Source organism: Rosenbergiella sp. YN46, assembly GCF_036620675.1.
In the GTDB taxonomy this organism is placed as follows: domain Bacteria; phylum Pseudomonadota; class Gammaproteobacteria; order Enterobacterales; family Enterobacteriaceae; genus Jejubacter.
The window spans coordinates 1-57671 of the sequence record NZ_JAZHEE010000002.1 but is presented as its reverse complement, the minus strand read 5'-3'; the positions used below and the strand labels follow the sequence as shown (position 1 = coordinate 57671).

The 57671-nt window shown below is 53.2% G+C and carries 54 protein-coding genes and 1 other annotated feature (1 of these 55 running past the window's edge); of the genes, 13 read left to right on the top strand and 41 right to left on the bottom strand.

Going from position 1 to position 57671, the window contains the following annotated elements; translation table 11 throughout:
* A protein-coding gene (locus V3W49_RS01870) for a putative quinol monooxygenase (protein ID WP_500143335.1) crosses the window boundary here: on the top strand, positions 1–263 show its 3' portion. Its footprint begins 31 nt before the window's first position; 263 of the gene's 294 nt are visible here — the last part of the coding sequence; the start codon falls outside the window, past its left edge; it ends in the stop codon at positions 261–263.
* 205 nt (positions 264–468) lie between these two features.
* Here the strand turns inward: V3W49_RS01870 and V3W49_RS01865 are convergent, their stop codons facing one another.
* From V3W49_RS01865 to V3W49_RS01850, 4 genes are all read right to left on the bottom strand, one after another.
* Complete coding sequence (locus V3W49_RS01865) at positions 469–1830, bottom strand: APC family permease (RefSeq protein ID WP_500143334.1); 1362 nt, start codon at positions 1828–1830, stop codon at positions 469–471.
* A 321-nt stretch (positions 1831–2151) separates the two neighbouring features.
* The gene (locus V3W49_RS01860) at positions 2152–2994 is read right to left on the bottom strand and encodes an SDR family oxidoreductase (protein WP_500143333.1); all 843 of its coding nucleotides are present in this window, start codon (positions 2992–2994) and stop codon (positions 2152–2154) included.
* A 120-nt stretch (positions 2995–3114) separates the two neighbouring features.
* A complete protein-coding gene (locus V3W49_RS01855; protein WP_500143332.1) occupies positions 3115–3438 on the bottom strand; it encodes an AzlD domain-containing protein in 324 nt (107 codons plus the stop codon).
* Positions 3438–4100, bottom strand: coding sequence for an AzlC family ABC transporter permease (locus tag V3W49_RS01850; RefSeq protein WP_500143331.1), 663 nt, complete (start codon positions 4098–4100; stop codon positions 3438–3440). The genes V3W49_RS01855 and V3W49_RS01850 overlap by 1 nt, the downstream gene beginning before the upstream one ends.
* Positions 4101–4227: 127 nt before the next feature.
* On the opposite strand from V3W49_RS01850, the gene V3W49_RS01845 reads away from it, so the two are divergent.
* The 10 genes from V3W49_RS01845 to hisIE all read left to right on the top strand — a co-directional run bounded on the left by V3W49_RS01845 (position 4228) and on the right by hisIE (position 12124).
* A complete protein-coding gene (locus tag V3W49_RS01845; protein ID WP_500143329.1) occupies positions 4228–4776 on the top strand; it encodes a helix-turn-helix domain-containing protein in 549 nt (182 codons plus the stop codon).
* 101 nt (positions 4777–4877) lie between these two features.
* Positions 4878–4928 (top strand): his operon leader peptide, encoded by a 51-nt coding sequence (gene hisL, locus V3W49_RS01840; protein WP_004899375.1) that lies wholly within the window; start codon positions 4878–4880, stop codon positions 4926–4928.
* Positions 4904–5028, top strand: a sequence feature (His leader region). (Overlaps the previous gene by 25 nt.)
* A 46-nt stretch (positions 5029–5074) precedes the next feature.
* Entirely contained in the window at positions 5075–5974 is a 900-nt protein-coding gene (gene hisG, locus V3W49_RS01835) for an ATP phosphoribosyltransferase (RefSeq protein WP_500143328.1), read from the top strand.
* Positions 5975–5979: 5 nt separating this feature from the next.
* The gene (gene hisD / locus V3W49_RS01830; protein WP_500143327.1) at positions 5980–7284 is read left to right on the top strand and encodes a histidinol dehydrogenase; all 1305 of its coding nucleotides are present in this window, start codon (positions 5980–5982) and stop codon (positions 7282–7284) included.
* Positions 7281–8366 (top strand): histidinol-phosphate transaminase, encoded by a 1086-nt coding sequence (hisC, locus tag V3W49_RS01825; RefSeq protein ID WP_500143326.1) that lies wholly within the window; start codon positions 7281–7283, stop codon positions 8364–8366. Before hisD ends, hisC begins: the two co-directional genes overlap by 4 nt.
* Positions 8363–9430, top strand: a complete 1068-nt coding sequence (gene hisB, locus V3W49_RS01820) for a bifunctional histidinol-phosphatase/imidazoleglycerol-phosphate dehydratase HisB (protein ID WP_500143325.1) — start codon at positions 8363–8365, stop codon at positions 9428–9430. The genes hisC and hisB overlap by 4 nt, the downstream gene beginning before the upstream one ends.
* Positions 9430–10020 (top strand): imidazole glycerol phosphate synthase subunit HisH, encoded by a 591-nt coding sequence (gene hisH / locus V3W49_RS01815; RefSeq protein WP_500143323.1) that lies wholly within the window; start codon positions 9430–9432, stop codon positions 10018–10020. The genes hisB and hisH overlap by 1 nt, the downstream gene beginning before the upstream one ends.
* On the top strand, positions 10021–10758 hold the full coding sequence (gene hisA / locus V3W49_RS01810; RefSeq protein ID WP_500143321.1) for a 1-(5-phosphoribosyl)-5-[(5-phosphoribosylamino)methylideneamino]imidazole-4-carboxamide isomerase: 738 nt from the start codon (positions 10021–10023) through the stop codon (positions 10756–10758).
* Positions 10740–11516: an imidazole glycerol phosphate synthase subunit HisF gene (gene hisF, locus V3W49_RS01805; RefSeq protein WP_500143320.1), complete on the top strand. Its 777-nt coding sequence runs from the start codon at positions 10740–10742 to the stop codon at positions 11514–11516. The genes hisA and hisF overlap by 19 nt, the downstream gene beginning before the upstream one ends.
* Positions 11510–12124, top strand: coding sequence for a bifunctional phosphoribosyl-AMP cyclohydrolase/phosphoribosyl-ATP diphosphatase HisIE (hisIE, locus tag V3W49_RS01800; RefSeq protein ID WP_500143319.1), 615 nt, complete (start codon positions 11510–11512; stop codon positions 12122–12124). The genes hisF and hisIE overlap by 7 nt, the downstream gene beginning before the upstream one ends.
* A 68-nt stretch (positions 12125–12192) precedes the next feature.
* Here hisIE and wzzB read toward each other — a convergent pair whose 3' ends face one another.
* The 33 genes from wzzB to V3W49_RS01635 all read right to left on the bottom strand — a co-directional run bounded on the left by wzzB (position 12193) and on the right by V3W49_RS01635 (position 49054).
* Positions 12193–13182, bottom strand: coding sequence for an LPS O-antigen chain length determinant protein WzzB (gene wzzB, locus V3W49_RS01795; RefSeq protein WP_500143318.1), 990 nt, complete (start codon positions 13180–13182; stop codon positions 12193–12195).
* Positions 13183–13503: 321 nt separating this feature from the next.
* The gene (gnd, locus tag V3W49_RS01790) at positions 13504–14910 is read right to left on the bottom strand and encodes an NADP-dependent phosphogluconate dehydrogenase (protein ID WP_500143317.1); all 1407 of its coding nucleotides are present in this window, start codon (positions 14908–14910) and stop codon (positions 13504–13506) included.
* Positions 14911–15001: 91 nt separating this feature from the next.
* The gene (locus V3W49_RS01785) at positions 15002–16435 is read right to left on the bottom strand and encodes a CDP-glycerol glycerophosphotransferase family protein (protein ID WP_500143315.1); all 1434 of its coding nucleotides are present in this window, start codon (positions 16433–16435) and stop codon (positions 15002–15004) included.
* Between the two features lie 2 nt (positions 16436–16437).
* Positions 16438–17697, bottom strand: coding sequence for a hypothetical protein (locus V3W49_RS01780; RefSeq protein ID WP_500143313.1), 1260 nt, complete (start codon positions 17695–17697; stop codon positions 16438–16440).
* Positions 17698–17728: 31 nt separating this feature from the next.
* Positions 17729–18481 (bottom strand): glycosyltransferase family 2 protein, encoded by a 753-nt coding sequence (locus V3W49_RS01775; protein ID WP_500143312.1) that lies wholly within the window; start codon positions 18479–18481, stop codon positions 17729–17731.
* A 3-nt stretch (positions 18482–18484) separates the two neighbouring features.
* Positions 18485–19420: a glycosyltransferase gene (locus V3W49_RS01770; RefSeq protein WP_500143311.1), complete on the bottom strand. Its 936-nt coding sequence runs from the start codon at positions 19418–19420 to the stop codon at positions 18485–18487.
* A complete protein-coding gene (locus tag V3W49_RS01765) occupies positions 19420–20667 on the bottom strand; it encodes an O-antigen translocase (protein WP_500143309.1) in 1248 nt (415 codons plus the stop codon). Before V3W49_RS01765 ends, V3W49_RS01770 begins: the two co-directional genes overlap by 1 nt.
* On the bottom strand, positions 20668–21768 hold the full coding sequence (locus tag V3W49_RS01760) for a DegT/DnrJ/EryC1/StrS family aminotransferase (RefSeq protein WP_500143308.1): 1101 nt from the start codon (positions 21766–21768) through the stop codon (positions 20668–20670).
* Between the two features lies 1 nt (position 21769).
* Entirely contained in the window at positions 21770–22228 is a 459-nt protein-coding gene (locus V3W49_RS01755; RefSeq protein WP_500143306.1) for an acyltransferase, read from the bottom strand.
* Positions 22215–22622, bottom strand: a complete 408-nt coding sequence (locus V3W49_RS01750) for a sugar 3,4-ketoisomerase (protein WP_500143304.1) — start codon at positions 22620–22622, stop codon at positions 22215–22217. The genes V3W49_RS01755 and V3W49_RS01750 overlap by 14 nt, the downstream gene beginning before the upstream one ends.
* Positions 22612–23487, bottom strand: a complete 876-nt coding sequence (gene rfbA, locus V3W49_RS01745; protein ID WP_500143302.1) for a glucose-1-phosphate thymidylyltransferase RfbA — start codon at positions 23485–23487, stop codon at positions 22612–22614. The genes V3W49_RS01750 and rfbA overlap by 11 nt, the downstream gene beginning before the upstream one ends.
* The gene (rfbB, locus tag V3W49_RS01740; protein WP_500143300.1) at positions 23487–24560 is read right to left on the bottom strand and encodes a dTDP-glucose 4,6-dehydratase; all 1074 of its coding nucleotides are present in this window, start codon (positions 24558–24560) and stop codon (positions 23487–23489) included. Before rfbB ends, rfbA begins: the two co-directional genes overlap by 1 nt.
* A 429-nt stretch (positions 24561–24989) precedes the next feature.
* Positions 24990–25883, bottom strand: coding sequence for a UTP--glucose-1-phosphate uridylyltransferase GalF (gene galF, locus V3W49_RS01735; RefSeq protein ID WP_500143299.1), 894 nt, complete (start codon positions 25881–25883; stop codon positions 24990–24992).
* 179 nt (positions 25884–26062) lie between these two features.
* Positions 26063–27505, bottom strand: a complete 1443-nt coding sequence (wcaM, locus tag V3W49_RS01730) for a colanic acid biosynthesis protein WcaM (RefSeq protein ID WP_500143298.1) — start codon at positions 27503–27505, stop codon at positions 26063–26065.
* A gap of 14 nt (positions 27506–27519) precedes the next feature.
* Positions 27520–28740: a colanic acid biosynthesis glycosyltransferase WcaL gene (wcaL, locus tag V3W49_RS01725; protein ID WP_500143297.1), complete on the bottom strand. Its 1221-nt coding sequence runs from the start codon at positions 28738–28740 to the stop codon at positions 27520–27522.
* Positions 28737–30017, bottom strand: a complete 1281-nt coding sequence (gene wcaK, locus V3W49_RS01720; protein ID WP_500143295.1) for a colanic acid biosynthesis pyruvyl transferase WcaK — start codon at positions 30015–30017, stop codon at positions 28737–28739. Before wcaK ends, wcaL begins: the two co-directional genes overlap by 4 nt.
* A 100-nt stretch (positions 30018–30117) precedes the next feature.
* Complete coding sequence (locus tag V3W49_RS01715) at positions 30118–31611, bottom strand: MOP flippase family protein (RefSeq protein WP_500143294.1); 1494 nt, start codon at positions 31609–31611, stop codon at positions 30118–30120.
* Positions 31612–31620: 9 nt separating this feature from the next.
* A complete protein-coding gene (gene wcaJ / locus V3W49_RS01710; RefSeq protein WP_500143293.1) occupies positions 31621–33015 on the bottom strand; it encodes an undecaprenyl-phosphate glucose phosphotransferase in 1395 nt (464 codons plus the stop codon).
* A 76-nt stretch (positions 33016–33091) separates the two neighbouring features.
* Positions 33092–34474, bottom strand: coding sequence for a colanic acid biosynthesis phosphomannomutase CpsG (gene cpsG, locus V3W49_RS01705; protein ID WP_500143291.1), 1383 nt, complete (start codon positions 34472–34474; stop codon positions 33092–33094).
* A 91-nt stretch (positions 34475–34565) separates the two neighbouring features.
* Entirely contained in the window at positions 34566–36002 is a 1437-nt protein-coding gene (gene cpsB, locus V3W49_RS01700; RefSeq protein ID WP_500143290.1) for a mannose-1-phosphate guanyltransferase, read from the bottom strand.
* Between the two features lie 2 nt (positions 36003–36004).
* Positions 36005–37228, bottom strand: coding sequence for a colanic acid biosynthesis fucosyltransferase WcaI (wcaI, locus tag V3W49_RS01695; RefSeq protein WP_500143289.1), 1224 nt, complete (start codon positions 37226–37228; stop codon positions 36005–36007).
* Entirely contained in the window at positions 37225–37704 is a 480-nt protein-coding gene (locus V3W49_RS01690) for a GDP-mannose mannosyl hydrolase (RefSeq protein ID WP_500143288.1), read from the bottom strand. The genes wcaI and V3W49_RS01690 overlap by 4 nt, the downstream gene beginning before the upstream one ends.
* Before the next feature lie 3 nt (positions 37705–37707).
* Positions 37708–38673 (bottom strand): GDP-L-fucose synthase, encoded by a 966-nt coding sequence (fcl, locus tag V3W49_RS01685; RefSeq protein ID WP_500143287.1) that lies wholly within the window; start codon positions 38671–38673, stop codon positions 37708–37710.
* A gap of 2 nt (positions 38674–38675) precedes the next feature.
* Positions 38676–39797, bottom strand: coding sequence for a GDP-mannose 4,6-dehydratase (gmd, locus tag V3W49_RS01680; protein ID WP_500143284.1), 1122 nt, complete (start codon positions 39795–39797; stop codon positions 38676–38678).
* 100 nt (positions 39798–39897) lie between these two features.
* Positions 39898–40443 (bottom strand): colanic acid biosynthesis acetyltransferase WcaF, encoded by a 546-nt coding sequence (gene wcaF, locus V3W49_RS01675; protein WP_500143282.1) that lies wholly within the window; start codon positions 40441–40443, stop codon positions 39898–39900.
* A 146-nt stretch (positions 40444–40589) separates the two neighbouring features.
* Positions 40590–41339 carry a colanic acid biosynthesis glycosyltransferase WcaE gene (wcaE, locus tag V3W49_RS01670; protein WP_500143679.1) on the bottom strand — a complete coding sequence of 250 codons (750 nt, stop codon included), beginning with the start codon at positions 41337–41339 and terminating at the stop codon, positions 40590–40592.
* A gap of 11 nt (positions 41340–41350) precedes the next feature.
* A complete protein-coding gene (wcaD, locus tag V3W49_RS01665) occupies positions 41351–42574 on the bottom strand; it encodes a colanic acid polymerase WcaD (RefSeq protein WP_500143281.1) in 1224 nt (407 codons plus the stop codon).
* Positions 42549–43766: a colanic acid biosynthesis glycosyltransferase WcaC gene (gene wcaC / locus V3W49_RS01660; protein ID WP_500143279.1), complete on the bottom strand. Its 1218-nt coding sequence runs from the start codon at positions 43764–43766 to the stop codon at positions 42549–42551. Before wcaC ends, wcaD begins: the two co-directional genes overlap by 26 nt.
* Entirely contained in the window at positions 43763–44272 is a 510-nt protein-coding gene (wcaB, locus tag V3W49_RS01655; protein ID WP_500143277.1) for a colanic acid biosynthesis acetyltransferase WcaB, read from the bottom strand. The genes wcaC and wcaB overlap by 4 nt, the downstream gene beginning before the upstream one ends.
* A 2-nt stretch (positions 44273–44274) precedes the next feature.
* A complete protein-coding gene (gene wcaA / locus V3W49_RS01650) occupies positions 44275–45120 on the bottom strand; it encodes a colanic acid biosynthesis glycosyltransferase WcaA (RefSeq protein ID WP_500143276.1) in 846 nt (281 codons plus the stop codon).
* 185 nt (positions 45121–45305) lie between these two features.
* Positions 45306–47468 carry a tyrosine-protein kinase Wzc gene (gene wzc, locus V3W49_RS01645; RefSeq protein WP_500143275.1) on the bottom strand — a complete coding sequence of 721 codons (2163 nt, stop codon included), beginning with the start codon at positions 47466–47468 and terminating at the stop codon, positions 45306–45308.
* Between the two features lie 2 nt (positions 47469–47470).
* Positions 47471–47914, bottom strand: coding sequence for a low molecular weight protein-tyrosine-phosphatase Wzb (wzb, locus tag V3W49_RS01640; protein ID WP_500143273.1), 444 nt, complete (start codon positions 47912–47914; stop codon positions 47471–47473).
* Positions 47915–47920: 6 nt separating this feature from the next.
* Positions 47921–49054 carry a polysaccharide export protein gene (locus tag V3W49_RS01635; protein WP_500143272.1) on the bottom strand — a complete coding sequence of 378 codons (1134 nt, stop codon included), beginning with the start codon at positions 49052–49054 and terminating at the stop codon, positions 47921–47923.
* An 830-nt stretch (positions 49055–49884) separates the two neighbouring features.
* Here V3W49_RS01635 and V3W49_RS01630 point away from each other — a divergent pair.
* Entirely contained in the window at positions 49885–51471 is a 1587-nt protein-coding gene (locus tag V3W49_RS01630; RefSeq protein ID WP_500143271.1) for a TerC family protein, read from the top strand.
* A gap of 211 nt (positions 51472–51682) precedes the next feature.
* Here V3W49_RS01630 and asmA read toward each other — a convergent pair whose 3' ends face one another.
* The 4 genes from asmA to alkA all read right to left on the bottom strand — a co-directional run bounded on the left by asmA (position 51683) and on the right by alkA (position 55856).
* On the bottom strand, positions 51683–53527 hold the full coding sequence (gene asmA / locus V3W49_RS01625) for an outer membrane assembly protein AsmA (protein ID WP_500143269.1): 1845 nt from the start codon (positions 53525–53527) through the stop codon (positions 51683–51685).
* A 28-nt stretch (positions 53528–53555) separates the two neighbouring features.
* Entirely contained in the window at positions 53556–54137 is a 582-nt protein-coding gene (dcd, locus tag V3W49_RS01620) for a dCTP deaminase (RefSeq protein ID WP_500143267.1), read from the bottom strand.
* A 58-nt stretch (positions 54138–54195) separates the two neighbouring features.
* A complete protein-coding gene (gene udk / locus V3W49_RS01615; protein WP_138098322.1) occupies positions 54196–54837 on the bottom strand; it encodes a uridine kinase in 642 nt (213 codons plus the stop codon).
* 170 nt (positions 54838–55007) lie between these two features.
* Positions 55008–55856, bottom strand: coding sequence for a DNA-3-methyladenine glycosylase 2 (alkA, locus tag V3W49_RS01610; RefSeq protein WP_500143265.1), 849 nt, complete (start codon positions 55854–55856; stop codon positions 55008–55010).
* 159 nt (positions 55857–56015) lie between these two features.
* Here alkA and yegD point away from each other — a divergent pair, with 159 nt between their 5' ends.
* A complete protein-coding gene (gene yegD, locus V3W49_RS01605) occupies positions 56016–57368 on the top strand; it encodes a molecular chaperone (RefSeq protein ID WP_500143264.1) in 1353 nt (450 codons plus the stop codon).
* The last annotated feature ends 303 nt before the right edge of the window (positions 57369–57671 follow it).

Here is a 57671-nt window from a genome sequence, read left to right as displayed (position 1 = left end):
TGGCAAAACCAGAGTATCGCGAGGCGGTCGGCAAAGCGACCAGGGCAATGCTGAAACCCAGCCGCAGCGAGCCGGGCTGTATTCAGTACGATCTGCATGAAGAGCAAGACAACCCCGGCCACTTCGTGTTTCTTGAGCGCTGGAAGTCGGCCCAGGCGCTGGAGGAGCATATGGCGATGCCCTACCACGACGACTTCCTGGCGGAGTTAGGCGGCAAGCTCGAAAAACTGGAAGTGAAAAAGCTGACTGATATTGAGGGGTAAAAAAAGGGGGCCACTTCGGCGCCCTGAAGCGGTTGTCAAACCAGGGCCGAACACATTCGGCCCGCATCGCGTGACAAATAAAATAAGGAAAATCAGTTCGCTGATTTTCGGCTGATAGCCACCAAGAGGAAAAACCACGTTTTTTCCTCTTGGTTATCAAAACAAAGGGCGCCGCTTAGGCGCCCTTCTATACTCTGCCCGCTCTTTACTGAGCGATATCCTCGTACTGCGGAACCGGATTGCGGAAGCTACGGGTCACGCAGGCCAGATAGATAAGACCAATAGCCGCCCAGATAAGCCCCAGCACCATAGAACTCTCTTCCAGATTCACCCACAGCGCCCCTACCGTCAGCGCGCCGCAGATCGGCAGTACCAGATAGTTGATATGATCCTTCAGCGTCTTGTTACGCTTTTCGCGGATCCAGAACTGGGAGATCACCGACAGGTTTACAAAGGTGAAGGCCACCAGCGCGCCAAAGTTAATCAGCGCCGTAGCGGTAACCAGGTCGAAATTAATCGCCAGCAGCGCGATGGCGCCGACCAGTAGCACGTTGAGCGCCGGCGTACGCCAGGTCGGATGAATGTAGCCGAAGAAGCGGGTCGGGAACACGCCGTCGCGCCCCATCACGTACATCAGGCGCGATACGCCCGCATGTGCCGCCATACCGGAAGCCAGTACGGTGATGCTGGAAAAGATCAGCACGCCGAACTGAAAGGCGTGCCCCGCCACATACAGCATAATCTCAGGCTGAGAGGCATCCGGATCCTTAAAGCGCGAGATATCCGGGAAGTAAAGCTGCAGGAAGTAGGAAGCGCCGATAAACACCAGGCCGCCGATCAGCGCGGTCAGGAAAATCGCCTTCGGAATCACGCGCTCGGCGTCTTTAGTCTCTTCCGACAGCGAGCTGATGCCGTCGAAGCCCAGAAACGAGAAGCACAAAATAGTGGCGCCGGTGATCATCGGCACCACCTGGGCGTTATCGTCCCAGAACGGACGCGAGCTCACCAGGGTACCGGCACCTTCGCCATGAGCCACGCCCCACACTACCAGAGCGACAATCACCGCCACGATAGCCAGCTGCAAAATCACGATAAGCGTGTTGAAATTCGCCACGGTCTTGATGCTGCGCAGGTTAGAGACGGTCATAAAGCCCACCAGCGCCACCACGAAGATCCATGACGGAACCGAAGGCACCAGCGCTTCAAAATAGATTTTCGCCAGCAGAATATTGATCATCGGCATGAACAGGTAGTCCAGCAGCGATGACCAGCCCACCATAAATCCAACCGTCGGGCTGATAGACTTCTGGGCATAGGTATAGGCCGAACCAGCGGACGGGAAGCGGCGAACCAGCTTACCGTAGCTCAGCGCGGTAAAGAGGATGGCAATCAGTGCGAAGGCGTAGGCGGTGGCGACATGACCGTGGGTCAGGCCGGACACAATGCCAAACGTATCGAACAGTGTCATAGGCTGCATATAGGCAAGGCCCATCATTACAACCGGAATCAGCGTAAGGCTCTTACGCAATTCCACGCGGGAAGAAGTAGCGGTGACGTTATGCGACATGGTTATATCCCCCTGACGCAAAAGCGAAAAATTGCACCATCTTAGTATTCCTCGGCGACACGTTTGTCGTGCTTTTTAAAGTAAGTATCTATCCGGTACTGAGCCCGGCCTCTTTTATGAAATTAACTGTGCTACATGCAAAAAAATAACCGACGCTATTTTTAACGTCGGTTAATCTCTCGTTTGCAGGGCGCGTATTTTGCACCAGAAAATAGCCGGATGACAAGATGAAAAAGCGGCAATCGGGCAATTCTTTTTTGACTAAAAATGCCCCCCTGGCGAAACGCCCTGCCATCAGGCGCCACGAGGGGTCAGACAGGTTCAGTCTAAAGCATTTTCCGGATCCAGCGGCATCCGTTCCGGGTCGGGATAGCGGTAGTGAAAACCCAGCTCCCGGCAGATTAAATTACCATCCACCTGCTTGCCGGTGCCGCCGTTCGCATTGTCGCTAAATAACGGCGTCGGAAGATTCAGTTGACGGCTCATCAGGGGGTAGAAACGACTGCGGGTCGGATGCCCCGGCGCGCTAAGGTTATACAGGCGCCCACCGCCCCGGGTTTCCAGCAGCAGTTCGATAGCCGCTACAGCATCTTCCAGGTGCACCAGGTTGACCACATGGTTACCGTGGGGTGCGCGTTTACCGGCGAAAAAGCGCCCGGGGTGACGCTCCGGCCCCACCAGCCCGGACAGGCGCAGAATATCCACCGAGGTGCCGGGCAGGTCGTGCAACCAGTGCTCCAGTTCGCGCAACATACGACCGCTCTCGCTGACCGGATTCAACGGTGAAGCTTCCGTCACCACCCCTTCGGCATCGCCATAAACCGAGGTGGAGCTGATAAAGATAATATGCCCAATACCCTGCGCCAGAGCGCTGTCGACAATCTCCTGTACCGCCAGCAGGTAAAAATCCTGCCCTTCTCCGCTGCGGCGGGCCGGCAGCGTAATCACCAGCGCATCCACGGCGAGCAGCGCTTCAAGATCATCACTATCGCATTCAAGCTCCGGTGTTAGCTGCAACAGATAGCTTTCCAGCCCGCACATCCGCGCCGCCTCTACGCCATCCTCCGTGGTCTTGGTGCCGGTAACCTGCCAGCCTTTACTCATCAGGGATAGCGCCAGCGGCATCCCCAGCCATCCTAATCCGACAATCGCGACCTTTTTCATGCTTTACACTCCTTTTCTGAAGGAAGCTTGCTGAACGACTGCATTAAGGCTACGCCAGCTCCGCGGAACTGACAATTATCAGCCTGAACACCGGGTCAACGAGCAGCTATATAGTCGGCATCAGCTCAGGCCCAGATAGCGTAATCCGGCCGTGACCACGGCGGCGGCCACAATCACCACGATCAGCGGCGCCTTGCGCCAGGCGAGGAACACCGCCACCAGTACGCCCGCCACCCGGGCCATGCCCGCGAAATGATCGCTCTCATAAATGGTGGCCGCCAGCGCCACGGAAAACAGCAGCGTGGTGGCGGCATCAGATAGCAGCGCCTGAGCGCGTTCCGAAAAGACCAGCCGGTTGCCCAGCACGGCGCCGGAATAGCGCATCAGCCAGGTACCCGCCGCCAGAATCGCGATACCGATAATAATCATCAGAGTATCCGACACTATTTCCTCCTTGCCAGTAAGCCCAGCATCGATAACAGTACCGGCAGGCCGGCCGGCGTAAAGGGCACGGCGGCCAGCGAAATTACTGCCCCCGCGCTGGCGCGTACCAGCGTGGTGCGTTTCTTAAAGGCCGGGATCACCAGCGCCAGCAAAATCGCCGGGAATACCGCGTCAAGACCGATGGTTTCCGGAGCAGGCAGGAAATTGCCGACGCCGCCACCGAGCGTAACACCTAACGGCCAGACGATCGCGACGCCAAGCCCGCACAGCCAGTAGGCGGCCCTGCGCTTTTCCAGCGTCGGCTGCGACATGCCGAACACCACGCTTTCATCATTCATAATATGGCAGCCCAGTAGCGCCCCCAGCCGCCCCCCGACCAGCTCGCGAACCGCGACGCCGAACGGAATATGACGGGCGTTCACCAGCAGCCCCGCCAGCGCCGCGGTAATCGGGCTGCCGCCGCTGGCGATAATCGCCACGAACATAAATTCCGACGCCCCCGCCAGCACCATGATAGAAGAGACCACCGGCACCCACAGCGCAAAGCCATAGGCCAGCGCCAGTGAGCCATAAGAGACGCCGACAATCCCCACGGCCAGACAAACCAGGACGATCGCCTTCTTAGTCTCGCCCGGCAGACAGGCGAAACGCTGAGTGAACATAAATAACCTCAATAGATTCTTCACCGAACGGAAGTCTCCATTATAATGAACACAGCGCTACTAATTATCAAGATGAACGTTACGTTCATTTAAACGAACATTCAGTCTCAGGAATGATGGAGTTTTCATGACCCAACCGATCCGCGTCATCGCTCAGAGCCTGGTCCGGGAGCGGGAACGCGCAGGGCTGTCGCTTAGCGAGGTCGCCCGACGCGCCGGCATCGCCAAATCCACGCTGTCGCAGCTGGAAGCCGGTCACGGTAATCCCAGTCTCGAAACCCTTTGGTCGCTGTGCGTAGCCCTGAATATCCCCTTTGCCCAGTTGCTTGAGCACCAGCAGGCTCCCACCCGGGTGCTGCGCTGTGGGGAGGGCACCCGAATCACAGCGGAATACTCGAACTATCTGGCGATATTACTGGCTAACTGCCCACCCGGAGCCCGGCGCGACATCTATCAGCTGGTAGTTCAGCCCGGCGCCGATCGCCTGTCGCCTCCCCACCCGCCGGGTTCGGTGGAACATATGATTATTACCCGCGGCCGGGCGCTGCTGGGACTGACCGAAGCCCCCGAAGAGCTGGGCCCCGGTGACTATATTTGCTATCCGGCGGATCGCGAACATCTGTTCCGCGCCCTGGAACCGGATACCATGGCGATCATGGTCTCGGAACAGAATTAATTCCCGCACATTGTTTCGCGAAAAAAGCGCTTGCGTTCCGCGTTCAAACTGGTTTAGGGTAAGTGTCACAGGTTATGAATAATCATTCAGACGAGATTGCTATGAACCGCGTTCAGTTTAAACATCACCATCATCACCATCATCCTGACTAGTCTTTCAGGCGATGTGTGCTGGAAGACATTCAGATCTTCCAGTGGTGCAGAACGCGAGACAGAGAGCCCCCGGAAGATCGCCTTCCGGGGGCTTTTTTTATTGCGCGGTTTCAGCAGAAATATTGACGAATCAGAGGTAGAGCACAATGTCAGACAACACCCGTTTACGCATAGCTATTCAGAAATCAGGCCGTTTAAGTGATGATTCACGCGAATTACTGGCCCGCTGCGGCATTAAGGTGAATCTGCACACCCAGCGCCTGATCGCTCTGGCGGAGAATATGCCCATCGATATTCTGCGGGTGCGGGATGACGATATTCCAGGCCTGGTGATGGATGGCGTAGTAGACCTTGGCATCATCGGCGAAAACGTGCTGGAAGAAGAGTTGCTCAGCCGCCGCGCCCAGGGCGAAGACCCTCGCTACTTCACCCTGCGGCGCCTGGACTTCGGCGGTTGCCGTCTGTCGCTGGCCGCACCGCAGGACGAACCCTGGGACGGTATCGCCTCCCTCGCGAACAAACGGATCGCCACCTCCTACCCGCACCTGCTGAAACGCTATCTCGATCAAAAACAGATTCCATTTAAATCCTGCCTGCTGAATGGCTCCGTTGAAGTGGCTCCCCGCGCCGGGCTGGCCGACGCCATCTGCGATCTGGTCTCTACCGGCGCCACGCTTGAAGCCAACGGGCTGCGCGAAGTTGAAGTCATCTACCGCTCCAGAGCCTGCCTGATTCAGCGCGACGGCGACATGCCGGATAACAAACAGCTGCTTATCGACAAGCTTCAGACCCGTATTCAGGGAGTTATCCAGGCCCGGGAATCCAAATACATAATGCTGCACGCGCCCAGCGAGCGGCTGGAAGAAGTAGTGGCACTGCTGCCCGGCGCCGAGCGCCCCACCATTTTGCCGCTGGCCGGCGATAAGCAGCGAGTAGCTATGCATATGGTCAGCAGCGAAACCCTGTTCTGGGAAACCATGGAAAAACTGAAGGCGCTGGGCGCCAGCTCAATCCTGGTCCTGCCAATTGAAAAGATGATGGAGTAACCGCCATGGCTTTTAATACCGTCATTAACTGGAACGATTGCGACGCCGAACGCCAGCGCGAACTACTGATGCGCCCGGCAATCTCCGCTTCCGACAGCATCAGCCGCGCTGTGAGCGAGATCCTGGATAACGTTAAAGCGCGCGGCGATAGCGCCCTGCGCGACTACAGCGCCCGCTTCGATAACGCCGAGGTGCAGAGCCTGAAGGTAAGCCAGGCGGAAATCGACGCCGCAGGCGCTCGCCTGAGCGATGAACTGAAGCAGGCGATGGCCGTGGCCGTAGCCAATATCGAAACCTTTCACCGCGCCCAGCAGCTGCCCGCGGTGGACGTGGAAACCCGCCCCGGCGTGCGCTGCCAGCAGGTAACCCGCCCTGTCGACGCGGTAGGGCTCTATATTCCCGGCGGCTCGGCGCCGCTGTTTTCTACGGTGCTGATGCTGGCCACTCCGGCGCGTATCGCCGGTTGCCGTCGGGTGGTGCTGTGCTCGCCGCCGCCTATAGCCGACGAGATCCTCTATGCGGCCAACCTGTGCGGCGTGCAGGAGGTGTTCCAGGTCGGTGGCGCCCAGGCTATCGCCGCCCTCGCCTTCGGCACCGACAGCATCCCGAAGGTGGATAAAATCTTCGGGCCGGGCAACGCCTTTGTCACCGAAGCCAAACGACAGGTCAGCCAGCGGCTGGACGGAGCCGCCATCGATATGCCCGCCGGGCCGTCGGAGGTACTGGTGATCGCCGATGAGCGCGCCAACCCGGACTTTGTCGCCTCTGACCTGCTTTCCCAGGCCGAGCACGGCCCGGACTCCCAGGTGATTCTGCTGACGCCGGATAGCCGTATGGCGGAACGGGTGGCTGCCGCAGTAGAGCGCCAGCTTGCCGCCCTTTCGCGGGCGGAAACCGCCCGTCAGGCGCTTTCCGCCAGCCGTCTTATCGTGGCCGCAAGCCTTGCCCAGTGCGTGGAGATATCTAACCGCTACGGCCCGGAACACCTAATAATTCAGACCGCTGACGCCCGGGCGCTTGTCGATGACATCACCAGTGCCGGTTCGGTGTTCCTTGGCGACTGGTCTCCGGAATCCGCCGGGGACTATGCTTCCGGCACCAACCACGTGCTGCCGACTTATGGCTACACCGCCACCTGTTCCAGCCTGGGACTGGCGGATTTCCAGAAGCGTATGACGGTACAGGAGTTGAGCCAGCAGGGCTTCGCCGGTCTCGCCTCCACCATTGAGATCCTTGCCGCGGCGGAACGGCTGACGGCCCACAAAAATGCGGTTTCGCTGCGGCTGGCCGCCCTGGAGGAGCAAGAATGAACGCGATCGACGCCCTTGCCCGCGCCAGCGTGCGCAAGCTCACCCCTTACCAGTCCGCCCGCCGCCTGGGCGGTAATGGCGATGTCTGGCTGAATGCCAATGAATACCCGACGGCGGTGCCGTTTCAGTTAACCATGCAGACCCTGAACCGCTACCCGGAGTGTCAACCCGCCCAGGTGATTCGTCGCTATGCCGACTACGCCGGGGTTAAACCAGAGCAGGTGCTGGTTAGCCGCGGCGCCGACGAAGGCATTGAGCTGCTGATGCGCGCATTTTGCGAACCAGGCCAGGATGCGGTGCTCTACTGTCCGCCCACTTACGGCATGTACGGCGTCAGCGCCGAAACCATCGGCGTGGAATGCCGTACCGTTCCGGCCATCGACGGCTGGCAGCTCGATCTGCCGGCCATCGAATCCCAACTGGACGGCGTAAAAGTGGTGCTTGTTTGCAGCCCCAATAACCCCACCGGTCAGTTAATCAATCCGGACGACCTGCGCGCGCTGCTGGAGATGACCCGTGACCGCGCCATTGTAGTGGCGGACGAAGCCTATATTGAATTCTGCCCTGAAGCCACCCTGGCAGGCTGGCTCAACGACTATCCGCATCTGGCCATTCTGCGCACGCTTTCCAAAGCCTTTGCGCTGGCGGGCCTGCGCTGCGGCTTCACCCTGGCCAGTGCGCCACTGATTCAGATGCTGCTGAAAGTCATCGCCCCCTATCCGCTTTCCACCCCGGTGGCCGATATCGCCGCCCAGGCGCTGAGCCCTGAGGGCATCGCCGCCATGCGTCAGCGCGTGGCGGAAACCCTGGACAATCGCCAGTTCCTGTTCGAACAACTGCGTACGATATCCGGCGTCGCTCAGGTCTTTGAATCGCAAACCAACTACCTGCTGGTGCGCTTCGATCGTTCCCAACCCCTGTTCCGGCGGCTGTGGGATCGCGGCATTATCCTGCGTAATCAGCACCAACAACCCGGTCTGGAAGAGTGCCTGCGTATCAGCATCGGCACCCGCGTCGAATGCCAGCGTCTGCTCGACGCGCTTAATCAACTGGCTGCCCAGACCAATCAGGAGACCCTATGAGTCAGAAGTTTCTCTTTATCGACCGTGACGGCACGCTGATTAGCGAGCCACCGGTCGATTTCCAGGTTGACCGTTTCGATAAGCTTGCCTTTGAGCCTCAGGCGATCCCGACCCTGCTTAAGCTACAGCAGGCGGGATATCGGCTGATTATGATAACCAACCAGGACGGGCTGGGCAGCGCCAGCTTTCCCCAAAGCGACTTCGATGGCCCCCACAACCTGATGATGCAGGTATTCAATTCCCAGGGCGTACGCTTCGACGAAGTGCTGATCTGCCCACACCTGCCTGAGGACAACTGCGACTGCCGTAAGCCAAAAACCGCGCTGGTGCAGCCCTGGCTGACGGATGGCGTCATGGATAAAGCCAGCAGTTATGTGATTGGCGATCGCGCCACCGACCTAACGCTTGCCGAAAACATGGGTATTCAGGGCCTGCGCTATGGCACTGACGGCCTGGACTGGCCAGCCATTGGCGAACGTCTGACCCGGCGCGATCGTTACGCCCACATTGAGCGCAATACTAAAGAGACCCGGATCGATGTGCAGGTATGGCTGGATCGCGAAGGCGGCAGCCAGATCAACACCGGAGTCGGCTTCTTTGACCATATGCTGGATCAGATAGCTACCCACGGCGGGTTGCGTATGGCTATCGAGGTCAAGGGCGATCTCTATATCGACGATCACCACACCGTGGAAGATACCGGTCTGGCGCTGGGCGAAGCGCTGAAACAGGCGCTGGGTGACAAGCGCGGCATTGGCCGCTTCGGCTTCGTACTGCCAATGGATGAATGCCTGGCGCGCTGCGCGCTGGATATCTCCGGCCGTCCGCACCTGGAATACAAAGCCGAATTTAACTACCAGCGAGTGGGCGACCTGAGCACCGAGATGGTGGAGCACTTCTTCCGCTCCCTCTCTTACGCCATGGGCGTCACCCTGCACCTGAAGACCAAGGGTAAGAATGACCACCACCGGGTGGAAAGCCTGTTTAAGGCTTTTGGCCGCACCCTGCGCCAGGCTATCCGGGTGGAAGGCGATACCCTTCCCTCATCAAAAGGAGTGCTGTGATGAATGTGGTGATCCTGGATACCGGCTGCGCCAATCTTTCATCGGTAAAATGGGCTTTACAGCGGCTGGGGGCCAACCCCACCGTTAGCCGCGACCCGGAAGTGGTGCTACGCGCCGATAAGCTGTTGCTGCCGGGGGTTGGCACCGCCCGGGCCGCCATGAATCAGCTGCGCGAGCGCGATTTAGTCGGGCTAATCAGCCGCTGCAGCCAACCGGTACTGGGCATCTGCCTGGGGATGCAGCTGCTGGCGCGCTCCAGCGAGGAGAGCAACGGCATCGACACCTTAGGCATTATCGACCAGCCGGTGGTGAAAATGGTCGATCGCGGCCTGCCGCTACCCCATATGGGCTGGAACCGGGTCTTCCCTGAACAGGATAACCCGCTGTTTCGCAACCTTGACGACGGGGCTTACTTCTACTTCGTGCACGGCTACGCCATGCCGGTGAGCGAGGCCACCATCGCCCGCTGCGACTATGGCGATGCGTTCAGCGCCGCAGTGCAGCAAGAGAACTTTTACGGCGTGCAGTTCCACCCGGAACGCTCCGGCAAAGCGGGCGCGCAGCTGCTTAGAAACTTTCTGGAGATGTAAATGATTATCCCGGCTTTAGATTTAATTGACGGCAAGGTAGTGCGTCTCCATCAGGGTGATTACGGCAAGCAACGCGACTACGGCAGCGACCCGCTGCCGCGGCTGCAGGAGTACCAGGCGCAAGGCGCGCAGGTGCTGCACCTGGTGGATCTGACCGGCGCTAAAGATCCAACCCAGCGCCAGATCCCGCTGCTGAAAAACCTGCTGGCGGGTGTGAGCGTGCCGGTTCAGGTGGGCGGCGGCGTACGCAGCGCGGAAGATGTGGAGGCTCTGCTGGCAGCGGGCGCCAGCCGCGTGGTGGTCGGCTCCACGGCGGTAAAATCCCCGGAGCTGGTAGCACAATGGTTTGAACGCTTCGGCGCCGACGCCATCGTGCTGGCGCTCGATGTGCGTATTGATGAGACCGGTAATAAGCAGGTGGCGGTCAGCGGCTGGCAGGAAACCTCTGGCGTTACCCTGGAACAGCTGGTGGAGCGCTTTCTGCCGCTGGGGCTACGCCACGTGCTGTGCACCGATATCTCACGCGACGGTACCCTGAACGGCGCTAACGTCGAACTGTACCGCGAAATCTGCACCCTCTACCCCCAGGTGGACTTTCAGGCATCTGGCGGCATCGGCGGGCTTGCCGATATTAGAGCGCTGCGCGGCAGCGGCGTGAACGGCGTCATCGTTGGCCGCGCCCTACTGGAAGGAAAATTTGATGTGAAGGAGGCTCTTCAATGCTGGCAAAACGGATAATCCCCTGCCTGGACGTACGCGACGGCCAGGTGGTTAAGGGCGTGCAGTTCCGTAACCACGAGATCATCGGCGATATCGTCCCGCTGGCCCGACGCTATGCCGAAGAAGGCGCCGACGAGCTGGTATTTTACGATATCACCGCCTCCAGCGACGGCCGGGTGGTGGATAAGAGCTGGGTGTCGCGGGTGGCGGAGGTTATCGATATTCCGTTCTGCGTGGCGGGTGGCATTAAGTCGGAAGCCGATGCGGCGCAAATCCTCTCCTTCGGGGCCGATAAAATTTCCATTAATTCTCCGGCACTGGCGGACCCAACGCTGATTACCCGCCTGGCGGAACGCTTTGGCGTGCAGTGCATCGTGGTGGGCATTGACACCTGGTTCAACCAACAAAGCGGTCAGTATCAGGTTAACCAGTATACCGGCGACGAGCGCCGTACCCGCATCACCCAGTGGCAGACCCTGGACTGGGTACAGGAAGTGCAGCAGCGCGGCGCCGGTGAAATTGTGCTGAATATGATGAACCAGGACGGCGTGCGCAGCGGCTACGACATGGAGCAGCTCGGCAAAGTGCGCGAAGTATGCCACGTTCCGCTTATCGCCTCTGGCGGCGCCGGTACCATGGAACACTTCCTGGAAGCCTTCCGCGATGCGGCAGTGGACGGCGCGCTGGCGGCTTCAGTATTTCACAAACAGATTATTAATATCGGTGAGCTAAAGGCTTACCTGGCGCAACAGGGCGTGGAGATTCGACAGTGTTAACAGAGAAACAAGTAGCGGCGCTGGACTGGGCCAAAACCGACAATATGATCCCCGCCATCGTCCAGCATGCGGCATCCGGCCAGGTGCTGATGCTCGGCTATATGACGCCGCAAGCGCTGAAGCAAACCCAGCAGAGCGGTAACGTCACCTTCTATTCGCGCAGTAAACAGCGGCTGTGGACCAAAGGCGAAAGCTCCGGCCACTTACTGAAGCTGGTGAGTATCGCGGCGGACTGCGATAACGATACCCTGCTGATTCAGGCCAACCCCATCGGCCCCACCTGCCATAAAGGCACCGCCAGCTGCTTTGGCGATGTGCCGCAGCACCAGTGGCTGTTCCTGTATCAGCTGGAACGGCTGCTGGCGGAACGTAAACAGGCCGACCCGGAAAGCTCCTATACCGCGAAGCTCTACGCCAGCGGCACCAAACGCATTGCCCAGAAGGTGGGCGAAGAAGGGGTAGAAACCGCGCTGGCCGCCACGGTCAACGATCGCGAAGAGCTCCTTAACGAAGCTTCCGATCTGGTCTACCACCTGCTGGTGCTGCTTCAGGACCAGCAGCTCGATTTAGGGGCGGTGATTGACAATTTACGGGGCAGACATCAGTAGCTACGTCCCCCGGATCAAAAAAGGCCCGCCGTTTACCACGGCGGGCCTTTTTTTACAGGTTGCGACAGTTATGCCGCAGGCTGATAGTTACGCAGCGCGTTTCGCAGCAGCACCACGCCGGAACCAATCATCCCGCCCAGCAGTACCGCCAGCACCAGAACCAGCGCTCGCTTCGGGCTGTCGCGATGAACCGGCAGGTTGGGCTTCATCACATAGTGGAATGAGCTGCTGACGTCCGTTTTCTGAGCCAGTGCCTTCACCGCCAGATAGGACTGCAGGGTATTATAGTATTGATCGCGCAGCGGCAGCGGTCGGGTAGATTCATTCTTCAGGGTCGCCGACAGCGCATCGGTACCCAGCACAAACAGAGTATCTTCAGAGAGAGTCTCCGCCTGCTTCACCATGGTATCCTTGATATTGCTCTGCTCGGCCACCTTTAGCGCCTGGCGCAGAATCTCCAGCCGCTGTTCGCGCTGGGCCTTTGCCGAGGCCTCCTGGGCATCCAGCGAACTCTTAAGATCCTTCATGGTGGCGTTGATATTGGTCACCAGGTCGGCATTCAGCTCATCGATAACCCGCTGATTAATCTTATCGATATAGGCCGTCAGCGTTTTGTGGGCCTCTTCGGCGCTGGAGCCGACGTAGCTGATTTTAAGTGGAACAGGCTGATCTTTTACGGCAGGTTCAATCTTTAACTCTTCTTTATCTTCCTGATTGTCCAGCTCTTCGGAAAGGGCCGATATCAGGGCATTAAAACGGGTAAAGAAGCGCTCCTGGATATCTTTTACCGTCGGCGCTGCACTACGATTTTGCCCGTAAAGGATGCCCATTGAATTACTGTAGTTGGCAATCTGCCCGGAATCCGGCAGCGTGACAATAGCCGAGGATGTCCACTTCTCTTTGGCCACAAACAGATAGGCCACGGCCAGCAGAATAAAGATAATCACAAAAGCGATAATGGTTTTTTTACCGCGCCATAGCTGCATCATCAGATCCAGCAAGTCGACCGTTTCCGGCGAGCGGCTTGTACCCTCTGCCGCGTGAGAATTCTGGTTCATAGTAACCTTTAAAAATTAACCCAAAAAACCATCAAAGAGGCTGCCCACAAGAGATAAGCGCAAAGTATCGCATACTTCCCGAAAACCACCGGGGCCACTTTACTAAGAAAAGGTGGAAAATGCGATTTATCCCGCGCCGAGTGGTGAAATAAGCAGCGCCCGGCAAGTTTTGACCTCATATGCCAGCAGTCTATCTTAAGCCATTACTCCAATAATTGATGGAGATAGCTGTTCCGACAAACGGCACTTTTATTAATAAAAAACCAGCTGATAAATCAGCTGGTTTTTCAGGCGATTGATTAGTTAAGAATTAACTTAATCCTACAGCCACTCGGTATGGAACACGCCCTCTTTATCAGTACGCTTATAAGTATGGGCACCGAAATAGTCGCGCTGGGCCTGGATCAGATTGGCCGGCAGCACGGCGGCGCGATAGCTATCGTAGTAGGAGACAGCCGCCGAGAAGGTCGGGGTCGGGATACCGTTTTGCACCGCATAAGACACGACGTCGCGCAGTGCCTGCTGATACTCATCGGCAATCTGCTTAAAGTACGGCGCCAGCAGCAGGTTAGCTATAGCCGGATTCTGCGCATAGGCGTCAGTAATCTTCTGCAGGAACTGGGCGCGAATAATACAGCCAGCGCGGAAGATTTTCGCGATTTCGCCGTAGTTCAGGCTCCAGTTGTACTCATCAGACGCGGCACGCAGCTGCGAGAAGCCCTGAGCGTAGGAGACAATTTTTCCCAGATACAGGGCGCGGCGCACTTTTTCAATAAATTCGGCTTTATCGCCGGCGAAAGGCTGAGCCTGCGGGCCGGTCAGCACCTTAGAGGCCGCCACGCGCTGCTCTTTCAGGGAAGAGATATAGCGGGCGAAGACGGATTCGGTGATTAAAGAGAGCGGTTCGCCGAGATCCAGCGAGCTCTGGCTGGTCCATTTACCGGTGCCTTTGTTAGCGGCTTCATCCAGAATCACATCGACCAGATAATTGCCGGCCTCGTCTTTTTTGGTGAAGATATCCTTGGTGATATCGATCAGGTAACTGCTCAGTTCGCCCTTGTTCCATTCAGAGAAGGTAGTCGCCAGCTCTTCATTGGACAGGTTCAGACCGTGCTTCAGCAGCGCGTAGGCTTCGGCAATCAGCTGCATATCGCCGTATTCGATACCGTTATGCACCATCTTCACATAGTGGCCGGCGCCGTCAGGACCGATATAGGTTACGCAGGGCTCGCCGTCTTCAGCGACTGCGGCAATCTGCTTCAGGATGGGCGCGACCAGCTCATAAGCCTCTTTCTGACCACCAGGCATAATAGAAGGCCCTTTCAGCGCCCCCTCTTCACCGCCGGACACCCCGGTGCCGATAAAGTTGAAGCCTTCGGCAGAGAGTTCACGGTTGCGACGAATAGTGTCCTGGAAGAAGGTGTTGCCACCGTCGATCAGGATATCCCCTTTTTCCAGATACGGCTTCAGCGACTCGATAGTCTTGTCTGTGCCCTCACCGGCCTTCACCATCAACAGGATACGACGCGGCTTCTCTAAAGATTCAACAAACTCCTGCACCGAGTAATGCGGCACCAGCTTCTTGCCGGGATTTTCGGCAATCACTTCGTCGGTCTTTTCACGGGAGCGGTTGAAAACGGAAACGGTATAGCCACGGCTTTCGATGTTGAGCGCCAGGTTGCGCCCCATCACTGCCATACCGACAACGCCGATTTGCTGTTTGGACATTACATACTCCTGTCAGGTGTGGTTGTTACATAACACACTCAGTAAATTAACACATTAGACATTAATTATATAGCAAGACAGTACTAATACTTTAATCGCAAGTCGATCCATCAAGAGAATTTCTGATAGAATTTATTGCCTGTAGCGTTCTTGACGAATTATTTGCATCGTTATATTCAAAAAACTCTCTAGCTCTCTCTATATATTTCCGTTTATAACCTGACAAGAACACTTCAGGAAGTGTCTTTTCAAATTCTGGCAGAGAATCCACTACAGGACCAAACCCATCCCTTATGTAGTTAAAAGCTTTCTTATCTTCGTTGTTCTTAATTACTCCTGAACTAAAGAAGGAATCTCGATCAAATTGATAATAAATAGTCACCCCATGAGAGAAACCAACGTCAAAGGCAATAGAAGAATAATCTGTAATAAGTAACTCTGTCTTTTTTATTAGTCCACCATAAGTTTCATTATCTGTTTTAACTCTCACAAAACTCGGAAAATCCATATTCTCATTGAGATACTTTTGTAGCATCGGGTGAGCAGCGAAAACCACTTCCATTTTTCTATCGTCTACAATGGCTGATAATACTGGTGAATTCAAAATGGCTCTCCAGGAGAAAATATAATTATCCATATCCCTGGTTCCTGCACTGTAATTTCGCCAAGTTGGTGCAATCAATATCAAGTCCTTGTCAACACTCCTACCTAAAAACAAGTTATCATACCGAGGCATTCCAGTAACAGCAATTTCACGCCCTGTATATCTATATTTAGAACAAGGCGATAAAATCATATCATACTCCATCTTCGAAGATACTATTAACAAGGAAATTCTCTTCTTATTAAACCAGCTTGATAAATCATTATGTAAGACACCATGTTGCAAAAAAATAAATTTACTACCGGTAGACAAAAAGAATAAATTATCGAAATCAATTTGAGAGCTAATATACAAATCACAATGCTTAAGGAGTTTTTTGAAAATTGATAGTGATATTTCCCTCTGTTTAGTTGAGTAAGCATCAGTAATGATGCCAGACTTAAAGAACAAAACCTTTTTTAATTTTGATGGTGAATTGACGTTGTTACAAATATATGAAAATAATACCTCGGCATTATCATCTCCGGAATAATTTCTATCACATAAAACCCACAGATCTTTTATAATCCCTTTTGGGTACATTCTGTCATATAATTCAATAACTGATGTCTTTTTCTTTACTCTAAACAAAAAAGGGCCTTTTTGCCAAAGAATAATAGTTTCTTCTGGAAAAATATCACCAACTAATTTTGCTAAATTTTCATATTTTATCCAGCAAAATACCCCGGTAGAAGTTATTTTTTTTTCGCAAGCATTAACAATATCATGATAACAAAAAAAACTTATTTCTTGACGCTCGCTATTAACATCCAAAAGAAATATTATTTTCTTTTTTTTTGAAAGGATTGAGAAAATTTTTTTTGCATAAAAAGGAGAATAGAACTCGTAATTACTAAAATAATACAATATCTTTTTCAACATAATTAAAGACTACTCTTTTTAGAAGTAAAAAGAACGTTGAAGAGTATCATTGGAGATAGTATTAGAATCACAGCCGTCTGAACGACCATTACTTCTCCTTTTATCTGAAGCATTAATGTAAAAACAACACATAAGAATGAAAATAATTTCCCGTAGGTAGGACCAAAAATCCTAAAAAGCAGTAAACACCACCCCCCGGAAATAAGCAACATAAAGAATATACCACCATAAAGAGTTGGTCTCATAAAACCAGCATCCGTATTCATGTAATAGGCGTCATTATTTATATTTGTATAATAACCATCACCATGTAATAAAGTAGACTCTGATAATGGGAAGTACATGTGGCCTAGAACATCTGTAGAAGTAGTCGAAAATTTCCCAGTGCTGATATATTTATCTATAAATTCAAAAGCAAATGGAGTTACTTTGTTGAATACAATATCATAAACCGCTTGATTGTACATCATATAAGGAAATAAAAACAAAGCGGATAAAGTTAATGCTATAAAGAATACTCCTGTTTTCTTATTAAAGGAAAACCTCGTCAATATATTATACAATGAAATATAAAGAATAAAAATAACACAGCCGATCAATGCAGTTCTGCCAATAGATAGTGATGATATGAAAAAAAACAAAAAACAAACTAATGTGTATTTTATCCCAATTCTATTAGATACAAAATCATGAGCAAGCATAAACATTACAAAAATATAAGAACAAGCCAAACCAAAAAACTGAGGCCCCGATAAAGCAAGTCCCCTTATGCCATTATATCTTTCTGCAACTTCAACAATCGAGTCATACTGAAAAGACTTAACTATATTATACAAAGACGGGAACAAAAGACATAAAATTATAATTGTAGATTGAATTAGATATGGTTGATATAAAAAGTTCTTAAATCTATTTCCTTCACCATACCCAGTGATAAAAAAACCAGCAACAGGAACAAATAAAACACTATAAATCAAGGACTTAAAAATTTGGGTAGTGTAAGAGAAATCATTTGTCCCATGAACGACCCCGATAAAAGAACAAATGACAAACAAAAAAAACAAGGGAAAGATTATATATTTAAATTGCTTATAGATAAACTCTTTAAATAATTCAAATTTATATGATTCAGTCAACTTTTTTATATTAAAAAAGCAAAAGATAGATGCTATAAAGGAAGAATAAACAGAACTACTGGCAATTGGCATATTGAATGCAAATAAATACATAAACATCAATATTAACAAGATTAATTTTTGCATCAATTCAGCGACCTATAATTTTAATTGAACGCTATTTCCCATAATGTTTAAAAAAACCATTTTTACAGTAAGTCATAAGATAAAAAATAGACGAAAATATTTTCTGTTTTTCTACCCTACGCAACACATACCATTGTTTTATAATTTCTTTAAATTTGTTAGATGATAGCGATGTTTCTGAAAGCCTATAATAAGAATAAGCGCATGGCACTTTATATGCAAAACCACATTGCTTAATAAGTTTTAGCCAAAAAGCATAGTCTTCTTTAGGAACATTATCATAGAATAAATCTACAAATTTCAAACGATCTATAACCACAGTCAAACAACCAATATCACAACTTTTAAGTAGTCTTGAATACGATATCACATTAGGAGAGATAATTTTTTTTATGATATTAGATGAATTATATTTAAAGCAAAAATAATCACTATATGTAAAAGCAGAATTATTACCCTGCATAAAACTCACATGCTTTTCCAGTTTATCTCCACTCCATAGATCATCACTATCCAAAAAAGCTAAATATCGTCCTTTAGCTCTATCAATGGCCGTTCTCCTTGCTCCAGCGGCACCTTTTTCATATGAATTTGAATATAATCTAATACGTTTGTCATCATAAGAATTTATAGTTTCCTTTGTCTCATCCATAGAATAGTCATCGACAATAATTAACTCCCATTTAGTATAGGATTGCTTTAAAACTGAATCAATGGACTCACCGATTGTTTTACTACTATTATAAGCAGGCATAACAATAGATACTAATGGTGTTGTAGACATATATTATTCACACCGTAAACGTAATGCACGACTCAGATACCCAGGCTTGAAGAGAGAATTAAATATTGCTAAAACAACTTTAGATATTATTGTTTTCTTATTATTAAATAAGAGAATAACCCTCTTGTAATTTCGACTCCATATCATTTTCCTCAACCGAGTAATTCTATTTTTATGTAACAATGGGATTATATATTTTTTCTCCAACAGCATTAAATCAGAGCAATAATCCAGATTTATTATGCGACTATTACTCCTGCTGGCAGATTCACCTATCCTATAAAAAACAGTAATTTGATCCATAAATTTCAAAGGAATATCATTATTCACTATATTTATCCATAGAGGATAATCCTCGACAATATGGAAATCCTCATCGGCATAACCGATTTTTTCTAGTAATGTTTTTTTTATGAATGATGATGGTGCGACACTAAAGCAATGTCGCATTAAGTATTTTTTTTGACACTTGAGTCCATTCTTTATAGCTTGCACTTGGTTCTTATCTGGGAATAGGTTCCCCAGCACAATCTCATTGTTTATTTCAATAAATGACTGCATATATGAGAAATAAGCCTCACCTTTATTTTTTTTAACCTCATTGATATAATATTTTATACAGTCCGCATGGAGAAAATCGTCACCCGCTATTGTTTTTATCCATTCTGTAGTAGCTTTCTGCCAAGCAACATTAACATTTTTAGGTATACCCAAGTTTCTGTCATTGACATTAAATATAACATTAAAGAAATGTTCACCATAACTGCTGATCCATGCAGTTATATTATCTATTGTATCATCGTCAGAAAAATCATCACTAATAATCAGCTCAATATTATTACTACCATAAGACTGTTCAAGAATACTATCTAATGTCTTTTTTATTGTTTTCCCTGAATTATAGGAAATAACAACAACCGATACAAGAATATCACTCATCAAATTATCCTTTTTAATACAAACCGTGCATAAATAAAATAAATTGCATAATTTATTAAATATGCTACGACAACTCCTTGTAACCCTAACAGCTTTATAAAGATAAAGCTAAAGAAGACAAACATTATTACAGATAATATCTCTGCACCAACATACCACCTTGTAGCTCCTGTAGATAGCATAGGATATGCATATAGCCATGACAATATTTTTAAGGAATCACCACACAATTGAATAAAGAATAAATCTCTCGCGGGAAGAAATGCCTGAGTAAAAAGCAACTGAATAATCAAATCTCTAAAGAAATAAATCCCCCCCCCCATAGAAATAACTACAGGTATTAAAAAAAATGCAGCTTTATTAATCTCCCTCGTTATTAAAGGGTATCCTTTTATTGTCGATAATTTAGGTAAAAAATATGTACCCAATGCTACAGTAATGACTGTCAGATAAGTTTCTGATATCTTCCAGACAGCCTGCCACTGCCCAGCAGCATCTAATCCGACATGTGCTATTATAATTTTCCTAACAACAATTAATGAAAGAGGCAAACACATTGAACTCGCAATGGCCATAATTATATAGCCTTTTATAGCCTTATTGTGCGTATGGTTATTCCCTCCAAATAAATTAGAAAATTTAAACCATGGTTGTCTTGATGCAATAAGAACAATGACGATTCCAATTAATGTACTTTGCAGAGAAGCAGCAATCAACGCACCTTTAAGAGAGAAATGGATAATCAATAATATCATAAGGGCACTTGATACTATGACAGAGATCATTCCGACAAAAATATATAGCTTATATTGTTGCAACCCGTTAATAACAGAGTTCAAAAATGTACCAAGTGCGGATATTGGCAAACCAAAAGCTATAATTATTATAAACCAATAATAATCATCAGTGTTAAATAATAATCTCGAGATAAAGAATGAGAAGAAAGCTGCAAAAGGAGAAACTATTGAAGTTATTATGAGTATCCATCTCAAACTGGCACTCCACCATGGCCGACAAGATGAGTATCCATCACCACGATATTGTGCCGTATATCTGACAACTCCAGCTCCAGCTGGTGCATTAGTTAACCCATTCAAAATACTACTAATATTCTGTAATTGTCCTAATGTAGCCATCCCCCCTGGACCAACATAAATAGCGACAACTTTGGCTATAATAAAGCCAGCCCCCATTTTCAGCAATGTGAGCATTCCAGTAAATGTTGTTACTGTCAGAAGCCTTTTCATTTACTGAAAACCATTTATAGTATCAATAATATGATTAACATCAGATTCAGATAAAGTTGGGTCCATCGGCAACGACAGTACTTCATTATGGATTTTTTCAGTGACGGGTAAATTTAAATCACCCAAAAAGCTGTAAGCATCTTGTTTATGTATAGGTATAGGGTAATGAATTAAGGTTTGGATATTATTGGCAGTTAAATAATCCTGGAATCGTTTTCTTTCCAATACTCTAATTACAAACAAATGCCAGACATGAGATAAACCTCCCTTTACATATGGCAACTTCACCAAAGGATTTTTTATTTTATCACAATAACGCTTAGCTATATTCCTGCGCGCTTCTGTCTCCTCATCTAAATATGGAATTTTGGCCCGAAGAATTGCAGCCTGCATTTCATCTAACCGACTGTTAATTCCACGGTAACTATTTTTATATTTTTCATGAGAACCATAGTTTCTTAAAGCAAATAGCGTCTCCGCTAACTTATTATCTTTAGTTGTTACTGCACCAGCATCCCCCAACGCCCCCAAGTTTTTTCCAGGGTAAAAACTAAAACCGGCAGCATCCCCCCACGAACCGACTCTTGCTCCATCAACATACGCACCATGAGACTGTGCACAATCTTCAAGCACCAGAAATCCATTCTCCTGCGCCAATTTACTTATATCAAGCATCGGAGAGGCAAGTCCATATAAGTGGACAGGAAGAATTACTTTTGTTCTACTTGTAATATTCCGTGTTATATTTTCCACAGTAAGATTGTATGTTTTTTCATCTGGCTCAACAAGCACCGGAGTTAGATTATTCTCGGTTATAGCTAAAACAGATGCTATGTAGGTGTTTGCTTGCACAATAACTTCATCACCATCCTTTAATTTCCCTAATTCTTTCCATGCTCTAAAAACCAGTGATAAAGCATCAAGTCCATTCCCCACCCCTATACAATAATCAACACCACAATAGTTTGAAAATTCACTTTCAAAATCCTGTAACTCTTTCCCCATAATGTACCATCCCGAGTCAATAACTCGAGTACATGCTTTAATTATATCTTCCCTATGCCTTTTGTTAATTTCTCGCAAATTTAAAAAATCAATCATATTATTTAAACCTTTTTATGACTTTTGCCGGATTCCCTACAACAACAGTATAAGGATCAACATTCTTTGTCACAACAGAACCTGCTCCAACTAGTGAATAGGCCCCAATAACAACACCGGGTAAAATAGTTGCATTAGCACCAATCGAAGCACCATCCTCTATAGTTGTTTTTAGGAATGTCTCCGGGTATTTCTTGGAGCGAGGATGTTTATCATTAGTAAATGCAACGCAGGGACCGATGAAAACATCATCCCCAATCCTTACCCCATCCCAAATATAAACACCTGATTTTATTGTCACACGGTTACCAATAACCACGTCATTTTCAATAAAAGTATGAGCACATACATTACAATCATCTCCAATGACCGCTTCTGGAAGAATAACTGAATATTGCCATATTGTTGTATTCGCCCCAATATTCCTAGATTGCACATCACTCAGCTTATGAATTTTCATTTTTAATAATCTCTAAAAACTCATCATAATTTCTGATATAGTCCTCTTCTTTATAGAAGTTACTTGCAAGTATCAGCAGTAAGCAATCATCAGAGTAATCATACATTTCGTGCCATACAAGAGGCTCTATAATCATTCCTTGGGAAGGATCATCAAGCAACAAATCTACCTTATCTACGCCATCATCAAGATGGAAGCGGCATGACCCATGAATAGGAATTGCAAGTTGTATTAATTCTTTATGTGCATGATAGCCACGACGAACATTCTTCTGAGTGCCAAACATATAGTAGACTCGTTTGATATCGAATGGCACATTTTTCTGTTCCTCCAGAGCAACTAACATGCCACGCTCATCACCATGTTTCTGCAAAGGAACTATATTAATTTTCATGATGCTTCACCAGATTAATAAGATATTTCCCATAATTATTTTTTTCAATTAACTCTCCCCGCCTGATCAAATCATAATCAGTCAACCATCCATGCCTCCATGCAATTTCCTCAGGGCAAGCAACCATCATCCCTTGACGTTTTTGCACAGTTTCAACGAAACTTCCTGCTTCAATAAGGCTATCATGAGTTCCTGTATCTAGCCAAGCAAACCCACGGCCTAACAATTCTACATGTAATGTTCCACTTTGTAGATAAGCCTCGTTAATACTAGTAATTTCCAACTCACCTCGTTTAGAAGGCTTAACACTTTTTGCTATCTCGACAATATTATCATCATAAAAGTATAATCCCGTTACAGCCCAGTTTGATTTAGGTTTTTCTGGTTTCTCTTCTATACTGATAGCTTTAAATCCACTATCAAACTCTACAACGCCAAAACGCTCAGGATCTACTACCTGATAGCCAAAAATCGTAGCTCCAAGTTTTTTAGATGCAGCAGCTTTTAATTTTGGAGTGAACCCTTGTCCAAAAAATATGTTATCACCTAAAACCAGACTAACAGTATCCGACCCAATAAAACTTTCGCCTATAATAAATGCCTGAGCCAAACCATCCGGACTTGGTTGTATTGCATATGATATATTTATACCAAAATTGCTGCCATCCCCTAGCAGGCGAATAAAACCACTTTGTTCTTCCGATGTTGTAATAATAAGAATATCTTTTATTCCGGCAAGCATAAGAACTGATAACGGGTAATAAATCATTGGCTTATCATATACGGGAAGTAATTGCTTTGATACTCCCATAGTAATCGGATATAAGCGTGTCCCTGAACCACCTGCTAAAATAATCCCCTTCATTATATTAACCCCAAACGTTCACGTTGATAGCTTCCATCCAGAACACGTTGACACCACCTTAAATTAGACAAATACCACTGCACCGTCTTACGAATCCCGCTCTCAAAGGTCTCCTGCGGCTTCCACCCTAGCTCCTGGCCGATTTTGTCGGCGTCAATCGCATAACGACGATCATGCCCTGGTCTGTCAGCCACATAGGTAATTTGTTCGCGATAGGAAGTCTCTTTAGGCACTATCTCATCAAGCAGTTCACAGATAGTCTGAACCACCTCAATGTTTTTCTTCTCGTTATGACCACCAATATTGTAGGTCTCGCCGATTTGCCCTTTAGTGACCACGGTATAGAGTGCACGAGCATGGTCTTCTACATATAGCCAGTCGCGAATCTGATCCCCCTTGCCATAGATCGGTAACGGTTTACCGTCCAGCGCATTGAGGATCACCAGCGGAATCAGTTTCTCCGGGAAGTGATATGGACCATAGTTATTCGAACAGTTAGTCACAATGGTCGGCAGGCCGTAAGTACGCAACCACGCCCGCACCAGATGATCGCTCGATGCCTTCGATGCCGAATAAGGGCTACTGGGCGCATAGGCGGTCGTTTCAGTAAATAGCGGTAGTTCTCCCTTCCCCTGCCACTCATCCGGGTGAAGAAGATCGCCATAAACCTCATCGGTAGAGATATGATGGAAACGGAAAGCAGATTTACGCGCCTCATCCAATGATGACCAGTAAGCGCGAGCCGCCTCCAGCAGGGTATAGGTTCCCACTATATTGGTTTCAATAAAGTCAGCAGGGCCAGAAATGGAACGATCCACATGGCTTTCTGCCGCCAGGTGCATCACGGCATCCGGCTGGTGCTGTGCAAAAATACGCGCCATAGCAGCTTTATCGCAAATATCTGCCTGTTCAAAGCTGTAACGTTCGCTATCAGCCACGTCCGAGAGGGATTCCAGGTTACCGGCATAGGTCAGTTTATCTACGTTTACCACTTCATCCTGGGTATTTTTAATAATATGCCGGACTACGGCAGATCCAATAAATCCCGCACCACCAGTGACAAGAATCTTCACAGTTATTCTCTCTTAACTCACAACGTATTAAAGAATGTAATAAATGAGACAGTGTCGTAATTATCTGTCAGATAATTTTCACTACTGGATATAATTTATATGAGACATATTAATAGCAAAACAAGCTACCGCCCCTGGCTCTACAGCTACCAGTGCACTGACGGCATATGTCTACAAGGTATCCTGCACAACCGGCAGCGATGCCCTCTGTTTTTCCTGTAAGTGAGTCTGTACGGACATACCGTCAGACGCCCTTATCCTAAACTCTCTGATCAACACATCCTGTCAGCGGTTTACGCTCAGATCCAGGATGTTTTAATCAGAAAATTTCCTTATTCTACAAAATAAAAACGGCAGTCCGGGCCGGTGGTAAACCAGCGCCTGAGACTGCCGTAGTTGGGCCATCACAGCCACCGCGTGGGGTGACGGTTATTCGGCCAGTAACTTCTCAATGCCTTCACGGAACTTCCGGCCTTCTTTATTGTTGCGCAGTCCATACTGCACAAACGCCTGCATATAGCCCATTTTCTTACCGCAGTCGTAGCTGTCGCCCGTCATCAGCATCGCTTCAACCGGCTGCTTCTTGTTTAGCGCGGCAATGGCGTCGGTCAACTGAATACGGCCCCAGGCACCTGGTTCGGTGCGCTCCAGTTCAGCCCAGATATCGGCGGAAAGCACATAGCGCCCTACCGCCATCAGATCGGAATTCAGGGTCTGGGGCTCGTCGGGTTTCTCGATAAAGTCGACGATGCGGCTGATATCCGCTTCGTTTTCCAGCGGCTGTTCGGTGGTGATAACGGAATATTCCGCCAGATCGCCCGGCATGCGTTTCGCCAGTACCTGACTGCGGCCATACTCCTGGAATCTGGCAACCATGGCCGCCAGATTGTAGCGCAGCGGGTCGGCGCTGGCGTCGTCCAGTACGATATCCGGTAACACCACAACAAAGGGGTTATCGCCAACCGCCGGGCGGGCACACAGAATAGAATGCCCCAGTCCCAGTGGTTCCGCCTGGCGCACGTTCATAATGGTAACACCTGGCGGGCAGATGTTCTGCACCTCGGCCAGCAGCTGGCGCTTCACGCGCTGCTCCAGCAGCGACTCCAGTTCGTAGGAGGTATCGAAGTGGTTTTCTACCGCGTTCTTGGAAGAGTGGGTAACCAGAACGATCTCTTTGATACCGGCAGCGACTATTTCATCGACAATGTACTGAATCATCGGCTTATCGACGATAGGCAGCATCTCTTTTGGAATCGCCTTGGTCGCGGGCAGCATATGCATTCCCAGTCCGGCTACCGGAATAACCGCTTTCAAATTAACCATTTTCAGTCCCACCTTTAAATAGTTGATGAATTATAATCTTTTCACGCACTGATGCCAGTGTGTTTTCGTCATCGTGGTATAGGGATCAATTCTATCGCTGCATATCCGGTATAAGAAATAGTAAAAATCCGTATATCCCCCTGACAAAAATGAGATTTTTCGTAGATTTATTACTTAGATTACTTCTTCTCCACCCGCGGCAGCGCAAAATTTAGTTTATTGGCGCTAACGCTTTGGTGATCGATATGGTCAATGTCTACCGAACTCTGCCCGTCTTCGTTTACCGCGTCGATATTGGCCATCGACAGTAGCGTATCTTTTTTGGCCATAAACTGACCACGCACGTCTTTGCGCAGATCGAAGTTGAGCTCCAGCGCCGGCCCGTCTTTTTTAGGCTGGACGATGCTGATATTGCGCATAAACAGATGCTGGGGCCTGTTGTGCACCCGAAGCCCGGCGTGCTTCAGGTTGATATTGGTCAGCGAGACGAAAGAGACCGGGTTACCGCAGGAGATATCCATCCCGCGCAGCTTCCACGGCAGGTCGCGTTTGCTGTTATCCATAGTGATATCGTTGATACGGAAGTTCTGCGGGATGGCGACGTATTTACCGCGTTTGGTGCCGTAGCCAATCAGGATTCCCGCGCTGTCGACCATATCCACATTCTCTATGGAAAAGTTATCGCAGGCGTAGAGCGCCACGGTCGCGTTGTCGAGGCCCGCCTTGCGGCTGAAGGCCGGAGTGATGTTTTCAGCCTTAATATTACGAATGGTGAAGTGCTTGCCGCATTCCACATGCACCAACTGGCGGCAGTTGCGGCCGCGGATATTAGCTACGACAAAGTTCTTCACGCTGGTCTCTTCCGGGTAGCGGTTGTCGTAGGTTTTTCCCGCAAGCCCGATGCCAATCCCCCAGTGAATATTGCCGTTGGTACAGTTAATATCTTCGATCACATGGTCGGAGATACGGATATTGCTGTCGTGGGGCGCCACGTTCCACTCTATGGCATCTCCCTGCAGCCGCTGGAACAGGCAGTGGGTAATGCGCACGCCGTTCAGCTGGTTGCGGGCCCCCTGGCGCAGGATGGCATAGTTGGCGTTATGGACGTGAAGCTTATCGATGACCAGATTTTCTATCACCGGTGCCTGCTTATGCTTGCCGCCAATGTAGATTTGCGCAACCGGCCCGTGGCCGCTCATATCCAGATTGCGGATTTCACAGTTCGAGCCGCGCACGTCCAGGCAAAGATTGTGCATCCGTCCCTTGCCTTCGCCAACTATCTTACAGCCGTCCCGTAGCACAAAGCGTCCGCGACCATTGCCCTTCATAGCACCGACGACCTTCAGGGTCTTACCTGCCGGCATAAAAATGTGGCCATTGACGTTTTCGCATTTAACGTTTGCCGGCACCACCACCACCTCCCCTTCCCGGAAGGCCTGTTTAAAGGCGGCTGGCCAGTCGCCCTGGTAGTAGTCGTTAACATTCACCTGGGCATTACGCCCCACGGCTCGCGCCAGCGGGGAGTTAAACAGCGGCGCCGCCGCCAGCGCCGAGCCGGTCAGCAGCAGTTTACGGCGGGTGATGGAAAAGCGGGGATTATTCTGGTCAGCTTTACGGTGCATAAATCCTCATCGGTTTACAGCGTCTGTAGCAAATCTGCCAGCTGGCGGTAGATACGCTGCTGGTTAAATTCGTTTTCAACCTTCTCCCGGGCGCGCCTGAGCATAGCGCCCAGCTCCTGCGGTTCCACATCGGCAAACTGCGCCAGCCGGTCAGCCAGCGCGCTGGCGTCATATTCCGGCACCAGCCAGCCGGAACGATTAGCCTCAATCAGCTCGGGAATCCCGCTGTGCTGCGTGGAAACCACCGGAATCCCCACCGCCATGGCTTCCATCAGCGCCACCGGAATGCCTTCCATATCGCCATCGGCACCGGTCACCGATGGCAGCAGGAACAGATCGGCCTCGTCGAGCATCGCTTTCACTTCGTGATTGGGCTTAAAGCCCGGCATCATCACGACATCCTCCAGCTGGAACTGTTCGATCATGGTGCGCAGCCGTCGTTCCCAGGGGCCGATGCCCAGAATATGGTAGCGAAAATCAACGCCGCGCTCGCGTAACAGGCGGCAGGCCTCAATCGCCACATGCAGCCCTTTTTTCTCGGTCAGGCGCGCAACCGAGATCATCTTCAGCGGTTGCCCCGGCGTTTTCAGGGGGCGCAGGCTGAATTTCTCCATATTCACCCCCATCCTGGAGACCGCAATCTTCTGGGCCGGGCAGCCCATCTGCTGCAGGCGACTGGCCCATAAGTCGCTTATCGGCAGCATCAGATCGCCGCGATTAAACAGCTGTTGATATTCCGGGGTGTAATGATTGAGTATCTCGCGGTGCGACACATCCACGCCGTGGAACACGGTGGCGATTTTGCCGCGCAGCAGCCCCAGCTCCCGCAGCTTAGCAGCGGTTACGCCCGCCGGCCCGAAGTGGGCGATAAAGACATCGGCCGCCAGAGTCGACGACTGACGCCCGCAAATGGCAGAGAGGATCATATTGCGCGCTTCATCACCATAGCGGGCGAAGTTCAGCGCCCGCCAGGTACTCAGGCGCCCGGCGCCGCGCAGGGTATTCAGCGCCCGGCTCTTCAGTTTCGCCAGCTTGCCGTTGGGTTCATCCAAAAGCCAGGTGGTCTTTTCCCCCAGCCGGTAGTGGTCGAACACCGCGTGGGTGTTGGTCATATCCCCCTTATGAATGGCGACAATCTCCACCTCGTAGCCCATATCGATGAACGCGGCTATCTGGTTAAGCACGAAGGTTTCCGATGCCACCGGGAATCTCAGCAGGAAGAAACTGACCTTCATTTCGCCTCCTGGATACGCGCCAGCACCGAGGCCACCATCCTGATGCCCTCTTCACGCTCGCGCTCCACGGCACGGGTCAGTTTTTCATTTATCGCGGGCAACTGACCCAGAGTATCGGCCACCATGCCCTGCAGGGAGCCATCCAGCAGATGACGGATATCCACCGCCATCTCCGGCATCCCCAACTGCTGCATAATCCCGGCCGACTTGTGCTCATAGTTAAGCGCGATAGCTGGCGTATTAAAGTTCATCGAAATAATGGCGGAGTGCAGACGGGTGCCCACGGTCAGGTCGCAGGCGCCCAGAATTTTACCCATTTCCAGGTCATTGAGTTCATCCATCACCACGTGGAAGCGATCGGGCTTCTCGATAAGCTGGGCCAGCTTCAGGGCCACCATCCGGTCATCCTTGTTGTAGCTGTCGATACCGGTACAGGTGGAAAGCGCCAGCACCTGGTAACCCTGGTCGATGATTCGATTCACCACACCGGCGAACGCCTGCTCATAGGCCTGCTGAGTGGTGCCCAGCCGTTTATCGAAGGGCGACAGTTCACGCAGGGTAATAGCGACGGTCTTGTCGCTCCGGGCTTTATCCAGCCAGTGCTGTACCGCATAACTGGCGACAAAATCGTCGTCGTGATGGGCCACCAGCCAGGCAGTATCCACCCCCTGCTCCACTTTGCTGGTGTCGATCTGGCTTTTCTGCATCATCTCCAGACTGACCCGCTCGCGCAGAATCAGGGCTTCGCAGCGGCCGAATACATAGTTCGCCAGTTGGTTAAATTGCGGATCCTGGAATGGCCCAACGCTGTGACCCACCATAAACACCGGCTTGTGGGCCATAAAGCTGCACAGCGCGTGCTCAAACTGCGGCGCGCCATAAAGATCAACAAAGAACGAACCGCCCACCTGAATAATGGCGTCATACTGTGTGAGCTGCGCTGTGAAATTGGTAAAGCCTTCCGGCAGCGAGATATTGCGCAGCCGCCCGCTTTCGGTCACCTTCGCCAGCAGCACCTGGTGCTGATAGCGGCGACGCAGCACTTTTTTCACCCGGCCCATCAGGCCTGCGGCGTTATTCAGACGGCGGCGCTGTTCAAACAGCGGGTCGCCCAGCACTTTCCGCCCCAGCAGCCAGGTCGAACTGGTTGGAAAACGGCTCATCACCTCAATCTCCGCTTCGGGAGCAAGCTGATTCATCGCGTCAATCAGGCCGCGCAAAATGGCTCCATCGCCGCGGTTGCCGCAGGTGTGGTTGCCCAGAATCAAAATTTTCATATGACCTCTAAACAGGTTCTTCAACTGATGCCCTCACCCCAACCCTCTCCCAAAGGGAGAGGGAGTTGGTCGGCGTAAACTTGTAACAACAATCGTCCCCTCAAGGCTTTTCTCCCTCTCCCCCCTGGGGAGAGGGGCGGAGTGAGGGGAAAAAGGGCAGATGCCGCTTAAGATCCACCACCAGCGGGTGGCGCGACAGAATCAGCGCAGCGGCAAAGGCCAGCGCGCCGGCAATAATCTGTAGCGCCAGCAGCGGCCCCAGCGCCATCTGCCCTTTCAACGCCAGCCCCAGCCCGTAGCTGACGACCAGGGTCGGAATCGACAGCCGGAACGGCAGCCAGATGCTGAGGATGTAGTCGCGATAGCTGGAGCCGAGCACCGGCTTAATCATCACGAAGTAGCTCAGGATGGTGTTGATCACCTGCACCGTCAGAAAGCCCAGGGTGACGCCGAGCGCGCCGCCCAGCCAGCCGCCGAGGATAATTGCCGGAATAAACAGAAAAATTTTGAACACGTTGAACTTAAAGCTGATATCCACCCGCGCCTTAGCCATCAGTAGCGACCCGATAGGGTTGCCGATAGCGCGCAGCAGCCCCACCACGCACAGCAGTTGCAGAATCGGAATAATGAAGTGCCACTTGTCGCCAAACACCAGCGGCACGAAGTTATTCGACACCACCATCAGCCCCAGCAGCGCCGGGAAGTTGATAATGCCAACCAGCGACAGCAGCTTAAAGAAGTTAACCCGCAGCTTATCGAGATCGTCCTGAATCTTGGCGAAGGCCGGAAACAGCACCCGGGTAATAATCGGGTTCAGCTTCATCGGCGGCACTACCGCCACGTTCCAGGCCAGCTGATAGCCACCGGCTACCGCAGCGCCAAGAATACGCGCCAGCACCAGGGTCGACAGATTGGTGTTGATGTAGTTGATGATGCTGTCGGCGGTCAGCCAGGCGCCGAAGCGCAGATTGGATGAGACCGACGAAATCGCGAAGCGCAAGCCCGGGCGATAGATCTTACGGCCAAACCAGCCAAACAGCGTAGTGCGCACCGCGGTGTTCACCAGATACCCCAGGATGGCGGTCAGCGCCAGCGGCCAGAAATGCGCGCTGATAACCGTGAAGCAGAAACCGCACAGCACCGACAGCGTTTCGATAGCGCCTATCTTGTTGAACTCCAGCTCTTTTTGCATCAGTGCCCGGAACTGCTGACCGTGGGGGATCAGCACAAAGGCGAAAGAGAGCGTTTTAATCAGCGCCGCCAGATCCGGGTTATGCAGCATGGCGGCGATAAAGTCGCTCAACAGAAAGACGCTGATGCACACCACAATCCCCAGCCCAACGTTGAGCCAGTAGAGCGTGGTCAGTTCGAGATTGCCAATCTCCTTACGCTGGATAATCGAGTTGGCGATCCCAAAGTCGGAAAGGGTATCCGCCAGGGCAATGATCACCAGCGATACCGTCAACAGACCAAACTGATGGTTGTCGATAATCCGCGCCAGAACCGTCATCTGTACCAGCCCCAGGCCGATAATAATCACCGTGGAGATGGCGGACCATTTGGCGCCGCTGATGGTTTTTTCTCTGAGACTCACAGGCACCCCTTAGTAGGCCGCTTTATTGATAAAGCCTTTAAAAATGGTCAGGAACACAATCTTGATATCGAACCAGAGGCTCCATTCGCGGATGTACTCCAGGTCAAACTCAACCCGCTTTTCCATCTTTTCCAGGGTATCGGTCTCGCCGCGCCAGCCGTTGATCTGCGCCCAGCCGGTAATGCCGGGCTTCACCTTATGGCGCAGCATGTAGCCCTCTATCAGGGAACGATACTGCTCGTTGTGAGCCACCGCGTGAGGGCGCGGCCCGACGATGGACATGCCGCCCATAAACACGTTGATAAACTGCGGCAGCTCATCGAGCGAGGTACGGCGCAGGAAGTTGCCCACCCGGGTAACGCGGGGATCGCCTTTGGTGGCCTGCTTCACCACCGCATCGTTTTCCATCACCCGCATCGAGCGGAACTTCCATACCTTAATGGCTCTGCCATCCATCCCGTAGCGGGTCTGGCGGAAGATAACCGGGCCGGGGGAACTGAGCTTAACCGCCAACGCAATCGCGCACAGCACCGGGGAGATCAGCAGCAAAATCAGCGATGACAGCACGATATCTTCGATCCGCTTGATAATGCGGTTGACGCCATTGAGCGGGGTATCGAACAGCGGCACCACCGGCACCCCGTTCACCTCGTCGGTACGCGAATGCAGAATATTGAAGGTAAAGACATCGGGGATTAGCATCACCGAACAGGTGGTATCGCTCAGCGAGCGCACCAGCTTACGGATATGTACCTCATCCTTCATCGCCATAGCGATATAGACGTTGTGAATCTTGCCGGCGCGGGCATCGTCTACCAGTTGGTCGAAGTTACCGGCCCAGGCGGGCGGCACGCCGCCGGGATGCGGGTCGTGGTAGATCCCCATCACCTCGAAACCAAGCCACGGCTCCTTACGGAAGCTTTCCATCAGCTCGATTCCCACCGGCAGCGTACCGGCGATCGCCACCCGACGGGTGTTGTAGCCGTGGTTGCGCATCCACCCCGCCGCATAGCGGATGCAGGAGCGGCACAGCACCAGTCCGGTGCTGGACAGCAGATACCAGCTGAGCCAGATGCCGAAGCTGGCTTTAAAATCATCGTTAAAGGCCAGCAGTCCGGCGCTGAACACCAGGCTCAGGGTCCAGTTCTGCAACAGCATCAGCAGCTCCGTTGAGATCCGAACCCCGCGCCACGAACGGTAAAAGTCGGTGATCCCGCCAATCATCTGGAACACCACCAGGGTTATCAGGGCCATTAGCAGGTAGACATAAAAGAAGGGTAACGCGTTGATCCGGCAGACCAGCCACAGGCCGACAAACATAATGCTGATGTCGGAAAAACGCTGCACCATAGAAATTAACGATGCATTGGTCTTAGATCGCTCACGCTTTTTTAGAGTCGTCATCGTTGTTCCTGTATTTTGCCTTACGCGGCAGTTAACGACCTCTTCCCGGCCCTCCCCGTGGAGAGCCGGGGGGAAACTATCGCAGCTCCGGGCCATTCAGTAACGCCACGATCTCTTCAGTGCGGGCCATCATCAGCGCACGATCGGCGCGAGACTCCACGTTCAGCCGCACCACCGGCTCGGTATTGGAGCTACGCAGGTTAAAGCGCCAGTCGCCGAAGGCCATGCTCAGTCCGTCGGTGTTATCCACTTCCTGGGCCTCATCGATAAAGCGCTGCTTCACCCGTTCGATGGATGCTACAGGGTCGGCCAGCTTGCTGTTGATTTCGCCGCTGGCCGGGAAGGCCGCAATACGCTCTTCAACCAGCGCGCCCAGGGACTTGCCCTTCAGGCACAACAGTTCGGTCACCAGCAGCCACGGGATCATGCCGCTGTCGCAGTAAGCGAAGTCGCGAAAGTAGTGATGGGCGCTCATCTCGCCGCCGTAGATGGCGTCTTCTGCGCGCATCCGCTCCTTAATAAAGGCGTGGCCGGTCTTCGACATCACGGGTACGCCGCCCGCGCCGGTCACTACAGCTTCGGTATTCCAGCAAAGGCGTGGGTCGTGAATAATCTTCGCCCCAGGCTCTTTTTCCAGGAAGGCTTCCGCCAGCAGACCGACGATGTAATAACCTTCGATAAACTGCCCTTTTTCATCGAACAGGAAGCAGCGGTCGAAGTCGCCGTCAAAGGCGATACCCATATCGGCGCCATGTTCAATCACCGCATTACTGGTATCCGCCCGACACTCCGGCAGCAGCGGGTTAGGAATACCGTTCGGGAAGTTACCGTCCGGCGTGTTGTGCACCTTAATAAAGGAGACCGGCAGGTTCAGGGCCTTAAAGCGGGCTTCAATGGCGTCCACCACCGGGCCCGCCGCGCCGTTGCCGGAGTTAATCACAAGTGCGAGCGGCTTCAGGTTATCGGTGTTGATATAGGAGAGCAGATGATCGATATAGGCATCGCGCAGATCGATCTGCTGGTAGCTGCCGCGTCGCGCCTCATCCACCGGCGGAAAATCGTTGGCTTCCGCCAGACGCTGGACGTCGCGCAGGCCGGTATCACCGCTGATGGGCCGAGCCCCCTGGCGCACCAGTTTCATGCCGTTATAGTCCATCGGATTATGGCTGGCGGTCACTTCAATGCCGCCGTCGACTCCCAGATGGAAAGTGGCAAAGTAGATCTCTTCGGTGCCGGAAAGGCCGATATCCAACACGTCCACTCCGGCGTCCTGCAGCCCTTTCGCCAGCGCCAGCTTCAACGCTTCGCTTGTCAGGCGCACGTCGCCCCCCAGCACGATGGTCTGCGGCTTAAGATACTCGCCATAGGCGCGACCAATGCGCCAGGCGATATCCTCGTTCAGTTCATCCCCAAGTCGGCCACGAATGTCGTAGGCTTTAAAGCAGGTTAGTTTGGTCATCGTTATTTTCCCTTATTCTGGCAACACCCTCCCCTTCTCCCACCCGGGGAGAACAGTCGGGTGATTTTTATTGGGGTCCCCGTCAGGGGCGTCAGACGCGTCCGTAACGATCCTGGAATCGCACGATGTCATCCTCTTCCAGGTAGGCGCCGGAGCGCACTTCAATCAGTTCCAGCGGAATCTTGCCGGGGTTTTCCAGGCAGTGGGTTGCCCCCAGCGGGATATAGATGGATTCGTTTTCGCCCAGAAGCGTGACCGAATCGTCGATGGTGACCCGGGCGGTACCCGCCACCACAATCCAGTGTTCGGCGCGATGGTGGTGCATTTGTAGCGACAGCCCTTCCCCCGGCTTAACGGTGATTCGCTTCACCTGATAGCGCTGTCCGGCATCGATGGAGTCATATTTACCCCAGGGGCGATAGACTTCGCGGTGAATGTGATGCTCATGACGGCCATCGGCCTTAATACGCTCCACCACCTTCTTCACGTCCTGCACCTGATTTCGATCTGCGATGAGCACGGCATCACGGGTTTGTACCACCACCAGATCCTTCACGCCCACTGTCGTAACCAGACCGGACTCAGCGTAAACATAGCTGTTTTGCGAACCATGGCTTATCACATCGCCGTGGTGAACGTTGCCCTCTGCGCTGCGCTGGCTGATTTCCCATAGCGACGACCAGGAACCAACATCGCTCCAGCCGGCGTCCATCGGCACCACCACTGCGTCGGCGGTCTTTTCCATCACCGCATAGTCGATGGACTCATCCGGACAGGCCAGGAAGGCTTTTTCATCCACCCGCACGAAATCGAGATCGGGGTCGCAGCCGGCCATGGCCTGCTCGCAGGCCTGCAGAATATCGGGGCGGTACTTCGCCAGCTCTTCCAGGTAGCGACCGGCGCGGAACAGAAACATGCCGCTGTTCCAGTAGTATTCGCCGCAGGAGACATAGCCTTCGGCGGTGGCCAGATCCGGTTTTTCCACAAACTGCGCCACCTCGAAGGCCACGGCGTCAGCCTTCTGGTCACACACTTCACCGCGGCGGATGTAGCCGTAGCCGGTTTCCGGCTGATTCGGCACAATGCCGAAGGTCACCAGCTTGCCGCGCTCGGCGAACGGCATCGCTTCCACCACCGCATTGCGGAAAGCCGCTTCGTTTTCAATCATATGGTCGGCGGCCAGCACCAGCATCAGCGGATCGCCGTCCGGGCTGCTGCGGCGCGCCGCCAGCGCCGCCAGGGCGATAGCCGGCGCGGTATTGCGCCCGGCAGGCTCCAGAATAATGTTTTCGGTCAGCTTATTTAGCTGGCGCAGCTGTTCGGCGACGATAAAACGATGCTGCTCGTTGCAGATAACCACCGGGCTTTCGCAGGCCACGCCGTTCAGGCGATTGATGGTGGTCTGCAGCATGGTGAGTTCGCCTTTCAGGCACAAAAACTGTTTGGGATAGAGCACCCGGGAAAGGGGCCAGAGGCGGCTACCGGAGCCCCCCGCCATGATCACCGGATAGAGTTGTGACTGACTCATCGTTATCCCCGTATATCAGCAATAAATTGACTTAACACACTCTCTTTATTGAGCATGCGTTCGGCATATTCACGTGCCACCGTGTTCTGTTTCGACATAGCCAGGCAAGCCTCAATCCCTTCACTCAGGGCATCCACCGATTCCGGCTCCACACAGACCGCGATACCAGGATGCTCCAGGCACAACTGACCCAGTTCAGTGGGCGCTTCGGCTGTAATCACCGCGTTGCCCCCCACCGCCAGAATATTGGTCAGCTTCGACGGCAGTACCGCATCGGCGGCGCCGCGGCGCTGAATCACCAGATGGCAGTCGGCCATCTTTAAAAGCGCAGGCAAATCTTCATAAGGCTGCAGCGCCAGGAAGCTGACGTTATTCAGTCCATAATCAGTCGCCATCTGCGCCAGCCGGGCTTTACCGCCCCCCTGGCCGACAATCACAAACTGCCAGGGGCGATCGCTGTGGCGCCTGGCCACCTCAATCACATTCTCCAGACCCTGCTTTTCGCCGATGTTGCCGGAATAGAGAATGATCTTTTTCTGACTATCCAGCCCCAACCGATCGCGTAACGCATTGGCCTGTTCCGGGCTAACATCGCGAAAGCGTGCTACTTCCGACCAGTTAGGAAAGAAAATCACCCGCTCCGGGGCCACCCCTTTTTCAATGGCTTTATTCATCATTGAGCGGGAAATAGTGGAAACATAGTCCACGTTGTGCAGCCCGCTGCGCTCGAAGGCGCTGGCCAGCCGCGCGACCCTGCCGCCCTTCTCTTTACCCGCCATGCCGAGTCCCAGCATGGCGTCTACTTCATAGTCCTGGATATGCAGCACCGTGCGGGCACCGCTGAGTTTCGCCAGCAGCCGCATCCCCGGGGTGCAAAACAGCGTCGGCACCACGCCGATAATCCTGTCCGGCTTCCAGCGCCGCTGGGCCAGCAGCGGGAAGAGCGAACTCAGGGCGAAACTGCCCAGGTGAACCAGCCGCTTCAGGGTCGACGGCTGCTTCGGCACATACATCGGGCAGCGCCAGACGGTGGCCGCCCCCTGCTCTTTACGGTATTTCCAGCCCGAATAGTCGGCACGCACCTGCCATTCCGGGTAGTAAGGCGGTGCGGTAATCACCCGCACCTCGTGGCCCTGGTCGGCCATCCACGCCACCATCTCACCAGTGTATTTGCCGGTACCGGTCAGCTCCGGGGAGTAGTTAATGCCGTAGACCAGAATCTTCATAGACCGGGAACCTCGCGCTTGCGCTCTTCCAGAAAGTAAGCGCGGCTGTTGTCATGAACCTCTACGTCTTCAACCAGCTCGTCTGCTAACAGCCAGCGATAGCCGTTATGCTGCTCGGTGGGCAGCCGCAGCTCGCCCTCTTTCACCATCAGCCGGAAACCCAGCACGATGTAATGGGTCGAAAAATCGCTTCCCGAAAAGTTGTCGTCATAAAAGTGCTGCCAGACCCCGTAAAAGCGCCCGTCCTCCAGGGTAAACGCCCTACCCAGCTCGGCCAGGGTCAGACGCCCGAAGGCGTCATGCAGCGTTTCATCCTTCTGAACCCGGCCGCCGGGTACGAACCAGTAACCCTGTGCCGGGCGGTTGTTACGCCGCCCAACCAGGAACTCCCCGCGTTCGTTCTCCACAATAAGATCGATGGAGATTAACGGTGTGCTACGCACTACCGTGGCGAAATCCGCCTCGCTCAGGAACATTCCTTACCCCCGGAACCGCTGCTGGTTTTCGAGGAACCACTGATAGGTGCTGGCCAGCCCCTGCTCCAGACCGATTTCATGGAACCAGCCCAGGCTGTTTAACCGGCTGACGTCCAACAATTTGCGCGGCGTGCCGTCCGGCTTCGAGGCATCAAAGACAATACGGCCGCGATAGCCCACCACTTTGGCCACGGTCTGGGCCAGCTCGCGAATGGTGCAGTCCACCCCGGTACCGACGTTGATATGCGACAGCATCGGCTCGGTGTTCTCCTGCCACACTTCGCTGTCCAGCTCCATCACGTGGATGCTGGCCGCCGCCATATCGTCCACGTGCAGGAATTCGCGCATTGGCGTACCGCTGCCCCACACCACCACATCCGGGGCATTCTCCTGAGTCGCCTCGTGGAAGCGACGCAGCAGCGCCGGGATCACGTGGGAGTTGCTGGGATGGAAGTTGTCGTTCGGCCCGTACAGATTGGTCGGCATCACCGAACGATAATCGCGACCATACTGACGGTTGTAGGATTCACACAGCTTAATCCCGGCGATCTTGGCGATAGCGTACGGCTCGTTAGTCGGTTCCAGCGTACCCTGCAACAGTTCGCTCTCTTTGATCGGCTGGCTGGCCATTTTCGGGTAGATACAGGACGATCCCAGGAACAGCAGCTTATTCACGTTGTGGCTGTGAGCCGCATTAATGATGTTGCTCTCGATCATCATGTTCTGGTAAATGAAGTCCGCCGGGTAAGTATTGTTGGCCACAATCCCCCCCACTTTGGCCGCCGCCAGGTAAACCTGATCGATGGCCTCGCTGGCGAAGAACGCGTTAACCGCAGCGCTGTCCAGTAAGTCCAGCTCGTCGCGACCGCGCAGTATCAGCTCAACGTCCCCGCGCTGCTCCAGCTGGCGAACCAGGCCTGCCCCTACCATTCCGCGGTGGCCGGCTACAAAGATCCGTTGTTTCGTCATGCTCAGGACTCCAGCGCGATGGCCACCTCATAGCCGTGAGACTTCAGCAGCGAGTGCTTCTTCGCGGCTTCGAGATCTTTGGCGACCATTTCAGAAACCATCTCCTGCAGGGTGGTTTCCGGTTTCCAGCCCAGTTTTTCGTGCGCGCGGGTCGGGTCACCCAGCAGGGTTTCCACTTCCGCAGGGCGGAAATAACGCGGATCGACACTGACAATGACATCGCCCGGCGCCACGCCCGGCGCGTCGTGGCCGGTCACCGATTCCACGATGCCTTTCTCATCAACGCCTTCGCCTTCGAAGCGCAGTTTGATGCCCAACTGAGCGGCGGCCATTTCCACAAACTGGCGTACCGAGTACTGAACGCCAGTGGCAATCACGAAATCTTCCGGTTTTTCCTGCTGCAGCATCATCCACTGCATTTTCACGTAGTCTTTGGCATGGCCCCAGTCGCGCAGGGAGTCCATGTTGCCCAGGTACAGGCACTTCTCCAGCCCCTGGGCGATATTGGCGATAGCGCGGGTGATCTTACGGGTCACGAAGGTTTCGCCACGGCGCGGAGATTCGTGGTTGAACAGAATGCCGTTACAGGCATACATGCCATAGGATTCACGGTAATTGACGGTGATCCAGTAAGCGTACAGCTTGGCGACCGCATACGGCGAGCGCGGATAAAACGGCGTGGTCTCTTTCTGGGGAATTTCCTGAACCAGGCCATACAGCTCAGAAGTGGAAGCCTGATAGAAGCGAGTTTTCTTCTCCAGGCCCAGGAAGCGGATAGCTTCCAGCAGACGCAGGGTGCCGATGGCGTCAACGTCCGCGGTATATTCCGGCGATTCAAAAGAAACCGCGACGTGGCTCATCGCCCCAAGGTTATACACCTCGTCCGGCTGTACCTCTTTCAGGATACGGGTCAGGTTAGAGGTATCGGTTAGATCGCCATAGTGCAGGTGGAACTTCGGGTTGCTGGCGTGGGGATCCTGATAAATGTGGTCGACGCGCTCGGTATTAAAGGAGGAGGCGCGGCGCTTGATACCGTGCACTTCATACCCCTTCTCAAGCAGTAATTCAGCCAGATAGGAGCCATCCTGCCCGGTTACGCCGGTAATGAGAGCCACTTTACTCATAAAATTTTATCCTCTGTTTATGTCGGGCTATGTCTTAGCGCCAGGCTCGACATTGAGCCGTGAGTGTGCAAAAAACCCTGGTTTTTTCTACGCCGCTTATTTATTCCGGCGTTCGATTGCGTACTACCTGTGCCGGATTGCCCCGGCAGATGGCATTGGCCGGCAGCGGCTTAAATACGCTGCTGCGGGCACCCACCACGGTACCGGCGCCGATTTCAACGCCGGGCGCGACGAAAACATCCGTCGCCAGCCAGCATTTCTCGCCAATCACTATCGGGGTGGCGTTAATATCGAAATGCTCGCTCATATAATCGTGACTGCCGGTGCACAGATAACATTTCTGTGAAACCACGGCATTGGCACCGATGGAAATATCACCAAGGGTGTATAACACCGCGTCATCTCCAACCCAGGCATAATCGCCAATGGATAATTTCCACGGATAGGTAATTTTTACCGAGGGTCGAATAACCACATTTTTCCCAATACGTGCTCCGAACAGTCGTAATAAAAATGCGCGCCACCGGTAAAGTATTTGTGGCGACCACGCAAATAACGTTGCCTGTACCGCCCACCACAGTTGAACCTTAATAGGGTGCCCTCCCCGGAAGCCTTTCGGTACCGAGAATCCGCTTAACTCCTGCATATTATTTCCTTAATCCCCTTCATACTTCGGACCGCCTCTTTGTTGGCTGCCTTCCCTCACCCCGGTCACATAGTTACCTATGTTCCCAGGGACTCGCTCAGTTGCCGCCGCGATGCGCCCCGAATTATTTCGGGTATAATATTGCGTTATGCCTTGTTATACAGCGCCTTAGCTTTACCGGTGGTACGTAACCGGAATTGATATGAAAGTTCTGCCAGAAAGCCAGGTACCCGTAATATCCGACGCTGTACTTTTTTAGCATCGCGGCATAATTCAAGATTATTCGAGGTAGAGACGCCGCCCATAGAAAACTCGGAAACCAGTCCCTTCAGTCGCTTAAAGGGATAGCCCACTTTATACATTCTGGCGGCCAACGCGTAATCGGAAGAAACTTTATATTGCAGATCGTAGGGGTATTGCTTAAGCCCACTAACCGGAAAAAATATCGCCTGATGGCTGGCAGGCAGGCTGTGATATATATACCAGCCGCTTTTAGCGCTGCGCCGTACTTTATTGCCATCGCCAAAATCCAGCAGCGCATCGCCAAGATACATGGCGCGATCCTGCTTCTGCTGCGCCAGTTGCTTAACCACTTCGCCCACATCTTTGTGGAATACATCGCCGGAGTTCAGGAAGATGGCGTAACGCCCCCGGGCCATTGCAATACCCTTGTTCATGGCGTCGTAAATACCGTTATCTTTTTCGCTAAGATAGCGTAACTGATACTGTCCATTCAGGTTTTCCAGAAACTCGCGGGTACCGTCCTGAGAGTCGCCGTCTACCACTACCCACTCGAATTCAATTCCCGGGGTATCCGCCAGATGAGCCAGCGACTGCCAGGTTTTCACCACCCCTTCATAATTTTTCCAGGCGACAGTAATCACACTTAACAGAATCATATCTGACCTCATAAGGAGTCTGTGTTGTTTAACGCTTTACGCAGAATAAACGGACAGACAATTAAAAACGCATATTCCGGGCTAAATATTGAACCGGTAAAGAACAACGACAATGGCATAAACAGCCAAAGCTGAACGCGAAAGTTCTGGTTATTGCCAAAAGCCCCGCGCATCATTTTAACAATCCGTGCCATATACCAGACAGTAAGAATTATCGCAAACCATGAAAAATAAATAATCAACAGATACAGACCATTGTCTATGGTTTTACCGACGTCCGCACCGTTAAAGATTCCGAATGATGCGACATATTCGTAAAGAGAACCAAAACGCACCACACCATCAATATTTGTCAGGGAATAACCTACCATCACCAGTGGCCCAACAATACGATAGTAAGATGACGAGCCTTCGGTGCCTAAATCACCAATACGGTCAGCAATATAAGGGAAACCGAATACCAGCCCTACCATAAAGGAACCCAGCGAAATAATCGCCAGCGGTAACTTCTTTCTTATTGCATTGGCATTCAGATACTTAAAGCCCCATTCCAGCAGATAGAACATAATAAATGTCATCACCCCGGAAAAAGACCCTGAAAGCACTATGCCTAAAAGAATCATAGCATCAGCTTTCGGGGTTTTGATACCGAACTGCTTAACACAAAGCCAAATTGAGATTAATGCCAGTGCAAAGAATGCGGGTTCAAAATAGAGCGCCGTAGTACGTTTTCCGCCGAATTTAATAAAATTCAGAACATAGCTATTACTGTATATCAAATAGCCAGAGATTGTCTTGAGCAGACTACTTCCGCCAGTGAGTATAATCTCAACCATTTCTATCGCAGCGATACCAACTACGATACCAATAACGATATAGAACATTCTTAGTATCTTGCGATGATTACGCTGTGAAACTGTTTTAAAGCGAATACTCCAGGTCATCCCAATAATGATGACGATATAGACGAAAAGCATTGTCGAGGTGACATACTTACTGGCATCCAGCGACTGGCCGAAGATGTAGTTGAACAGCGTCAGCCCGGCGCCGATAGCCAGCGCGATCATCAGCTTTTTCAGGCTGATACGCTCCATAAACAGCAGCATAATGACCGGCAGAAAGGTCACGATGGTAACGGGAAAGCTCTCTCCCAGGTTAGCCAGCTTAACGTTAACCAGCAGATAGATAATCGGTAATAGCAGGTAGCTACAGACCCTGATAGAACGAGACATACTCCTCCAGCATCTGTTTTCCGCTATAGGCCTGACGCGAATCGGCCCGAAACGCCGCAAGGTCGCGGCCGAAAACCACATCCGCCAGCTGCGCCTTCGGCAACTGCGCGAGCGCCGGAACTTCCTGCGCGCTAAAGGTGCGCCCGCCGGTGCGGGCCAGCACTTCACGGGCAGCATCGCTGTGGGTGGCGATAACCGGCACGCCGATCGACAGCGCTTCGCACAGAATCAGCGGATAGTTGTCCACCCGCGAGCTGAACACCAGTGAGTCCATCTGGTTCAGCTCACTCATCAGGGCGCGCTTATCGGTCATAAAGCCGTGGTTGATGACGTTCGGCCCTTCAAAAGGCGAGAACTTACCAAAGGTGTGCAGCTCGATTTTATCGCCCAGCGCCATCAGTTCGCGCACCAGTTTCTGATCGGTTTTGCCGTCGTAGCGCAGGTCGTGCGCGACGACAGCCACCTTCGGTGCGCCCTGCCCCGGCGCAACCGCAGGCAGATCCGCCAGAATCGCCTCGGTGGCCACATCGATACCGTTATTGATAACGTTACAACGTCCGGCGCCGTACAGGCTGTTAAAGGCCTCCGCCACGTGGTTGCTTGGTGAAATAAAGCGACAGCCCAGCCCCAGCATCTGGCGAAACAGCTCGCGTTTTTCGTCTATCTGCTGCGCTGCGCGATCCACCTTCACCGGCGGATAGTTAGTCAATGTCGGGCAGGCGCTGCAGCCGCTTTTCCAGCCTTCGCAACCGTCGGTAAAAGCGCAGCGGCCGGTGACGCTCCAGTGATCGTGCAGCGTCCAGACCAGGGTGACATCACGCTTATGACTCTTCACCTTCTGGCAGAATGCCACCACCTGCTTCAGGTTGAGCCAGTAGCTGTGCAGCACGTGAAAGTGCAGCACGACAGGGCCGTTACTGCGGGTTACCGTGCGGTAAAGGTTATTCAGGTTGCCGAACGGGTCGCGGTTCAGAAAACGAAACAGCGCGATATTGGCGACTGAAACCAGGCGCGGCGTGTGTTTTACCACGTCCGGATAGAGATCGTGGCTCGCGCTGTTTTTGCCGCCTTTGCCGTAGCCGTATATAAAGCGTGAAGATAGACCCGCCGCGCGCGCGCGCTGATGAAGATCGAGCGCCACACCGGCCGCACCACCTTCGGCAAGGCGCACATTAAATTGTAAGATATTCACTTAACTACCTTTACTCTGGCCTTATCGCCCATCACCACCGCGTTATCCGGTACGCTGTCCAGCACCAGGCTGCCGGCGCCGATCACCACGTTATTGCCGATGGTAATCGGGCCGATAAGCATCACGTTGGCGCCCACTTCAACATGGTTGCCAATCACCGGACGCGACTGGCTTTTGTCGCGGCCGCCAATGCCGCCGCGCCCGCCGATGGTTACACCGTGACGAATCGCGAAGTCATCGCCAATGACGGCGAACTTGCTGATCACCACCCCATAACCGTGATGGATGGTAAAGCGGCGACCAATCACCGCGGCGGCCTGAATTTCGTAGCCCATCAGGCATTCCGTTATCAGGCGATAAAGGATCAATACCGGCGCAGCCCATAAATTATTCAGTACGTTCTTCTTACGCCATACTGAACAAAAATGGGCAATGCGATAAGAGACCACCATAATGCACGGACGAGGGTTCCAGGAGTTAGCGCGTAAATCTTCCAGTAAATGCATGATTATTTCCCTATAAATCCCTGAGCCATACGTTTGGTGTTACGCAGCGAAAACAGCGCCATACAGGTACGCAACGACATCCGCTTATTGCGAATCGTATACAGCGTATAGAGCTGATACTTGCGGCTACCGCGGTCGAATTTGTCTTTATGCTTGCGATAGAAGTTAAAATATCCGGCGAACTTCTTACGCGACGTGCCGATCTTTAAGCCGCCGTGGTTGACATGCAGCACCTGGGTGGCTTCTTCCACTTTAAAGGGCGCCCCGTTGTCCACCACCAGCCGCAGGAAAGCGTCGTAATCCTGGGCTGCGGGCAACGTGACATCGAACAGGCTGGCCTGAAAACGTTTGGTATAAGTAAAGATCTGATTACCGATAATATTGCGCTTATAAAACTGCTTCAGGGTAAACGGCGATTTGGGGTACAGCGGCAGACTGGCCGGCTGTGAGTAGACTTCGCCTTTACACACATAGTCATTGGCATACAAAAACGCGTGCGTAACCAACTGGTGGCGGTGTTCAAGGAAAACCGACAGCCGGTTTGGCGTCCATTCATCGTCGTCGTCAATCCCGGTGATAAATTCGCCCTTCGCCTGCAGGATAGCCTGGTTGCGCACCGCACAGGCCCCGGAATTGATCTCATTGTGAACATAGGTCACCCGGGGATCGTTCAGGTCGGTAACAAATTTCTGCAACTGCTCGTAAGAAGCGGAGCAGTCATCAACAATGATCATCTCCCAGTTATCGTAATCCTGGCGCAGCACCGATTTAATGGCCCGAATAGCCAGTTGCTGACGATTCCAGGTGGGCATATAAACAGAAACCAGAGGACGCGTTTGATTGACCATCTTTTATCTTTTCCTCAAACCATATTTGCCGTCAGGGCCGCACAGCAGCGCGATCCCGCTCATACCCTAAATAGTTCGTGCCGCATCACATCAGCCAGTCCGCGCGACCCCGGGAACACAGGCTAGCTATGGCCGGGGCGAGCGGACGCCGCTAACAAAGAGGCAGCGCGAAATATGACGGGTATTTAGCGACTCACTGACTTGTACTCATATTCGTAATAACCGTAATCCTGGTAACCGGTCGCCCGACGGAAGACGGAGTTCAGAATCACGCCACGAACCTTGATGCCGTTCTGTTCGAAGCGGCTGACGCTGGTTTCCACCTCTTTCAGGGTGTTCATGGCATAACGCGCCACGACCAGCGTCGTTCCCGCCAGACGGCCAACGACTGCGGCATCGGTCACCGCCAGAATCGGCGGGGTATCGATAACCACCATGTCGTAGTTCTGGCTCGCCCACTTCACCAGCGCTTCAAAGCGTTCGCTCATCAGCAGTTCGGACGGGTTTGGCGGCACCTGGCCGCGCGGCATCAGGTCAAAACCTGGGATAGAGGTTTTCTGAACCGTGCTGGCGGCCTCCCCCTGCCCTGCCAGCAGATCGGACAGGCCGTGAGCGTTGGTGGTGCCCAGCAGTTCGTGGGTATAGCCTTTACGCATATCGCAGTCGATCAGCAGCACCCGCTTATTGGTCTGGCTGATGACCGCCGCCAGGTTGGCGGCCACGAAGGTCTTACCGATGGAAGGGCTGACCCCGGAAAGCATCAACACATTATTGCTGGCCTGCATCATGGCGAAGTGCAGGCTGGTACGCAGACTACGGATCGCCTCGATAGCGAGATCGGTCGGGTTACCCACCGCCAGCAGTTGGCTCTGTTTGTAGCGCTTCTCGCCCCTGACGGTCTTAACGGTATCGCGCTCTTTCTGCCAGTCGGAAAGCGGAATGCTGGCGTAGACGTTAAGACCTGCCTCTTCCAGCACCTGTGGACTTTCGATACCGCGGTTGAGGATAGCGCGCAGCAGTACGCCAATAATCGACAGCATCAGACCCAGAATAATGCTACCCAGAATCACCAGCGCCGATTTCGGTTTTACCACGCCCGGCTGGGTGATCGCCGAGTCGACGATACGCACGTTACCGACGGTGCTGGCTTCGGTTATCTTCAGCTCCTGCTGTTTATTCAACAGTTGCATATAGACCTGCTGACCGGATTCCACATCGCGGGTCAGACGCACGATCTCCTGCTGGGTCTGCGGCATATCGCTGATGCGCGCGTTCAGCTTCGCTTTCTCGTCTTCCAGCACGCGGCGTTTTTCCAGCAGCGTGCGGTAGGCCGGATGGCGTTTGGTATACAGCTTGGAGATTTCAGCCTCTTTGAAGGTCAGCTCGTTAAGCTGGGCGTCGATGTTGACCACCGAGTCGAGCACCGACTTGGCCTCCAGCGGCAGATCCACGGAGTCTTTATTCTGACGGTAGGCGTTCAGTTTGTTTTCGGCCTCGTCCAGACTGGCGCGCACTTCAGGCAACTGTTTATCAAGGAACTTCAGGCTGTGAGACGCTTCAGCCGATTTACGCTCGATGTTCTGCGCCTGATAGTTGTGGGTAATGGCATTCAGGATGTTACGGATCTGGTCGCGATCTTCGCCGGTGAAAGTCAGGGTTAGTACCCCGGTATCCTTGCCGCTTTCGGTGACCGACAGATTACTCTGCAGTGATTTAATCATGCCAAGCCGGGAATATTTGGTTACGGTGAAATCGCTGCCTTGCGAGGCATGAATGCCGCTGACCATCATAGTTACGCCGTCTTTCTTCAGCAGCTTGCCCACTTCGCCGCGGGCGCTGAAGCCGTCGTCATTGCTCAGCAGGTAGTGGTTGTTATCCACCACTTCCACGGTCCAGGTCTGCTTCGCGCCGCCCTCAGGTAGGGTAAAGGTCGTGACCTTCACCGTATCATCCTGGCGCCCCATCAGACGATCCCAACCGGCGCCGAACACCGGGAAGTGATTTTTCTCGACCGAGATATCCAGATCGAGATCGTCCACGGTTTTGCCTAATACCAGGCGCGACTGAATCAGCTGCATCTCGGCTTCGGAAGCTGGCGGCTTGCTGTTCAGGGCGCTGTTGATGTCCTGTACCAGCGAACTGGTAGCGTTTTCTTCTATCTGCACCAGCGCGTCCGCACTGTAGATAGGCGTAGCGAACATGACATAAATGATGGCGATGGTCGCGAAAACCGCCGTAGTCCCCAGCACCCACCAGCGGGCCTCGATGACCGTACCGATCAGGCGCCCGATATCAATTTCATCATTGCCCTCAGTCGAGGCGGCAGAATGTTTTACTTGTTCTGTCATTGTTATCCCTGCTGAGCTGTCAGTGCTTGCGCCCACTTACGGGCAGAAAGATCGAGAAGGTCGTACACCGCTTCAAAGGCCTCGCGGCTTTTACGAAAGGGATCAGGGATCTCACGTTCATTATCCCAGTGCCCGAACAGCATCACCTTGCCGCGCATTTCCGGGGCAAGTTCGCACAATGAGTGAATATGACGCTTTTCCATGGCAAGGATCAGATCGTAGCTGCGGCACATTCTGCCGGTAACCTGGCGAGCGCAGTGGCCCTCCAGAGACAGGTTACGCTCGCGAGCCACTTCCAGAGCGCTGGCATCCGCCTCGCGGCCAACCAGCGCGCCAAGCCCCGCAGACTCTACCGTGAGTCCAGGCTGATAATTCCTGAGCAGACGTTCTGCCGTGGGGGAACGGCAAACGTTCCCCACACAAACCACAAGTATTTTGTTAAACATAAGGCGTTACCATTTATGAATATCGCTGGCCGTATCGGTCATATAGCGGACACCGCTGATGGTCGGCAGCAGCTGACTGATCAGACGATTCCAGCGCGCCACCGGCGCGGTAGTGACATAAACCACGTCATAAGGCTGCAGACGGAAATTGGTCGCCATAATCAGTGATGTGGCGTCGGACATATCGAGCTGGTAGACGCTGGCAATCTTGCCGTTGCGGTCATGATTCAACGGACGGATAACGAAGATACCGGTGGCGTCAGAGGTGGTCATATCGATGCCTTCCGCCGAACCCAGCGCTTCAGTCAGGGTCATACCGCTGAAGTCCATTTTCAGGGTGCTCTGTTTCTTCACTTCGCCCATCACGAAGACCTTCAGATCGTCGTTACGCGGTACGTAGAGAATGTCGCCCGGATACAGCAAATGGTTCTGGCTGAGGTCGCCGTTCTGCATCAGCGCCTGCAGCGAAATACGCTGCTCTTTGCCGTTATGGGTCAGTACCACATTGCGCCAGTCGGCGTTTTCAGTCAGGCCGCCCGCAGCGTTGATCGCGTCCAGTATCGTCAGCGGTACGTTGGTGATCGCCTGCTGGCCGGACTTCTGAACCTGGCCGGAAATATAGGCCTTCTGTGAACGGAAAGCGGCGACGTTGACATCGACCTGGGGATCGGCGATGTAGGCGGCAAGACGACCGGTTATCTGGTCGCGAATCTCCGCCAGGGTTTTACCTGCCACATGAACCTTGCCAATATAGGGATAGAACACCGAACCGTCGGCCTGAACCCAGTTACCGGTATCGCTTGAGCTACGGTACTGGCCTGCCGGGGTGGTCAGCTCCGGGTGATCCCAGACGGTGACGTTAAGGACGTCGCCCGGGCCGACCCGATATTGATAGCCTGCGATCTCCTGCTCCAGTCCCGCATTCGGCTGCGCGACATTAGGACGCGGGCGCAACTGCTCCACCAGCCTTGGCGTTAACGGATAAACATTTACCATCCGGTCAACATCAAAATCTGAATCCTGCTGTTTGACAACATCTTTGCCGAACGTAGACATATTGCTACCAGGCAATATGGTACAGCCGCTCATCAGGGTCACAGACACCAATAATGGCATCAATTTTAGTTTGGATTTCATCATTGAATATTTATCACTATGGCAGAGTCATTATCCTGAAAATAATAATCATCGCTACGCTAAAGTTCCGATAGAGAATGCGGATTTTGGCGTTGGAATATAAATAGAATCATTCCTAAAATTGGCCTTATCAAGCGTAAGTTATTGACAGAATAAGTGGGCTAATTGACCGGAAAAGGGACATGCTACCGCCCCTGGCTTTACAGCTACCAATCAACTGAGAATCAGTAATTTATTGTTTCTACCGCGTTAGCTGCCAGTTTCCAGGACTAGTCCCAGGCTGGCAAAATAATGAACATAATTTACTCAATAGAAAAATACCCGAGCAAATTTAATCCATGCCATAACGTTAATCGCCAAACGCTGAAATCGATTGTTGCAGCTAACTTATTACCAGGCAAGTTAACAGGCCGTGGTTATCACGTTTTTAAGAATAATATTAACTGCGCAATTTTCACGTTTTAGGATTTTCTTTATATTGACATTAATCTGTCATATATACATTAACCATAATTACCAGATATATCTCAGTTAATTCTCCTCGGTATTAAGACAGTTACCTATAGTTGCCTACCCTATAACTTAATAATTACTCATGATAATTATCTGGTTACTGCATGGTTATGAAATATCCATCATCGATAATTTAAGATTAATCGCATGCTGTATTAACCTAAATAATTCGGATTTAAGGCGGTTGTGTGGCCAGAGTGAATAAATTTTACCAGCGCGTCTGCGGCTTGATGTATGACGGGAAAATTGGATTTGGCATCGCTGTTAGCCATGCTTAAGATGTGACATTAGTCATATGTTATGAAGGTAACCAACGCCCTATGGAATGGATCGTCGATCCCTCAATCTGGGCAGGGTTAATCACCCTGATTGTTATCGAACTGGTGCTCGGTATCGATAACCTGGTGTTTATCGCCATCCTTGCTGAAAAGCTCCCTCCCCGTCAGCGCGATCGGGCCAGAATTACCGGTCTGATGCTGGCTATGCTGATGCGCCTGGTGCTGCTGGCATCGATCTCCTGGCTGGTCACCCTGACTCAACCGCTGTTCCATATTAAGACGCTGAGCTTCAGCGCCCGGGATCTGATCATGCTGTTTGGCGGGCTGTTCCTGCTGTTTAAAGCCACTATGGAGCTCAATGAGCGGCTGGAAGGCAAAGATCAGGAAGCTCCCAGCCAGCAGCGCGGCGCCAGATTCTGGAGTGTCGTCGCCCAGATTGTGGTGCTGGACGCCATCTTTTCGCTGGATTCAGTGATTACCGCAGTCGGCATGGTTGACCATCTGGCTGTGATGATGGCGGCGGTCATTATTGCCATTAGCCTGATGATGCTGGCCAGCAAAGCGCTAACCCGCTTCGTCAACAGCCATCCAACCATTGTGATTCTGTGCCTGAGTTTCCTGCTGATGATTGGCTTCAGCCTGGTGGCGGAAGGTTTTGGCTTCCATATCCCCAAAGGCTATCTCTATGCCGCCATTGGCTTCTCGGTGATGATTGAAGCACTCAACCAACTGGCGAACTTTAACCGCCGTCGCTTTCTGTCGGCCAACTATTCACTGCGCCAGCGAACTGCCGAGGCGGTGATGCGTTTACTGAGCGGTAAAAAGGAAGACCGCGATCTTGAAGGCGATACGCTGGTTGCCGCCCAGGAAAACGCGGCAGAGATCTTCGCACCCCAGGAGCGCATGATGATAGGGCGGGTACTAAACCTTAATCAACGCAGCGTCAGCAGCATCATGACGTCGCGCCACGATATCGAATATATCGATCTGAACGACTCCGCCGACAAAATCCGCGTCCTGCTGGAAAAGAATCAGCATACCCGGATAGTAGTGACCGGCGGCGAAGACAACCTGCTGGGCGTGGTACATGTTATCGATCTACTGGGCCAGGCGCTGCGCGGCGAACCGCTGGATTTGCGCGCGCTGGCGCGCCAGCCGCTGGTATTCCCGGAAAATCTGACGTTGCTTCCGGCGCTGGAGCAGTTCCGTAATGCCCATACCCATTTCGCGTTTGTGGTGGATGAATTCGGCTCGGTCGAAGGACTGGTTACCCTGAGCGATATCACCGAAACCATAGCCGGCAACCTGCCTAACGAAGCCGAAGAGCTCGATGCCCGGCACGATATTACCGCTAACCCGGACGGTAGCTGGACGGTAAACGGCCATATGCCGCTGGACGATCTGGTACTGTACCTCCCTCTGCCGCTCAGCGACAAACGCGACTATAACACCGTGGCGGGTCTGTTGATGGAGCTGTTGCAGCATGTTCCCTCCCCAGGTGAAGAGGTGCGGGTCGGCGACTATCTGCTGCGTACTCTGGAGGTGGAGAGTCATCGGGTACAGAAGGTGTTGATTGTGCCCCCTCACCCCGACCCTCTCCCGGAGGGAGAGGGAGAAAACCCGCAATAACCCGGCCCCTCTCCCTTTTTGTGTGCGAGGGAGTCTCCAGCCAGTCTCCTCCCCCCTTTTGTGTGCGAGGGAGTTTCCAGCCAGTCCTCTCTCCCTTTTGTGTGCGAGGGAGTTTCCAGCCAGTCCTCTCTCCCTTTTGTGTGCGAGGGAGTCTCCGGCCAGTCCCCTCTCCCCTTTGGGGAGAGGGTTAGGGTGAGGGGTGAGGGGTGAGCTACATATCCTTCAGCAGCTTCTGCAGATCCTGTCCCTTACGGCTCTCTTTATTCCGCTCCGCCCACTCCTTCAGGCGCTGCTTCGCTTCGTCGCGCAGATGATTGCGCAGTCCTCTGTCCACCTGCAGGTTATAGTTCAGCTGATGCCAGGGGCCATAGATACGCAGTGGAATCGGCGTCTGCTTCAGGGTTTCCACCAGCGCACTGTTGCCGCCCCAGCCGTCTATCACCCGCACGTTAAACAGCGCATCACACAGCTCTTTGCCGAGATCCAGGGTGCCGCTCCCTTCCAGGGCCAGCACCTGAGAGCTACCCGCCATTTTATCCAGGGTAAGAATGCCCTTTTCAAGGGTGGCGCTGGAGTGGAACTGACTCATCACCGTCGCCGTTTCGTACTCCGGATCCGCCGAAACGTCGTCATTTTCACGGGTCACCGCTTGCTGAACCAGTTGCTGGAAGTTCATCCCCTGCAGGCGCGCATTGCGCATGTCAATGCTGGCTTTACCCTGCCAGTTACGGCGGAAAGCGTCAGCATCCAGCTCGCTTCCGGAAAAATCGCCGGACATCGAAAGCTGGCCCGATACCGCCAGCGGATAATCGAAGGCCGTCAGTAGCGGCGCAATCTCAACGTTTTCCACCCGGGGCTGAAAACGCGCCAGCGCTTCGCCGCCGCGAACGTCAATGCCGCCCGGCAGCGAAACCCTGCCGCTGCCCAGGCGCCCCTCAAGCTTATCGATATTCAGGACGCCGTCGTTATTGACCATATGGCCGATGACATTGCTAAAGTTAAGGCCGCGCCAGCGCAGGCTGGCAAAACGCAGACCGATTTCACCGCTGAAGGAGTGCAGCAGGCTGTACTGGGGCCGATCGCCGCTGCTGGCGATCACCGGTCGCGGCCGCACCCGACTCTGTCCCTGCTGATGGGTGACCGAAGCGCCATCTGCGCTGGCGCGCACCATCAGCGCGTCCAGATTCAGGTTATCCGACGTCAGATCCGCCTTCCAGACCGGCTGCTCGCGTAACAGCACGCTCAGCGCGCCGCGTAAGGTGCTGTCATTCGCCGTCATGGAAAAATCCGTCATGCTGAGGCGTTTTTCCGGCTCCTGCCACCGAGCCTTAAAGCTCCCCTGCCCGCTAATGCCCTGCTGCGGCAAATCAGCCCCCTGAAGCTGGTACTCCAGACGGCTAAAGTTCGCGCTCAGATTTTCGGGATAATCGCTGGCGTCCAGACTCGCGTCCATCGACAGCGTCAGATCGCGCTGGTCACGGTTGATACGTCCGCTAAAGGAGAGCTGGCCGCGATGATGCTCATCCTGCTCCATCTGCAGATTGATGCCACGTACCGTCACCTGTTCGCCATCGCCGTGCTGGAACACCAGCAGGCTGTCGGCAACTTCAAGACGGCCGATATCAAAAGACCAGCCCCGGGTTTCATCCCCGGGCGCCCGGGCAGGGCCTGGCGCTACCGGCGCATCCGCCGGGCGTCGCTCTTCGCTCTGGGGCGTAAGCTGAATCACCGCGCCTTTCAGCATCACCTGACTCACCTGCAGGCGATGTGAAATCAGCGGCACCAGATCGACATCGAGACGCATATTATCCGCGCTGACCAGCGGCTGGCTGGCTCCCGGGGCGGTCAGAGACATACGCCCGGAGAGAATACTGAGCTGCGGCCAGACGTGCCAGCGCAGCGGGCCGTTAAGCTTCAGCTGATAACCGCTGCGCTGTTCGACCTGCTTCACCATGTAGCCGCGAAAATCGTTAGGATCCACCATGACCACCAGCGCGGAAAGTCCGGCAACCAGTACGACCAGCAGTATCATCAGCGTGGTAAGAAATCGTCTCATTCCGTCCTCAATATTGCGTGCGTTCGAACTAATCCTTGTCGATACGGCTGGCGACGGCGCCCTGCTGATCGCGATACTTCGCGTCCTGACGCCGGTTGTAAGGCCTGGCCGCCGGCCCGGACAGCGGTTCGAAGCTCAGCGCGCCGATAATCATCCCGGGACGCAGCGCCAGCGGCAGCTTTCCGGAGTTGTAGAATTCCAGCACGATATGGCCCTGCCAGCCGGGATCGATACGATGCGCGGTTACGTGAACCATCAGCCCCAGACGCGCCAGCGAAGAACGGCCATCCAGCCAGCCGACCAGGTCGTCCGGCAGACGCACCGACTCCAGGGTCACCGCCAGCGCCAGTTCCCCGGGGTGCAGGTAGAAGGCATCCCCTTCCGCCAGCACGATCTCATCGCTCATCACCCGATCCAGCGCCGCGCTGACTTCAGCCTTCGGGCCGCTGAGATCGATAAATGCCGCCGTGTGGCCGCTGAATGTGCGGAATTTATTACCCAGCCGCACGTCAACGGTCGCGCCGTTAATCCGTTCCACCGGCGGGCGCGGCATGATAGCTAAACGGCCTTCATCGAGCCAGGCTTCGATATCACGATCGCACAGACGCATCTTTTATTCTCCTTAAGTCGGGCAAAGGGAGCGCGATATACGGCTCCCTCAGGCGATTTTACTCAAAAAACTGACTGATTTTGGCCTTCAGGATATCGATGGCAATACGGTTTTTTCCCCCGCGAGGCACAATAATATCCGCATATTGCTTGGAAGGATCGATAAACTGCAGAAACATCGGGCGCACCGTTTTTTGGTATTGTGCCATTACCGAGTCCATAGAGCGACCACGCTCATTCACGTCGCGACGAATACGACGCATCAGGCAGATATCCAGCGGCGTATCGACGAAAATCGAGAAATTCATCTCCTGACGCAGGCGCGCGTCGGTCAGTAACAAAATCCCCTCCAGGATAATCACTTTTTTCGGTTCGAAATGAACGGTTTCCTGAGTGCGGGTATGCTCCACATAGCTGTAGACCGGCAGTTCGATACTTTTCCCCTGCTTGAGCATTTGCAAATGCTGGAACAGCAGATTGTGATCCATGGCATTGGGGTGGTCGTAATTGGTCTTAATCCGCTCCTCCATGGAGAGATGACCCTGATCTTTGTAATAACAATCTTCCGGAATAACACCAATGTGTTCATCGCCAACCTGATCGCGCAGTTCACGGTAGAGCGTACTGGCGATAAGACTTTTCCCTGATGCCGATGCGCCGGCGATCCCAACGATGACGCATTGATGAGACTTGTCAGTCATAAATTAAACGACCTGATTCACTGAATAATATGTTCCCCCTGGCCAGGGCAGCCTTGTGCACCCGCTATGGCGTATACCTGGACCAGTCAGGATAAGTTAAGAAAGGTAGCGTGCTTGTGCCCGCCGCCGCAATTATAGGGATTTCATGCTATTGATACCAGACAAAACCATCAGTCGGCCGACCAGCCATCGCTGTGCCAGATATGCAGCAGCGCATAGCTGCGCCACGGCTGCCAGCGTTCGGCATAGCGGCGAATCTGTCCCGGCGTCATCCCGGTAAAACGCTGCTTCACCAGATAATCATCCGCCAGAAACACGTCCGGTGCCTGCCAGCCACGCAGGGCGAAATAGCTGGCGGTCCAGCGCCCGATGCCCGGCAGCGCCATTAACTGACGAATCCCCTGCTCTACCGATGCCGGACGTTCAAGCGGAAAGTCCCGCTCCGCGCACAGCGTAGCGATATGAATAATCGCCCGGGCGCGCTGAAGCGGCATGCCCAGCGCCCGCAATTGCTCCGGCGCAACAGACGCCAGACGCCAGGCTTCGGGGAACAGATACCATCCAGGATGCTCCGCCAGCGGTTCACCGAAAGTCTGCGCCACTCTGGCGGTGAGCTTCGCAGCCATCGCCACGCTCACCAGTTGCCCCAGCACGGCGCGTACCGCCTGCTCAAAAGGATCGATACACCCCGGCAAACGCAGCCCCGGATGACTGGCGGCAAGCGGGCCGAGCCCGGCCAGGGTCGGCGCCGGATCGAACCCCAAATCCAGCAGCCGGGCGACTCGCTCGCTCACCTGTCGCGCCACCGGCGCCAGCCCCGGAGTCAGACCAACCCATAATCGGTGGTTTGCGGCATCTGGCTCAAGGGTCAGTAACCCGTAATGTCCCGCCAGCGCCAGACTACGGCGGTAGCATCCTGGCGTCACCGATTCCAGACCTTCGCAGGCGCGCGCGCCCAGAAAGGCCAGCATCCAGTTCCAGTCGTAAGGGGGCGTATAGCCCAGTTCCAGCCTCAGCATGGTGATACCTTTGTCTTCTTTTCCTCCGTTCAGCATAACGGGCCGGATTACGCGACGCTTTGCTTTTTTATTCTCACTCCCTCCTCACGCCATGTTGCCGGACGCCGGGCATTCCGCTAAAGTCGCCCCCCTTCTTTGAGACGCTATCAGGAATTAACGATGTTTACCGGCTTTGACTATGGCACGGCCAACTGTTCAATGGCAGTGATGCGCAACGGCACGCCCGAAATGCTGCCGCTGACGCCCCAGGGCAACCTGCTGGCGTCAACGCTCTGCGCCCCCACCCGCGAAGGCATCAGCGAATGGCTGTGGCGTCATCATCAGGTCTCACCTGGCGGCGATGAAGGCCAGGCTCTGCTCAGGCGTGCCATTAACTATAACCGCGACGAAGACATCGCTATTACCCCGGGCAGCGTACTGTTCGGCCAGGCAGCGCTGGACCTTTATATGGACGACCCGGAAGAGGTCTGGTTCGTTAAATCGCCGAAATCCTTCCTGGGCGCCAGCGGCCTGAAGCCGCAGCAGGTAGCGCTGTTCGAAGATCTGGTCTGCGCCATGATGCTGCATATTCGCCAGCAGGCGCAGGCGCGGCTCGATCAGGCCATCACCGCCACCGTTATCGGCCGCCCAATCAACTTCCAGGGGATGGGTGGCGACGATGCCAATAAACAGGCCCTGGGCATTCTGGAACGTGCCGCGAAGCGCGCCGGATTCGGCGAAGTGGCGTTTCAGTATGAACCAGTGGCCGCCGGGCTGGACTTCGAGGCGACCCTGGCCCGCGAGCAGAGGGTGCTGGTGGTGGATATCGGCGGCGGAACCACCGACTGCTCTTTACTGCTGATGGGCCCCCAGTGGCTGAATTCCCGGGATCGCGACGCCTCGCTGCTTGGCCACAGCGGCTGCCGGGTGGGCGGTAACGACCTGGATATCGCACTGGCCTTTAAGCAGTTGATGCCGCTGCTGGGGATGGGTGGCGAGACGGAAAAAGGCATCGCTCTGCCGACGCTCCCCTGGTGGAACGCCGTCGCTATCAACGATCTTCCGGCCCAGAACGATTTCTACAGTCCGGCCTGTGGACGCCTGTTGGCGGATCTGATACGCGACGCCCGTCAGCCGCGCCAGGTCGAACGTCTGCTAACGGTGTGGCGCCAGCGTCTGAGCTACCGCCTGGTGCGCTGTGCTGAAGAGAGCAAAATCGCCCTGTCGGATGCCGCCCGGGTCACGGCGCGTCTCGACTTTATCAACGATGCCCTTACCGCCGATATCGACAGCCAGGGAATGGAGGCGGCACTGAGTCAGCCGTTGCAGCGCATTCTGGAACAGGTAACCCTGGCGCTGGAGTCCGGCAGTGAGACGCCAGACGTGATTTATCTGACCGGCGGCAGCGCCCGTTCGCCGCTGATTCGCCAGGCGCTGGGCGCCCTTCTGCCCCATATCCCCATCGAGGGCGGGGACGATTTCGGCTCCGTTACCGCCGGGCTGGCCCGTTGGGCGCAGGTGATTTTTCGCTGAGGCATAAGCGGATAATGGCGCTGCTAAGGCCCCTCTCCCTTCCAGGATGTACGTTCCGGGGTGAGGGTAACAGACGGCTCCGACGCCCTGTTTCAGAACAAAAATGGCAGAATATGACGATGCGGTGGGCGGTTCCGTTCATTGCCGGGAAACTCCCTCGCCCTTCAGGGAGAGAGCCGGCGTGAGGGTGACAGACGGCTTCGGCGCCCGGTTTCAGAACAGAAGCGGCAGAATATGACGATGCGGTGGGCGGTTCCGTTCATTGCCGGGAAACTCCCTCGCCCTTCAGGGAGAGAGCCGGCG

Coding starts and splice junctions, on each gene's coding strand:
- V3W49_RS01865 (WP_500143334.1), bottom strand. CDS start 1,830: ATGTCGCATAACGTCACCGCTACTTCTTCCCGCGTGGAATTGCGTAAG.
- wcaI (WP_500143289.1), bottom strand. CDS start 37,228: ATGAAGATTCTGGTCTACGGCATTAACTACTCCCCGGAGCTGACCGGT.
- V3W49_RS01635 (WP_500143272.1), bottom strand. CDS start 49,054: ATGATGAAATCCAAACTAAAATTGATGCCATTATTGGTGTCTGTGACC.
- gmd (WP_500143284.1), bottom strand. CDS start 39,797: ATGAGTAAAGTGGCTCTCATTACCGGCGTAACCGGGCAGGATGGCTCC.
- wcaA (WP_500143276.1), bottom strand. CDS start 45,120: ATGGTCAATCAAACGCGTCCTCTGGTTTCTGTTTATATGCCCACCTGG.
- wcaM (WP_500143298.1), bottom strand. CDS start 27,505: ATGCACCGTAAAGCTGACCAGAATAATCCCCGCTTTTCCATCACCCGC.
- V3W49_RS01770 (WP_500143311.1), bottom strand. CDS start 19,420: ATGAGTGATATTCTTGTATCGGTTGTTGTTATTTCCTATAATTCAGGG.
- galF (WP_500143299.1), bottom strand. CDS start 25,883: ATGGTTAATTTGAAAGCGGTTATTCCGGTAGCCGGACTGGGAATGCAT.
- wcaK (WP_500143295.1), bottom strand. CDS start 30,017: ATGAAAATTTTGATTCTGGGCAACCACACCTGCGGCAACCGCGGCGAT.
- V3W49_RS01780 (WP_500143313.1), bottom strand. CDS start 17,697: ATGCAAAAATTAATCTTGTTAATATTGATGTTTATGTATTTATTTGCA.
- wcaL (WP_500143297.1), bottom strand. CDS start 28,740: ATGAAGGTCAGTTTCTTCCTGCTGAGATTCCCGGTGGCATCGGAAACC.
- hisH (WP_500143323.1), top strand. CDS start 9,430: ATGAATGTGGTGATCCTGGATACCGGCTGCGCCAATCTTTCATCGGTA.
- hisB (WP_500143325.1), top strand. CDS start 8,363: ATGAGTCAGAAGTTTCTCTTTATCGACCGTGACGGCACGCTGATTAGC.
- hisA (WP_500143321.1), top strand. CDS start 10,021: ATGATTATCCCGGCTTTAGATTTAATTGACGGCAAGGTAGTGCGTCTC.
- wcaJ (WP_500143293.1), bottom strand. CDS start 33,015: ATGACGACTCTAAAAAAGCGTGAGCGATCTAAGACCAATGCATCGTTA.
- wzb (WP_500143273.1), bottom strand. CDS start 47,914: ATGTTTAACAAAATACTTGTGGTTTGTGTGGGGAACGTTTGCCGTTCC.
- udk (WP_138098322.1), bottom strand. CDS start 54,837: ATGACTGACAAGTCTCATCAATGCGTCATCGTTGGGATCGCCGGCGCA.
- wcaB (WP_500143277.1), bottom strand. CDS start 44,272: ATGCATTTACTGGAAGATTTACGCGCTAACTCCTGGAACCCTCGTCCG.
- V3W49_RS01755 (WP_500143306.1), bottom strand. CDS start 22,228: ATGAAAATTCATAAGCTGAGTGATGTGCAATCTAGGAATATTGGGGCG.
- hisF (WP_500143320.1), top strand. CDS start 10,740: ATGCTGGCAAAACGGATAATCCCCTGCCTGGACGTACGCGACGGCCAG.
- hisC (WP_500143326.1), top strand. CDS start 7,281: ATGAACGCGATCGACGCCCTTGCCCGCGCCAGCGTGCGCAAGCTCACC.
- wcaF (WP_500143282.1), bottom strand. CDS start 40,443: ATGCAGGAGTTAAGCGGATTCTCGGTACCGAAAGGCTTCCGGGGAGGG.
- hisG (WP_500143328.1), top strand. CDS start 5,075: ATGTCAGACAACACCCGTTTACGCATAGCTATTCAGAAATCAGGCCGT.
- wcaD (WP_500143281.1), bottom strand. CDS start 42,574: ATGTCTCGTTCTATCAGGGTCTGTAGCTACCTGCTATTACCGATTATC.
- V3W49_RS01760 (WP_500143308.1), bottom strand. CDS start 21,768: ATGATTGATTTTTTAAATTTGCGAGAAATTAACAAAAGGCATAGGGAA.
- V3W49_RS01845 (WP_500143329.1), top strand. CDS start 4,228: ATGACCCAACCGATCCGCGTCATCGCTCAGAGCCTGGTCCGGGAGCGG.
- cpsG (WP_500143291.1), bottom strand. CDS start 34,474: ATGACCAAACTAACCTGCTTTAAAGCCTACGACATTCGTGGCCGACTT.
- hisD (WP_500143327.1), top strand. CDS start 5,980: ATGGCTTTTAATACCGTCATTAACTGGAACGATTGCGACGCCGAACGC.
- asmA (WP_500143269.1), bottom strand. CDS start 53,527: ATGAGACGATTTCTTACCACGCTGATGATACTGCTGGTCGTACTGGTT.
- alkA (WP_500143265.1), bottom strand. CDS start 55,856: ATGCTGAGGCTGGAACTGGGCTATACGCCCCCTTACGACTGGAACTGG.
- V3W49_RS01860 (WP_500143333.1), bottom strand. CDS start 2,994: ATGAAAAAGGTCGCGATTGTCGGATTAGGATGGCTGGGGATGCCGCTG.
- V3W49_RS01630 (WP_500143271.1), top strand. CDS start 49,885: ATGGAATGGATCGTCGATCCCTCAATCTGGGCAGGGTTAATCACCCTG.
- dcd (WP_500143267.1), bottom strand. CDS start 54,137: ATGCGTCTGTGCGATCGTGATATCGAAGCCTGGCTCGATGAAGGCCGT.
- V3W49_RS01785 (WP_500143315.1), bottom strand. CDS start 16,435: ATGTTGAAAAAGATATTGTATTATTTTAGTAATTACGAGTTCTATTCT.
- wzc (WP_500143275.1), bottom strand. CDS start 47,468: ATGACAGAACAAGTAAAACATTCTGCCGCCTCGACTGAGGGCAATGAT.
- yegD (WP_500143264.1), top strand. CDS start 56,016: ATGTTTACCGGCTTTGACTATGGCACGGCCAACTGTTCAATGGCAGTG.
- gnd (WP_500143317.1), bottom strand. CDS start 14,910: ATGTCCAAACAGCAAATCGGCGTTGTCGGTATGGCAGTGATGGGGCGC.
- V3W49_RS01690 (WP_500143288.1), bottom strand. CDS start 37,704: ATGTTCCTGAGCGAGGCGGATTTCGCCACGGTAGTGCGTAGCACACCG.
- wzzB (WP_500143318.1), bottom strand. CDS start 13,182: ATGAACCAGAATTCTCACGCGGCAGAGGGTACAAGCCGCTCGCCGGAA.
- fcl (WP_500143287.1), bottom strand. CDS start 38,673: ATGACGAAACAACGGATCTTTGTAGCCGGCCACCGCGGAATGGTAGGG.
- V3W49_RS01850 (WP_500143331.1), bottom strand. CDS start 4,100: ATGTTCACTCAGCGTTTCGCCTGTCTGCCGGGCGAGACTAAGAAGGCG.
- V3W49_RS01765 (WP_500143309.1), bottom strand. CDS start 20,667: ATGAAAAGGCTTCTGACAGTAACAACATTTACTGGAATGCTCACATTG.
- V3W49_RS01750 (WP_500143304.1), bottom strand. CDS start 22,622: ATGAAAATTAATATAGTTCCTTTGCAGAAACATGGTGATGAGCGTGGC.
- rfbA (WP_500143302.1), bottom strand. CDS start 23,487: ATGAAGGGGATTATTTTAGCAGGTGGTTCAGGGACACGCTTATATCCG.
- V3W49_RS01775 (WP_500143312.1), bottom strand. CDS start 18,481: ATGTCTACAACACCATTAGTATCTATTGTTATGCCTGCTTATAATAGT.
- cpsB (WP_500143290.1), bottom strand. CDS start 36,002: ATGAGTCAGTCACAACTCTATCCGGTGATCATGGCGGGGGGCTCCGGT.